The organism is Serratia sp. N21D137, from assembly GCF_047530005.1.
In the GTDB taxonomy this organism is placed as follows: Bacteria; Pseudomonadota; Gammaproteobacteria; order Enterobacterales; family Enterobacteriaceae; genus Chania; species Chania fonticola_B.
The window spans coordinates 228,484-284,826 of sequence record NZ_JBLJAJ010000002.1 but is presented as its reverse complement, the minus strand read 5'-3'; the positions used below and the strand labels follow the sequence as shown (position 1 = coordinate 284,826).

57 protein-coding genes (2 of these 57 cut by a window edge) are annotated in these 56,343 nt (G+C 55.4%); 22 read left to right on the top strand and 35 right to left on the bottom strand.

Annotated features, from left to right (window positions below; translation table 11 throughout):
- From ACMV5H_RS03210 to ACMV5H_RS03180, 7 genes are all read right to left on the bottom strand, one after another.
- A protein-coding gene (locus ACMV5H_RS03210) for a phosphate/phosphite/phosphonate ABC transporter substrate-binding protein (protein ID WP_414821446.1) crosses the window boundary here: on the bottom strand, window positions 1-525 show its 5' portion. It extends 258 nt beyond the left edge of the window; 525 of the gene's 783 nt are visible here — the first part of the coding sequence; it begins with the start codon at window positions 523-525; its stop codon lies beyond the left edge, outside the window.
- 5 nt (window positions 526-530) lie between these two features.
- Entirely contained in the window at window positions 531-1,301 is a 771-nt protein-coding gene (locus ACMV5H_RS03205) for an ABC transporter permease (protein WP_209555310.1), read from the bottom strand.
- Window positions 1,298-2,233 (bottom strand): ABC transporter ATP-binding protein, encoded by a 936-nt coding sequence (locus ACMV5H_RS03200; protein ID WP_021805151.1) that lies wholly within the window; start codon window positions 2,231-2,233, stop codon window positions 1,298-1,300. Before ACMV5H_RS03200 ends, ACMV5H_RS03205 begins: the two co-directional genes overlap by 4 nt.
- Window positions 2,230-3,384, bottom strand: coding sequence for an ABC transporter permease (locus ACMV5H_RS03195; RefSeq protein WP_235784848.1), 1,155 nt, complete (start codon window positions 3,382-3,384; stop codon window positions 2,230-2,232). Before ACMV5H_RS03195 ends, ACMV5H_RS03200 begins: the two co-directional genes overlap by 4 nt.
- A 100-nt stretch (window positions 3,385-3,484) precedes the next feature.
- On the bottom strand, window positions 3,485-4,414 hold the full coding sequence (locus ACMV5H_RS03190; protein ID WP_021180478.1) for an ABC transporter substrate-binding protein: 930 nt from the start codon (window positions 4,412-4,414) through the stop codon (window positions 3,485-3,487).
- A 71-nt stretch (window positions 4,415-4,485) separates the two neighbouring features.
- On the bottom strand, window positions 4,486-5,475 hold the full coding sequence (locus tag ACMV5H_RS03185; protein ID WP_414821445.1) for a fatty acid desaturase: 990 nt from the start codon (window positions 5,473-5,475) through the stop codon (window positions 4,486-4,488).
- A gap of 178 nt (window positions 5,476-5,653) precedes the next feature.
- Window positions 5,654-6,547, bottom strand: a complete 894-nt coding sequence (locus ACMV5H_RS03180; RefSeq protein ID WP_115159196.1) for a LysR substrate-binding domain-containing protein — start codon at window positions 6,545-6,547, stop codon at window positions 5,654-5,656.
- A 139-nt stretch (window positions 6,548-6,686) separates the two neighbouring features.
- Between ACMV5H_RS03180 and ACMV5H_RS03175 the strand changes: the two genes are divergently transcribed.
- From ACMV5H_RS03175 to ACMV5H_RS03165, 3 genes are all read left to right on the top strand, one after another.
- Complete coding sequence (locus ACMV5H_RS03175) at window positions 6,687-7,331, top strand: hydrolase (protein ID WP_414821444.1); 645 nt, start codon at window positions 6,687-6,689, stop codon at window positions 7,329-7,331.
- 75 nt (window positions 7,332-7,406) lie between these two features.
- Window positions 7,407-7,952 carry an antibiotic biosynthesis monooxygenase gene (locus tag ACMV5H_RS03170; RefSeq protein WP_414821443.1) on the top strand — a complete coding sequence of 182 codons (546 nt, stop codon included), beginning with the start codon at window positions 7,407-7,409 and terminating at the stop codon, window positions 7,950-7,952.
- Window positions 7,953-7,963: 11 nt separating this feature from the next.
- A complete protein-coding gene (locus ACMV5H_RS03165; protein ID WP_414821442.1) occupies window positions 7,964-9,835 on the top strand; it encodes an amidohydrolase in 1,872 nt (623 codons plus the stop codon).
- Window positions 9,836-9,922: 87 nt separating this feature from the next.
- On the opposite strand, the gene ACMV5H_RS03160 is transcribed toward ACMV5H_RS03165, so the two are convergent.
- Window positions 9,923-11,053 (bottom strand): Gfo/Idh/MocA family protein, encoded by a 1,131-nt coding sequence (locus tag ACMV5H_RS03160; protein WP_115159194.1) that lies wholly within the window; start codon window positions 11,051-11,053, stop codon window positions 9,923-9,925.
- A gap of 255 nt (window positions 11,054-11,308) precedes the next feature.
- On the opposite strand from ACMV5H_RS03160, the gene ACMV5H_RS03155 reads away from it, so the two are divergent.
- The gene (locus ACMV5H_RS03155; protein ID WP_414821441.1) at window positions 11,309-11,821 is read left to right on the top strand and encodes a DUF523 domain-containing protein; all 513 of its coding nucleotides are present in this window, start codon (window positions 11,309-11,311) and stop codon (window positions 11,819-11,821) included.
- On the opposite strand, the gene ACMV5H_RS03150 is transcribed toward ACMV5H_RS03155, so the two are convergent.
- Entirely contained in the window at window positions 11,792-12,214 is a 423-nt protein-coding gene (locus tag ACMV5H_RS03150; protein WP_414821440.1) for an NUDIX hydrolase, read from the bottom strand. The genes ACMV5H_RS03155 and ACMV5H_RS03150 overlap by 30 nt on opposite strands.
- 94 nt (window positions 12,215-12,308) lie before the next feature.
- On the opposite strand from ACMV5H_RS03150, the gene sseA reads away from it, so the two are divergent.
- Both sseA and ACMV5H_RS03140 read left to right on the top strand, forming a co-directional pair.
- Window positions 12,309-13,169, top strand: a complete 861-nt coding sequence (gene sseA, locus ACMV5H_RS03145) for a 3-mercaptopyruvate sulfurtransferase (RefSeq protein WP_021805162.1) — start codon at window positions 12,309-12,311, stop codon at window positions 13,167-13,169.
- A 13-nt stretch (window positions 13,170-13,182) separates the two neighbouring features.
- The gene (locus ACMV5H_RS03140; protein ID WP_414821439.1) at window positions 13,183-13,695 is read left to right on the top strand and encodes an N-acetyltransferase family protein; all 513 of its coding nucleotides are present in this window, start codon (window positions 13,183-13,185) and stop codon (window positions 13,693-13,695) included.
- Here the strand turns inward: ACMV5H_RS03140 and ACMV5H_RS03135 are convergent.
- From ACMV5H_RS03135 to ACMV5H_RS03100, 8 genes are all read right to left on the bottom strand, one after another.
- On the bottom strand, window positions 13,690-14,628 hold the full coding sequence (locus ACMV5H_RS03135; protein WP_021805164.1) for a cation diffusion facilitator family transporter: 939 nt from the start codon (window positions 14,626-14,628) through the stop codon (window positions 13,690-13,692). The two genes, ACMV5H_RS03140 and ACMV5H_RS03135, sit on opposite strands and share 6 nt — an antisense overlap.
- A gap of 136 nt (window positions 14,629-14,764) precedes the next feature.
- Window positions 14,765-15,229 carry a DUF1456 family protein gene (locus ACMV5H_RS03130; protein ID WP_021180467.1) on the bottom strand — a complete coding sequence of 155 codons (465 nt, stop codon included), beginning with the start codon at window positions 15,227-15,229 and terminating at the stop codon, window positions 14,765-14,767.
- A gap of 130 nt (window positions 15,230-15,359) precedes the next feature.
- Complete coding sequence (gene phnE, locus ACMV5H_RS03125; protein ID WP_021805165.1) at window positions 15,360-16,247, bottom strand: phosphonate ABC transporter, permease protein PhnE; 888 nt, start codon at window positions 16,245-16,247, stop codon at window positions 15,360-15,362.
- Entirely contained in the window at window positions 16,247-17,110 is an 864-nt protein-coding gene (gene phnE / locus ACMV5H_RS03120; RefSeq protein ID WP_021805166.1) for a phosphonate ABC transporter, permease protein PhnE, read from the bottom strand. Before phnE (ACMV5H_RS03120) ends, phnE (ACMV5H_RS03125) begins: the two co-directional genes overlap by 1 nt.
- Before the next feature lie 99 nt (window positions 17,111-17,209).
- Window positions 17,210-18,142: a phosphonate ABC transporter substrate-binding protein gene (gene phnD, locus ACMV5H_RS03115; RefSeq protein WP_021805167.1), complete on the bottom strand. Its 933-nt coding sequence runs from the start codon at window positions 18,140-18,142 to the stop codon at window positions 17,210-17,212.
- Between the two features lie 37 nt (window positions 18,143-18,179).
- Window positions 18,180-19,013, bottom strand: coding sequence for a phosphonate ABC transporter ATP-binding protein (gene phnC, locus ACMV5H_RS03110; RefSeq protein WP_021805168.1), 834 nt, complete (start codon window positions 19,011-19,013; stop codon window positions 18,180-18,182).
- A 168-nt stretch (window positions 19,014-19,181) separates the two neighbouring features.
- Window positions 19,182-20,639, bottom strand: a complete 1,458-nt coding sequence (locus ACMV5H_RS03105) for a tagaturonate reductase (protein WP_414821438.1) — start codon at window positions 20,637-20,639, stop codon at window positions 19,182-19,184.
- A 70-nt stretch (window positions 20,640-20,709) separates the two neighbouring features.
- A complete protein-coding gene (locus ACMV5H_RS03100; RefSeq protein WP_414821437.1) occupies window positions 20,710-21,735 on the bottom strand; it encodes a zinc-binding alcohol dehydrogenase family protein in 1,026 nt (341 codons plus the stop codon).
- Window positions 21,736-21,884: 149 nt separating this feature from the next.
- Here ACMV5H_RS03100 and ACMV5H_RS03095 point away from each other — a divergent pair, with 149 nt between their 5' ends.
- Window positions 21,885-22,790 carry a GntR family transcriptional regulator gene (locus tag ACMV5H_RS03095; RefSeq protein WP_021805171.1) on the top strand — a complete coding sequence of 302 codons (906 nt, stop codon included), beginning with the start codon at window positions 21,885-21,887 and terminating at the stop codon, window positions 22,788-22,790.
- A gap of 210 nt (window positions 22,791-23,000) precedes the next feature.
- On the top strand, window positions 23,001-24,359 hold the full coding sequence (locus tag ACMV5H_RS03090) for an MFS transporter (protein WP_037375099.1): 1,359 nt from the start codon (window positions 23,001-23,003) through the stop codon (window positions 24,357-24,359).
- A 36-nt stretch (window positions 24,360-24,395) separates the two neighbouring features.
- Here ACMV5H_RS03090 and trpS read toward each other — a convergent pair whose 3' ends face one another.
- The 4 genes from trpS to ACMV5H_RS03070 form a co-directional block, all read right to left on the bottom strand.
- Complete coding sequence (gene trpS, locus ACMV5H_RS03085) at window positions 24,396-25,403, bottom strand: tryptophan--tRNA ligase (protein ID WP_021805172.1); 1,008 nt, start codon at window positions 25,401-25,403, stop codon at window positions 24,396-24,398.
- Window positions 25,404-25,606: 203 nt separating this feature from the next.
- The gene (locus tag ACMV5H_RS03080) at window positions 25,607-26,134 is read right to left on the bottom strand and encodes a cysteine hydrolase family protein (RefSeq protein ID WP_021805173.1); all 528 of its coding nucleotides are present in this window, start codon (window positions 26,132-26,134) and stop codon (window positions 25,607-25,609) included.
- A 46-nt stretch (window positions 26,135-26,180) separates the two neighbouring features.
- Window positions 26,181-27,284 (bottom strand): suppressor of fused domain protein, encoded by a 1,104-nt coding sequence (locus tag ACMV5H_RS03075; protein ID WP_414821436.1) that lies wholly within the window; start codon window positions 27,282-27,284, stop codon window positions 26,181-26,183.
- A 126-nt stretch (window positions 27,285-27,410) separates the two neighbouring features.
- Window positions 27,411-28,295, bottom strand: a complete 885-nt coding sequence (locus tag ACMV5H_RS03070) for an oxygenase MpaB family protein (RefSeq protein WP_414821435.1) — start codon at window positions 28,293-28,295, stop codon at window positions 27,411-27,413.
- Between the two features lie 101 nt (window positions 28,296-28,396).
- Here ACMV5H_RS03070 and ACMV5H_RS03065 point away from each other — a divergent pair, with 101 nt between their 5' ends.
- On the top strand, window positions 28,397-28,840 hold the full coding sequence (locus tag ACMV5H_RS03065) for an acetyltransferase (protein WP_414821434.1): 444 nt from the start codon (window positions 28,397-28,399) through the stop codon (window positions 28,838-28,840).
- A 48-nt stretch (window positions 28,841-28,888) separates the two neighbouring features.
- Here the strand turns inward: ACMV5H_RS03065 and ACMV5H_RS03060 are convergent, their stop codons facing one another.
- Complete coding sequence (locus ACMV5H_RS03060; protein WP_414821433.1) at window positions 28,889-29,536, bottom strand: TetR/AcrR family transcriptional regulator; 648 nt, start codon at window positions 29,534-29,536, stop codon at window positions 28,889-28,891.
- 432 nt (window positions 29,537-29,968) lie between these two features.
- Here ACMV5H_RS03060 and bhsA point away from each other — a divergent pair, with 432 nt between their 5' ends.
- The gene (bhsA, locus tag ACMV5H_RS03055) at window positions 29,969-30,226 is read left to right on the top strand and encodes a multiple stress resistance protein BhsA (RefSeq protein WP_021805178.1); all 258 of its coding nucleotides are present in this window, start codon (window positions 29,969-29,971) and stop codon (window positions 30,224-30,226) included.
- A gap of 51 nt (window positions 30,227-30,277) precedes the next feature.
- Here bhsA and ACMV5H_RS03050 read toward each other — a convergent pair whose 3' ends face one another.
- On the bottom strand, window positions 30,278-31,576 hold the full coding sequence (locus ACMV5H_RS03050; protein ID WP_223501143.1) for an SLC13 family permease: 1,299 nt from the start codon (window positions 31,574-31,576) through the stop codon (window positions 30,278-30,280).
- A 247-nt stretch (window positions 31,577-31,823) separates the two neighbouring features.
- Between ACMV5H_RS03050 and amyA the strand changes: the two genes are divergently transcribed.
- Together amyA and ACMV5H_RS03040 are read left to right on the top strand one after the other, a co-directional pair.
- Window positions 31,824-33,314 (top strand): alpha-amylase, encoded by a 1,491-nt coding sequence (gene amyA, locus ACMV5H_RS03045; protein ID WP_094982985.1) that lies wholly within the window; start codon window positions 31,824-31,826, stop codon window positions 33,312-33,314.
- Between the two features lie 123 nt (window positions 33,315-33,437).
- Window positions 33,438-34,289, top strand: a complete 852-nt coding sequence (locus ACMV5H_RS03040; protein WP_414821432.1) for a PA4780 family RIO1-like protein kinase — start codon at window positions 33,438-33,440, stop codon at window positions 34,287-34,289.
- A 415-nt stretch (window positions 34,290-34,704) separates the two neighbouring features.
- On the opposite strand, the gene ACMV5H_RS03035 is transcribed toward ACMV5H_RS03040, so the two are convergent.
- Window positions 34,705-35,169: a methyltransferase family protein gene (locus tag ACMV5H_RS03035; protein ID WP_094982987.1), complete on the bottom strand. Its 465-nt coding sequence runs from the start codon at window positions 35,167-35,169 to the stop codon at window positions 34,705-34,707.
- Window positions 35,170-35,245: 76 nt separating this feature from the next.
- Between ACMV5H_RS03035 and ACMV5H_RS03030 the strand changes: the two genes are divergently transcribed.
- On the top strand, window positions 35,246-36,061 hold the full coding sequence (locus tag ACMV5H_RS03030; RefSeq protein WP_094982988.1) for an AraC family transcriptional regulator: 816 nt from the start codon (window positions 35,246-35,248) through the stop codon (window positions 36,059-36,061).
- Here ACMV5H_RS03030 and ACMV5H_RS03025 read toward each other — a convergent pair.
- Window positions 36,037-36,630 (bottom strand): LysE family translocator, encoded by a 594-nt coding sequence (locus ACMV5H_RS03025; RefSeq protein WP_021805184.1) that lies wholly within the window; start codon window positions 36,628-36,630, stop codon window positions 36,037-36,039. The genes ACMV5H_RS03030 and ACMV5H_RS03025 overlap by 25 nt on opposite strands.
- Before the next feature lie 231 nt (window positions 36,631-36,861).
- Here ACMV5H_RS03025 and yajD point away from each other — a divergent pair, with 231 nt between their 5' ends.
- The 3 genes from yajD (at window position 36,862) to ACMV5H_RS03010 (ending at window position 38,477) form a co-directional block, all read left to right on the top strand.
- Entirely contained in the window at window positions 36,862-37,203 is a 342-nt protein-coding gene (yajD, locus tag ACMV5H_RS03020) for an HNH nuclease YajD (protein ID WP_021180444.1), read from the top strand.
- 336 nt (window positions 37,204-37,539) lie between these two features.
- Window positions 37,540-38,175 carry a division plane positioning ATPase MipZ gene (locus ACMV5H_RS03015; RefSeq protein ID WP_021805185.1) on the top strand — a complete coding sequence of 212 codons (636 nt, stop codon included), beginning with the start codon at window positions 37,540-37,542 and terminating at the stop codon, window positions 38,173-38,175.
- Complete coding sequence (locus tag ACMV5H_RS03010) at window positions 38,172-38,477, top strand: hypothetical protein (protein WP_021805186.1); 306 nt, start codon at window positions 38,172-38,174, stop codon at window positions 38,475-38,477. The genes ACMV5H_RS03015 and ACMV5H_RS03010 overlap by 4 nt, the downstream gene beginning before the upstream one ends.
- A gap of 121 nt (window positions 38,478-38,598) precedes the next feature.
- On the opposite strand, the gene ACMV5H_RS03005 is transcribed toward ACMV5H_RS03010, so the two are convergent.
- The 7 genes from ACMV5H_RS03005 to ACMV5H_RS02975 form a co-directional block, all read right to left on the bottom strand.
- Complete coding sequence (locus tag ACMV5H_RS03005; protein ID WP_218519657.1) at window positions 38,599-39,330, bottom strand: substrate-binding domain-containing protein; 732 nt, start codon at window positions 39,328-39,330, stop codon at window positions 38,599-38,601.
- Window positions 39,323-40,102 (bottom strand): ABC transporter ATP-binding protein, encoded by a 780-nt coding sequence (locus tag ACMV5H_RS03000; RefSeq protein WP_414821431.1) that lies wholly within the window; start codon window positions 40,100-40,102, stop codon window positions 39,323-39,325. Before ACMV5H_RS03000 ends, ACMV5H_RS03005 begins: the two co-directional genes overlap by 8 nt.
- On the bottom strand, window positions 40,095-41,093 hold the full coding sequence (locus tag ACMV5H_RS02995) for a FecCD family ABC transporter permease (RefSeq protein ID WP_021805187.1): 999 nt from the start codon (window positions 41,091-41,093) through the stop codon (window positions 40,095-40,097). The genes ACMV5H_RS03000 and ACMV5H_RS02995 overlap by 8 nt, the downstream gene beginning before the upstream one ends.
- Window positions 41,090-42,130, bottom strand: coding sequence for an ABC transporter substrate-binding protein (locus tag ACMV5H_RS02990; protein WP_414821430.1), 1,041 nt, complete (start codon window positions 42,128-42,130; stop codon window positions 41,090-41,092). Before ACMV5H_RS02990 ends, ACMV5H_RS02995 begins: the two co-directional genes overlap by 4 nt.
- A 99-nt stretch (window positions 42,131-42,229) precedes the next feature.
- The gene (locus ACMV5H_RS02985; protein WP_021805189.1) at window positions 42,230-43,153 is read right to left on the bottom strand and encodes a dihydrodipicolinate synthase; all 924 of its coding nucleotides are present in this window, start codon (window positions 43,151-43,153) and stop codon (window positions 42,230-42,232) included.
- Window positions 43,154-43,245: 92 nt separating this feature from the next.
- Window positions 43,246-45,543: a beta-glucosidase BglX gene (gene bglX, locus ACMV5H_RS02980; protein ID WP_414821429.1), complete on the bottom strand. Its 2,298-nt coding sequence runs from the start codon at window positions 45,541-45,543 to the stop codon at window positions 43,246-43,248.
- Between the two features lie 96 nt (window positions 45,544-45,639).
- Window positions 45,640-46,566, bottom strand: a complete 927-nt coding sequence (locus ACMV5H_RS02975) for a LysR substrate-binding domain-containing protein (protein WP_039995865.1) — start codon at window positions 46,564-46,566, stop codon at window positions 45,640-45,642.
- 140 nt (window positions 46,567-46,706) lie between these two features.
- On the opposite strand from ACMV5H_RS02975, the gene ACMV5H_RS02970 reads away from it, so the two are divergent.
- Window positions 46,707-47,861, top strand: coding sequence for a pyridoxal phosphate-dependent aminotransferase (locus ACMV5H_RS02970; RefSeq protein WP_115159178.1), 1,155 nt, complete (start codon window positions 46,707-46,709; stop codon window positions 47,859-47,861).
- A 33-nt stretch (window positions 47,862-47,894) separates the two neighbouring features.
- Window positions 47,895-48,677 (top strand): ABC transporter substrate-binding protein, encoded by a 783-nt coding sequence (locus ACMV5H_RS02965; RefSeq protein ID WP_021805193.1) that lies wholly within the window; start codon window positions 47,895-47,897, stop codon window positions 48,675-48,677.
- 51 nt (window positions 48,678-48,728) lie between these two features.
- On the opposite strand, the gene ddlA is transcribed toward ACMV5H_RS02965, so the two are convergent.
- Window positions 48,729-49,835, bottom strand: coding sequence for a D-alanine--D-alanine ligase (gene ddlA, locus ACMV5H_RS02960; RefSeq protein WP_115159177.1), 1,107 nt, complete (start codon window positions 49,833-49,835; stop codon window positions 48,729-48,731).
- 171 nt (window positions 49,836-50,006) lie between these two features.
- On the opposite strand from ddlA, the gene ACMV5H_RS02955 reads away from it, so the two are divergent.
- The 4 genes from ACMV5H_RS02955 to ACMV5H_RS02940 all read left to right on the top strand — a co-directional run bounded on the left by ACMV5H_RS02955 (window position 50,007) and on the right by ACMV5H_RS02940 (window position 54,529).
- Window positions 50,007-50,210: a ParD-like family protein gene (locus tag ACMV5H_RS02955; RefSeq protein WP_021180435.1), complete on the top strand. Its 204-nt coding sequence runs from the start codon at window positions 50,007-50,009 to the stop codon at window positions 50,208-50,210.
- The gene (gene map, locus ACMV5H_RS02950) at window positions 50,207-51,001 is read left to right on the top strand and encodes a type I methionyl aminopeptidase (protein ID WP_414821428.1); all 795 of its coding nucleotides are present in this window, start codon (window positions 50,207-50,209) and stop codon (window positions 50,999-51,001) included. Before ACMV5H_RS02955 ends, map begins: the two co-directional genes overlap by 4 nt.
- 43 nt (window positions 51,002-51,044) lie before the next feature.
- On the top strand, window positions 51,045-52,742 hold the full coding sequence (gene dld, locus ACMV5H_RS02945) for a D-lactate dehydrogenase (protein ID WP_414821427.1): 1,698 nt from the start codon (window positions 51,045-51,047) through the stop codon (window positions 52,740-52,742).
- A 413-nt stretch (window positions 52,743-53,155) separates the two neighbouring features.
- A complete protein-coding gene (locus tag ACMV5H_RS02940; RefSeq protein ID WP_414821426.1) occupies window positions 53,156-54,529 on the top strand; it encodes an NAD-dependent succinate-semialdehyde dehydrogenase in 1,374 nt (457 codons plus the stop codon).
- 55 nt (window positions 54,530-54,584) lie between these two features.
- On the opposite strand, the gene ACMV5H_RS02935 is transcribed toward ACMV5H_RS02940, so the two are convergent.
- Window positions 54,585-55,763 (bottom strand): MalY/PatB family protein, encoded by a 1,179-nt coding sequence (locus ACMV5H_RS02935; protein ID WP_414821425.1) that lies wholly within the window; start codon window positions 55,761-55,763, stop codon window positions 54,585-54,587.
- Window positions 55,750-56,343, bottom strand: the final stretch of a protein-coding gene (gene nhaC / locus ACMV5H_RS02930; protein ID WP_021805199.1) for a Na+/H+ antiporter NhaC. It continues 855 nt past the right edge of the window; 594 of the gene's 1,449 nt are visible here — the last part of the coding sequence; the start codon falls outside the window, past its right edge; its stop codon occupies window positions 55,750-55,752. The genes ACMV5H_RS02935 and nhaC overlap by 14 nt, the downstream gene beginning before the upstream one ends.

Here is a 56,343-nt window from a genome sequence, read left to right as displayed (position 1 = left end):
TTTCAACAGGGCAAAGCTGATACAGTCGATGGCCGCAATATCCGCCTGCCCCTCCAGGATCATCTCCAGTGAGCAATAGTGGCTGCCAGAGGCGATCGCCTGACGGAAAAAATGCCCTTCCTGCGCCAGCGGTGCAATCAAGGCTCGCAGACTGTTATACCCCGACTGTGAATCCTGGCTGTTATACGCCACCACGCGATCGCGGAAATCTTCCAGACGGTCAGCCGGTTCCCCCTCACGCACCACCAGCCAACTGCTGTAGTTCGCTCCGCTGCAACCTTCCACACGGTAATGGTAAGTCCCCACCAACTGTACCTGTGGTAACACCGTCACCAATGGATAACCGCAAGTCTGGCTAAGAAGCAGGTCCGGCCGTTGCCAGTGTTGCGGCAGATCCTGCGGCCAACTCAGCGTCTGGGGAACCTCCGCCATCCCCAGTTGCCGCAGCTTATCGCGTAGCGCCTGCCAGAACGGTTCCACCTGTTGGTGACTAACGCCGTACATCGGTAAAGAGACTATCGCCATGGAAGTTACCCCGCAGAAGTTGAGACAGTCAGCCGTTGCTGACGCCAGGCGGTGAGGTAGCGTACCCAGCGTTCGAACAGCATGTCGGTAATGATCGCCAACAACGCCACTACCACCGCTCCCTGGATCACATACGCCGTATTGAAGCCACTCAGGCCAATAATGATCGGCGTTCCCAGCGTTTTGGTGCCCACCGTTGAGGCTATGGCCGCCGTGCCGATATTGATAATCACCGAAGTGCGGATCCCCGCGACGATCACCGGGGCCGCCAACGGCAGCTCAACGCGCCACAAAATTTGCCAGCGGCTCATCCCCACCCCTTGAGCCACTTCACGCGTGCCCGCCGGAACCGACTCTATCCCGGTCAAGGTGCCTTGCAGGATCGGTAATAAACCATACAGCACCAGCGCAATAATCGCTGGCTGCTCACTAAAACCCATTACCGGTACCGCCACCGCCAATACCGCAACCGGTGGAAAAGTCTGCCCAACGGCAACCACAGTTTCCACCAATGAGCGAAACTCCCGCCCGGCACCGCGCGTCACCGCAATGCCAGCGGTTACGCCAATCATTACCGCAATCAGGCTCGATACGGCTACTAGCGATAAATGCGCAACAACCAGCGAGAAAAAGCTGTCCTGCTGATACACCGGCCGCTCCAACTGTGGGAACCAAGCGGCAAACAGGCCGTGCAGATGGTTCATGCCGAAGACCAACGCCACTAGCAGAGCAAATGTCCACGGTAGCGGATCGCGCCACCAGCGCCTGATGTTCATGATAGCGCCTTGTGTGTAATCAAATCGCTGAAATGCAACACGCCAAGCGCTTGCCCCTGTTCGTCAACCACCGGCAAACGTTCGCAGCCTCGGGCAACAAACACCGACAGCGCCTCACGCAGGCTCATCATGGCCTGGATGGGTTCCCCTTCCGCCTCACCCGGCCGCACCCTTTCGGCTACCGTGCCCAACGCCAACAGCTTGATCCCCCTATCGCTGCGGCCAAAGAAGTCACGCACAAAATCATTCACCGGGTTGGTCAGCAACGCCAACGGAGTGCCCTGCTGCACCACTCGCCCCTGATCGAGCAGCACGATCCGATCGGCCAACCCCAGCGCCTCATCGATATCGTGCGTCACCAGTACGATGGTGCGGCCAGAAAGTTGATGAATACGGGCAATCTCAGCCTGCAACGAGGCCCGGGTCACCGGATCGAGCGCACCAAAGGGTTCGTCCATCAGCAACACCTCAGGATCGGCGGCCAGCGCCCGTGCCACCCCAACCCGCTGTTGCTGTCCGCCGGAAAGCTGATGTGGATAGCGGCGGCGGAACAGCTCCGGCTCCAGTTGCAGCAGCTCCATCAGCTCAGTCACCCGATCGCGGATCCGTGCTCTTGGCCACTTCAGTAACTGCGGCACCGTGGCAATATTCTCTTCTACCGTCCAATGGGGGAACAGACCGATCGACTGGATGGCATAGCCCATTCGGCGGCGTAAATCCTGCGGTTTGAACTTATGGATCTCCTCACCGGCAAACCTGATCTTGCCTTTATCATGCTCGATCAGGCGGTTGATCATCTTCAACGTGGTGGATTTGCCTGAGCCGGAAGTGCCGATCAGCACGGTAAACTCCCCTTCCGCCATGCTCAACGAGAGATCGTCCACCGCCGGTTTCCCCTGAAAAATCTTGCTTACCCGGTCAAAGTTAATCATCTGGCAGTCACTTCCAACATTGAAATTATGAATTTAAACAGCGAATCGACGATCACCGCCATGGCGATCACCGGGATCACCCCGAGCAACACCAGATCCAGTGCGCTGCTGAGTAATCCTTGAAACACGATCGCACCAAAACCCCCGGCACCAATCAGCGCTGCCACCACCGCCATTCCCACGGTTTGTACCGCCAGGATGCGCACGCCGGTCAGGAACAGTGGCATTGCCAGTGGCAGCTGGACGCCAAAGAAAATCTGCCCGCGCGTCATTCCCATGCCGCTGGCGGACTCAATCACGCTGGCGGGCACGCTTTGCAAACCGGCGACCACGCTGCGCACCAGCGGCAACAGGGCATAGAGCACCAATGCCACAATCGCCGGGGCCATGCCGATACCGCTAATGCCTAAGTTCGCCAACCAAGGTAGCGCCGCCGCCAGCCCGGCCAACGGGGCGATCAACAGGCCAAATAGCGCAATGGAAGGGACGGTCTGGATGATATTCAGCGTGGAGAAGATGGGACCCTGCCAGCGGGTTGAACGAAAACACAGCACGCCCAACGGCACACCAATCAGCAGAGCCGGTACCATGGTAGCCAGCAAGATGGTCAAATGCTGTAGTAATGCAGCGTCAAATACCTCTTGCCGGTTGTGGTACTCCTTCAGCAGGGAAAGCTGGTCCAACTGATGGGTAAACAGCAGCAGCGCGGCAGGTAGCAGCACCAAGACGTTACCCAGAATGCGCCACAGGTGCGAGGGAGTGATCCGCATCATGGCATCTGCGGCGATTAGGCCACTCAATGCTGCCATTAGCGCACAACCGCTGCTCCAGGAAGTGCGTGCCAACGGCGAGCCCTGCAATGCCAGTTGCTGCGCGGTATAGCCGCTCAACCAAAAGATCATCGCCAATAGAACAGCGGCAACGCAGGCGGTCAGCAGCGCCCGATTGCGCGTGGGGGTCAACAGGCTGAGCACGGCAAACACCAATAATGGCAGCAGCAGCCACAGCGCGGGGCCATGCAACAGTGAAATCAGAGAGATACTCTTGCCAGACAGTAGGCGATTAGGAGCATAACTGAGGAACGGCAGACCAAAGGCCGCAAGCAGCAGCAAAACAAACAAAGTCAGTAATACGCGGTTTTTCAAGACAATAATCAAAATCACTCCCCGGTACCCGGGTATCCCCTTGGTCTTTTAGGCGGTAATATTGCCGACTTGGTCGCTCACCGCTGCCCGGTCGGCGGGATCAAGGTTACTTAATCAACCCTTTCTGTTTCAGGTAATTGACCGCCACCTGTTTGGCATCCTGGCCTTCTACGGCGATCTGCGCGTTCAACTGCTGTAAGGTTGGGCCGTCGAGCGTAGCGAATACCGGTTTGAGCAGTTCGGCGATATTGGCGTGCTGTTGCAGCGTTGCCTCACGAACAATCGGAGCCGGGGCGTAAATTGGCTGTACGCCCTGTGGGTCTTCCAACGTTTGCAGGCCCAGTGCGGCCACCGGGCCATCGGTCCCATACGCCATCGCCGCATTCACCCCAGAGGTTTGTTCCGCCGCCGCCTTGATGGTCACCGCCGTGTCACCGCCAGCCAGTGACAGTAACTGATCCTGATTAAGCTTGAAGCCATAAGCATTCTGGAAGGCCGGTAGCGCGTCCGGGCGTTCGATAAACTCTGCCGATGCCGCCAGTTTGAACTTACCACCGTCGTTGATCCACTTAGCCAGATCTGCCAGGGTTTTCAGATGGTTGGCCTGCGCCACGTCCTGGCGAACGGCGATCGTCCAGGTGTTGTTAGCCGGGGCGGCATCCAACCAGACGATCTTGTTCTGGTCATAGTCGAGCTTTTTCACCTTCTCGAACCCGGCCTGAGCGTTTTTCCACGCCGGATCTTTTTCATCGGAGAAGAAGAAGGCACCGTTACCGGTGTATTCCGGGTAGATATCAATCTCGCCGGAAGTGATGGCACCACGTAATACCTTGGTGGTGCCCAATTGCAGTTTGTTGGTAGTTTTGATGCCGTTGGCTTCCAGCACCTGCACAATGATATTGCCAAGCAGCGAGCCTTCGGTATCAATTTTAGAACCCACGCGTACCGTATCGGCCGCCTGTGCAACACCGCAGGCTCCCGCCAGAACGGTCAATGCCAATGCCAAAAAACGTGCGCGTAATGGGGTAATAGCCATGCTTTATCCTCTTTGATGATGCTTTCCGGCTATTTCGCCAGATCGATTGGAAAATCCTGCGCGGTATGGGTTCAGCCTATCACATGCTGCTTCTCGACTCTCTCCTGTTCAAACGGGTGTACTTCAACGGCAATCGGCGTCACGGCATGATCGACAAACCAGTTGCCATAGCCCTGCACCACAAACCCCTGGCTGCGTTGCCGGTAGGCCTGCTGCTCTGCCAGATAGACTTTTCGCAGCCCATACCAAGGCAAACCGGGTAAATCATGGTGCACTAAATGATAGTTCAGATTGAGAAACAGCAGTCGCCAAGGCCAAGAGGCCTCATTAATAATAGAACGTGCCTGCGGAGCGTCCACCGCGCGATGCTCATAAAACGAACGGATCTTGGTCAACCCCAGCGCCGGGTAGCTCACCGCCAGCAGATAAAAGGCGGCAGAAATGCCCTGCGCTTGCAGCCAGGCAAGCAGAGCTACCAACAGTGCGCCGTGTACCAGCCACATCGTCAAGGTCCGCAGATCACCAGCCAATATGGCTTTCAGAGCGTTGGACAGCGTGGTGATAATGTCCCAGGCCGGGCCAAGCGTGACCCGGCCAATCAGGGTATTACGCACCTTGGCCAACAGAGGCAGCCAAACAAGAAATCGTTGCCACTGCGCCCGGCTGAAATAGTAACTTTCCGGATCTTCGGCAGGTTGGGTCAGATGATCGTCGCGATGATGCTGAATATGGCTGTCGCGGTACAGCCCGTAGGGATACCACACCGCCAGGGGAAGCAGGCCGAACAGTTGGTTGAGCCGCGGCCACCGGGTGGGATGGCCGTGGATCAGCTCATGCTGCAAAGAGAGATACCAGGTAGTCGCCAACGTCAGCAACGGTGCGCCCAGCCAGGGGCCGAGCAGCTGCCAGTAATGCACCACGCCGAACCAACTACCGTAAACCAGCAGCATAATGCCCCAGGTCGGCAGCTCCAACCGCCAGATCCATTGCCGGTTAAGCTGTTGGATCCAGACTCGTTGTTCGCCATGCAGATAGTGACTATGGGGTTTGGCTGAGGGCATTTTCCGGCTCGCTGAGGCTATTTTTCTCAGTATCGGCGAAGCGGATCGGCGCTCAAAATAACAAAAGTGGTAAAGCAAAGTTAAAAATCAGCATCATGACGTTAGCTGCGTGGATGACAATCCTGGCGGGCAACAACAGGCTATGCGTTAACCTACCCTGCCTTGCCAACCTTCAGAGTCATTCCCCCGTCACGGCATAAGCTTGCAACCGCTCACGCCACCAGAGGCTGGCCAGGCCGCTGGCACTTTCTCGCCAGCCGAAGTAGGCGGTGTCGCTATCGCGCTCTGCCTCCACGCTTTTCGCGACCAACTGGCCGGTTTTCAGATAAGGTTCTGCCAGATAATGAGGCAGATAGCCACAGCCCAACCCGGCCAGCTGCGCCTGCAATTTGGCCTCAAAACTGAATACCGTCAGTTGATCCTGCTCATCCAGCACGTGCAGACTTTGCGGCGAATTCACCCGCGACGAGTCATGAACCACCACTGCGCGATGCTGGCGGATGCTGCTTTTCTGCAACGGTTCCGGCTGGGCGGCCAACGGATGGTGCGGGGCGACGGCAAACACATATTCCAACTGCCCTAGCGGGCTAAAAGCATAGCCCGCGCGCGAAGGCGGCTCACAAATCGCACCGATGATAATATCGGCACAGCCGTGTATCAGCGCCTCCCAGGAGCCAGCCAGCACTTCGTGGCTGAAACGCAGCCGGGTGTGGTGGTGATTACGGTAAAACTCATCAATCAGCGGTAGCAGCCGGGCAAAAGGGAACGATGCATCTACCGCCAGGGTGAGATCGCTCTCCCAGCCACTTTCCACATAGCGCGCCTGCTGCTCCAGATCTTGCGCAGCGCGTAGCAATATCCGCCCCTTTTCCAGCATCAGCTTGCCGGTAGCGGTGAACTTGGCCCGATGGCCGGAGCGATCGAGCAGCGTGATCGCCAGATCGCTCTCCAGTTTCTGCACCATGTAGCTCAGGGCAGAAGGCGTTTTAAACAGCGCGGCAGCCGCTGCAGCAAATGACCCATGACGATCCAGTGCGTCCAGGATCAATAGCGCTTCCAGGTTTAGTCTCACCCCTTTCTCCCATAGATAAAAAAACTTAACAAGAAGGTAAAAATTCTACGCTATCTTTGAAAACGGCACCTACCTACCATTCATTCCATTGAGACAGCGCATCCGTCTTATTCACGGTAATACAATTGGAAGGTACATTATGTCGAAGTTTCAAGTGCTTGATCCGAAAAATTCCGCACTCATCTTTATCGATCATCAGCCGCAAATGGCTTTTGGCGTGGCCAATATCGATCGCCAACAGCTGAAAAACAACGTGGTAGCGCTGGCCAAAGCCGGCAGCATCTTTAATGTTCCCACTATTTTTACCTCGGTCGAAAGCGAAAGTTTCAGCGGCTATATCTGGCCGGAATTGCTGGCGGTGCATCCAGAACTCACCCCTATTGAACGTACTTCGATGAATTCCTGGGAAGATGCGGCATTCGTTAAAGCCGTCGAGGCCACCGGCCGTAAAAAACTGGTGATCTCCGCCCTGTGGACCGAGGTCTGCCTGACCTTCCCGGCATTGATGGCAATGGAAGCCGGATATGAGGTTTATGTGGTTACAGACACCTCTGGCGGCACCTCGGTGGATGCTCATGAGCGCGCTATCGATCGCATGGTACAGGCTGGGGCGGTTCCGGTGACCTGGCAACAGGTGCTGCTCGAGTACCAACGCGATTGGGCACGCAAGGAAACCTACGATGCGGTGATGGATCTGGTACGTGAACACAGCGGTGCCTACGGGATGGGCGTTGACTATGCTTACACTCTGGTGCATCACGCTCCGGCTCGCAACGGCAAGTAAAACCGCGCAGGGCTCACCTTGACTGACCGCAATACCCTCCCGGCCATGTGCCGGGATTTTTCAGGAGTTGGATCCATGCCCCATCAGCAACACGTTACGCTGGTGATCACTCACCATCTGGCACCCGGCCAGGAACCAGCCTATGAAGCCTGGTTAAAACGCATCATGCCCGATGCCGCCCGGTTTGACGGCCATCTAGGCGTTAACGTCATTCGCCCCTCCGGCAGTGAACAGGCTTATACGGTGCTGGTCCGCTTCGATAATCTGGACAATTTATACCGCTGGATCCACTCGCCGCAGCGTCTGAAATATATCGAAGAAGTCACACCACTGCTGCTGGAGAGCGATCATATTGAGATCCGCCCCGGAGCCGAGTTCTGGTTCACACCAGCCAGCACCAACGTACGCCCACCGGCCAAATGGAAACAGTTTTTAATCACCCTGCTGGTGATCTTCCCTTCGACCAATCTGGTGCCCTGGTTTTGGGGCAAGTTACTGCCGGGACTGAGCGGCACACTGGCTGGGCATTTACTCAATGATGCCAGCGTTGTCGCCCTGGTGGTCTTCCTGTGGATGCCGTTGGTTACCCGTCTGTTTCACCAATGGCTCACCCGCCATTAAAGGAAAACGTTATGAGTCACACCGCATCATTGATCATCAGCAACGGTAAATTCCATACCGTCGATCGCGAAAATCCCACCGCTCAGGCCGTGGCGATCAAGGACGGTAAGTTTCTGGCCGTCGGTAGTGAGAGCGACGTCATGCAATACGCCGGGCCGGAAACCCAGATCATCGACCTACACGGCCATACGGCGGTACCCGGCCTGAATGATTCACACCTGCACCTTATCCGGGGTGGTTTGAATTACAACCTGGAGCTACGCTGGGAAGGCGTGCCTTCGCTCGCCGACGCCTTACGTATGCTCAAGGAACAGGCGCTGCGTACGCCCAGCCCACAATGGGTCAGAGTGGTTGGCGGTTGGACCGAGTTCCAATTCGCCGAGCGCCGTATGCCTACGCTGGATGAAATCAACGCCGCCGCCCCAGACACGCCGGTATTTATTTTGCATCTGTACGATCGCGCCCTGCTTAACCGTGCTGCGCTGAAAGTGGTGGGCTACACCAAAGATACGCCAAACCCGCCAGGGGGCGAAATCCAACGCGACGGTAACGGCAACCCAACCGGGATGTTAATCGCCAAGCCCAATGCCATGATCCTCTACGCAACCTTGGCCAAGGGGCCGAAGCTGCCGCTGGAACAACAGGTAAACTCCACCCGCCAGTTTATGCGCGAACTCAACCGCCTGGGCCTGACCAGCGCGATTGACGCAGGCGGCGGTTTCCAGAACTATCCCGAGGACTATCAGGTCATCGCGGAACTGCACGATAAACAACAGTTGACCCTGCGTATCGCCTACAACCTGTTTACCCAACGGCCAAAGCAGGAGTTGGAGGACTTCCAGCTGTGGACGGATATGCTCAAACCCGGCCAGGGAACGGACTTTTACCGCCATAACGGCGCGGGTGAAATGCTGGTGTTCTCGGCGGCCGACTTCGAAGACTTCCTGCAACCTCGCCCGGATTTGCCTGAAGGTACCGAGGATGAGCTGGAACGCGTGGTGCGCCATCTGGTGGAACACCGCTGGCCGTTCCGTCTGCATGCCACTTACGATGAATCTATCAGCCGGATGCTGAACGTGTTTGAGAAGGTTAACCGCGAGATCCCCTTTGCCGGTCTGCACTGGATTTTTGACCATGCAGAAACCATCTCAGAGCGTAATATCGAGCGGGTGAAAGCCCTCGGCGGCGGCATTGCCGTACAGCACCGCATGGCGTTTCAAGGGGAATACTTTGCCGAGCGCTATGGCATCGAAGCGACCAAACAGACGCCTCCGGTAGCTAAAATGCTGGCGGCAGAGTTGCCGGTTGGATTAGGCACCGACGCCACCCGCGTCGCCAGTTACAACCCTTGGACGGCGCTGTACTGGCTGGTTTCTGGCCGCACGGTCGGCGGTATGGCAATGTATGACGACCAGGCTCGTCTGGATCGTGAAACGGCATTGATGCTTTGGACACAGGGCAGCGCCTGGTTCTCTACCGAACAAGGCAAAAAGGGCCAGTTCAAGGTGGGACAGCTGGCGGATATAGCCGTGCTGTCACAGGATTACTTCAGCGTACCGGAGGAGCAGATCAAGGGAATTGAGTCGGTCATGACCGTCGTGGATGGCAAAGTTGTCTATGCTGCGGGCAGTTTCTCGCCGCTCTCTCCGCCGCCGTTACCGGTATTGCCTGAGTGGTCACCAGTGGTCAACATATCGGGGCATTATCGCTCAGCACCGCCCACAACCGCCGGCAAGGTGGGTGCATTAAGCCAGCCACACCAGTGTTGTGGCCCTTGTGGCGTTCATGCTCATCAGCATGACATTGCCCGCCGTTCCAGCATTCCCATCGCCAACGAGAATGCCTTCTGGGGTGCCTTCGGCTGTTCTTGCTTTGCGTTTTAACCGTTCAAGGGCCTTGCATGTTGCCTAGTAGGTGCAGCAAGCAAGGCCCTACGGGACAGCACCGCTAGCCGTCTCCCGGTAACAGAGTCAATCTCGGTTGATATCCAACCAGCGGCGCTGTTCGGCAGAGGCGGCAATCGCATCCAGCACGCAGGATACCTTCCAGCCTTCCTCAAAATCTGGCCACATCCGATCACCCGCGGCAATACCATTGACCAGATCGCGGATCTCCACCGTTTTCTGATCGTTAAAGCCGATACCATGCCCGGCGCTGATACAAAACGCAGCGTAATCCGGGTGTTTCGGCCCTACCATGATGGTTTTGAAGCCCTGCCGCTCCGCCGGTTCGTCATGACGATACAGTTTCAGTTCGGCCATGCGTTCCTGAGTGAAACTCAGGGTGCCCTTGGTGCCGGTGACCACATAGGTCAGACCCATTTTACGCCCGCAGGCAATGCGTGAGGTTTCTATGGTGCCCATTGCGCCATTGGCAAAGCGCACCAGTGCGCTGGCCTGATCTTCGTTTTCGACTTGGCACATCTTGGCCGGGTTGTTCGGATCGGGCCGCTGTTTGATCAGGGTTTGCATATCGCCCGACACCGCGACGATATCCCCCACCAGATAATGTGCCATGTTCACGATATGAGCCGCCAGATCGCCCAACGCCCCCAACCCAGCGGTGGCTTTGCGGCAGTGCCAGTCGATCGGCGTACGAGGGTCGGCCAGATAATCTTCATTATGCGTACCGTAAAAGTGCACCACCTCGCCAATTTCACCGTTGGCGATGATTTCCCGCGCCAGCTGGCTGGTCGGGTTTTTCATATAGTTGAAGCCAACCAGAGTTTTGACCCCTTTGGCGCGCGCGGCCTGCACCATCTCGGCGGCGTCTTGCGCATTCAGCGCCAGCGGCTTCTCGGAATAGACATGCTTGCCCTGTGCAATGGCCGCCAGAGCCATCTCTTTATGCAGGAAGTTCGGGGCACAGATATCCACCACGTCTATGGCGGGGTCGGCCACCAGTTCACGCCAGTCACCGGTTGAACGAACGAAGCCAAACTCCGCCGCACGCTGGGCTGCCAGCTCGGGTGTCACTTCTGCCAGCATCTCCAACACCAGCTCCCCTTTCAGCGGGAACACCGTGCCTGCCTGTGCATAGGCGATAGCATGACAGCGGCCAATATAGCCGGTACCGATCAATCCAACGCGCACCTGTTTCATCGTTTTCTCCCTTGCCTATTTTTGGAAAATAAAAATCATTATGTACTTATATGAAATTTAAATTTCACTAACAAGCCGATAATCAACTTTGCCCCGGATCCGTGACTGCCCTCATAAAACGCGGTGGATAAAGAACACAAAGTAAGCAAAATAGTGGGAAGGTACGGCTGGCATAATGCTAAACCCCGCTGCTATTATAAAGCCGAGCGTGTGGCCTTGATGCCACACTTTCGCCTCCTCAACAGAAGACTCCTCATGCCGCCGAAAATCTTGCTCAGTGCCTGCCTGGCCGGTTTCAACGTCCGTTATAACGCCTCCAGCAAAACCGTTATCGATACCACCTTACAGCAGTGGCAAAAGGAGGGACGATTAGTGGTGTGCTGCCCCGAATTGGCCGCAGGTTTCTCTACGCCGCGCCCACCAGCAGAGATTGCGGCCGCAGCTAATGGCGCTGAAGTGATAGCCAACCGGGCCAGAGTGATCGACGCGCAAGGGAACGACGTTACCGACCAGTATCTGTTGGGTGCCCATCTGGCGCTGGATACCACTCGCCTGCATGGCTGCCGCTTTGCCCTGCTGAGCGATCGCAGCCCTTCCTGCGGGAGCCAGACCATCTACAACGGCGCATTCAACGGCCAAACCCAGCCCGGTCGCGGCGTCACAGCTGAGCTGCTACGCCAACATGGCATCGAAGTATTTTCCGAGCACCAGCTCGACGCGTTGATCGAGCGTGTCCGGCTAGTCGAGCTGGGCCAGGCGATCCGCTAGCCGCTGACGCAGATGGGCAATGCCCTGCGGGTGCCGCACAAATTCATCCGCAGGCATCATTTGCCAGCGCTGCCCCTCATTACCGAAGCGGATCGCCGCAATCTGTGCGAGGGTGATTTCCCCCACCATAAACCAGGTAGGCGGCGAGCCAGGCATGATCCCGGCGTAACGCTGCTGCCAGACAATTTGCCGTGCGGGCAATAGAATGCCGAACTCCTCCTCGGTTTCCCGTTGCACACATTGCATCGGGGTTTCATCCCCTTCACGTCCGCCGCCGGGCAAGTCCCAGCAGCCGGGCCAGGGGATTGCCGGGCTGTCATCGCGCAGGTAAACCAGCACCTGGCCGCCGTACAGCAAGGCGATTTTCGCCCCGCCAAAGTCTTGGTCAATCATCTGCCCTGCCCCCTTTCAAACCGCAGCATACCAATATGCAAGATCGTTGAGGTATAGTGAAAACCTTCTTTGTCCTGACAGGCGAACAATAATCATGAACTCTGCTTTTTTAGTGACCGCGCAATGGCTTGAGCAACATATCAACGATGAGAATCTGACGCTGGTTGACGTGCGTATGGCGCCTGTCGGCCAGGTGCCGAAGCAAGACATGTTGGCCGAATTTGAGCGGGGCCATATACCCGGTGCGGTGTATTTCGATATTGACGACGTCGCGGATAAAAATACGACGCTGCCGCATATGCTACCCACGGCTGAAGCCTTTGCCGCCGCCGTAGGTAAACTGGGCATTAATGACCAACAGACCATTGTTTTCTATGATGGAGGCAATCAGTTCTCTGCCCCACGCGGTTGGTGGACGTTCCGTAATTTCGGCGCGCAGAACGTATTCGTGCTTGATGAAGGTTTGCAGGGTTGGACATCACGCGGTAACGCCTTGGAGACCGGCCCTGCGCAGCCTACTCCTGCCACCTTCCGCGCGCACTTTAATGCCGAAGCGGTGGTGGATATGCAGCAGGTGGAACAAGCGATGAACGACCAACGGCAGATCCTCGATGCCCGTGCCGCACCGCGTTTCTATGCCCAAGCCCCGGAACCGCGCCCAGGCCTGCACCGTGGCCATATTCCGGGCAGCATCAATATTCCGTATGGCGATCTGCTGGAGAACGGACGTTTCAAATCACTCGAGGCGCTGAAAAAAACCTTCGATGAAAAAGGGGTCGATATCGACGCGCCCACCATCGTCAGCTGTGGTTCTGGCGTCACCGCCGCCGTACTAGCCTTTGGCCTGCAATCACTGGGCGCCAAGCAGGTGAAACTCTATGACGGTGCCTGGAGCGAATGGGGTGCGCTGAGCGGCAAGCAGCCGATCGCCCAAGATGAGTCAACTAACCACTAACAGAGAGGCTGTCGTGTTCAGGATCCGTCAAGCGTTGCCCGCTGACTTAGCAACCGTGAGGGAAATCGGGATTGCCAGCTACCTTGCTCACTTTGCCGAACTTTGGCAAAACCAGCAGGAGTTGCAGGCGTTTCTGTCCAAGGATTTTGCCGAACAAGCGTTGGAGCCCTCATTGCAAGACCGCGATACTTGCTGGCTGCTTGCCTATGAAGGGGAAACACCGGTTGGCTTTGCCAAGCTTAATTTCGACAGCATGCAGGCTGCGACCGCAACCCTCGGGGCCGAACTGCAGAAGATTTATTTCCTGCCGCAGTTTGCCGGACGCGGCTATGGGGAGCAGCTATTTGCCGAAGTACAGCGACGAGCCGTTGAGAGAGGGCAACCCATCCTGTGGCTGGACGTGCTGAAAAGCAACGTGTCTGGCCAACGCTTTTATCAGCGGCAAGGCATGACGATCGTGGGTGAGGAGAGCTATACCAGCATCAGTCAATCCGTGGCCATGTGGGTGATGGCAAAAAACCTATAGCCACTTGGCGTTATGGGTAAAGGAGATAGTCAGCCAGCGGTGCGGGCTATCTTCACCAATAGCGTCGGCTATCTGGTCACGGATTTTATCCAGCTTGTGTACGCCGCTGTGTTCCATCTCTGGCGGGATCACGATGTGGATCTCAATAAACAGCCCACGGCCAACGCGGGTGGCGTAATTGGAATAATCCAGGAAGCCATACTCCAGCGTCAGCTGCGCCATGATGGATTCCACCTTGGCATCCAGGTTGTCCGGCGTCATCTGCAATACCTCCTGAATGGCAGATTTTACCGTTTTGATCGGCACCGGGATCAAGACCAGCGTCAACAGTGCCAGCGCGACAGGGTCGGCATAGACGTTGAGGTATTCATAACGGGTGCCTTCCATTAGCCAGGAAAGAATAAAAGCCACTAATAACGCCGAACTGATGCAGGCCGACATCAGCCAGCTTTTGTTATCCAGCGCGATCAGTTCCGATTTAACCTGCTTATTCAGCCGGGTTTGCTTAACGTAGAGGGTAAAGCAGAAAAGGCTGACGGTAACGGCATAGACAATCGCCCAGCCCAGCTCGAGTTCGCGCCCTCCGTCGGCAATGCCTTTGACAGCGTTCACAAAGGCATACAGACACAGCAACGTCAGTAAACTGCCGTTAAATGCCAGCACCAGCGGTTCGACATGCCAGAACCCATACTGAAAACGGCGGCTATGGGGTTGCCCCAACAGGCGGGACACCAGCAAGGATAATGAACACATGCCCGCATCCAACGCCGAGAACATGCCGTCAAACACGATCGACATGGAACCACAGACAATCCCAAACACGATCCCGGCACTGGCAATAAACAGCGTGCAGAAGATCGACCTGCGCAGTATTTTTTGTTCTATTGCCGTGCTGGTTAACACCGGCGGCAACGTGGTGGGTGCTGTCGTCATAATTCCCTCATTTCAGTCGGAAAGTTCGGGCATGTTCTACCGCCAGGCGGCATCGTACTGAGTATGATCGACAAATGCAGGGGGCACAAAAAAAAAGCGCCCTCAATGAGGACGCCTGATGTCGTGATACGCAGGATTATGCGCCGCGTATGCGCTGGGTCAGCCCTTTCAGGAAGTAGCGCAGCATCTGATCGCCACATGGGCGATAGTTTTTGGTGCCTTCTTTGCGGAACAGCGCGCTCAGCTCAGGCTTGGAGATACGGAATTCCACCGCGGTAAAAATCTGGTGCAGATCGACATCTTTCAGTTCAAACGCCACACGCAGCTTTTTCAGCACCAGGTTGTTGGTGATCGGCAGCTCTACCGCCGGTGCCGGGAATTTATCGTCTTTGCCACGCTTGAAGAACACCAGGCCATTGAGGAAATGCGCCATCACTTCGTCGGGGCAGTTGGCAAAACCCGGCTCGCCTTCCTTGATCATGTAGGTCCCCATGGCTGCGACATCGACGTCAAAACCGTCCAGCTTGACGATCTCTACCATCTTCGCGTCATTAATAGCCAGCATGTAGCGCACGCTGCGCAGCACATCATTGTTAATCATGGAATAGCCTTTCGCTTGTCAATCAGGAGAGGCGTGCAGCGCTGCACACCTTGCATGGCGGCAGTATAGGGATCCGGCGGGGGTTTCTCAATGGAATTTCCACGGGCAAACCAGGGTTTACCCGCAGAGGTTAATGATTTTTCGGGTAAAGCGGAATTTCTTCGCCAACGATATATTTGTTACGTAGCATGGCAGAGATCTTGTCCATCAGCATCACGATCACCACCAGGATCAGGGTGATAAACATCACCACGTCCCAGTTCCACAGCCGCATGTTCTCGGCATAGACCAGGCCGATCCCCCCTGCCCCGACAAAACCTAGCACCGCCGCCGAACGGGTATTGGACTCAATCTGATACAGGCTCAGCGCCAGAAAGGTCGGGAAGGATTGAGTGAAAATGCCGTAACGGTGTTTTTGCAGCCCATTGGCACCCACCGCCGTCAGCCCACGGCTTGGGGATTTATCCACCGCTTCGTGGCCTTCGGCATACAGTTTGCCAAGCAGGCCGATATCCTGCATTACGATGGCCAGCACCCCGGCCAGCGGCCCCATACCGACGGCACGCACGAAAATCAGACCCCAGATGGCCATATCGATGCCCCGCAGAATATCCAGCAGACGGCGTACCAGTGTCGCAATTGGCCGTAGAACAGGCGAGGACATCACGTTGCGCGCGGCAAGAAACGACAGCGGTAAAGCGAGCAGCGTTGCCGTAATGGTGCCAGCAAACACGATCGCCAGGGTGATAAAGATCTGTTGGAAATAATAGCCAAACGGCCAGTTGGCAAAGTCGTGCCAGACAAACATACGCATAAAGTAGCGGCTAATCTGTTGGCAACCGTTGGCAAACTGCGGCCAGGAAATGCCAAACACCAGGAAGAAGAAAACGTAATACAACACAATCGCCACGGTAATCATGCCGAGGGTGCGCAGATAGCGCCCTTGGCGTGAGAAGATTTCCGGGTTCTGCTGCTTGAGCTGCTGCAAATTGGTGGTAGAGATCGGCTGAACGGACATTAGGCTTTCCCCTCGACAACGCGTTTACGTAATTCACCGGAGGCGTAATCCAGCAGCGAAACCACCACGATAATCAGCAGCAGCGTCATGCTGACCTGATCGTAACGGTCGAGTTTGATATTGGTCATCAGTTCCTGACCTATTCCGCCCGCCCCGACCAGGCCGAGGATGGTTGACTGGCGAAAGTTGATTTCCAGCCGCATAAAGCTGTAGGACAGGAAGATCGGTTTGACCTGCGGCCACAGGCCGAAACGCATGCGCTGTAACGGCGTGGCCCCACAGGCGGCCAGCCCGCGCACCGGCTTGTTGGAGGCGGTTTCGATCGATTCATAAAACAGCTTGGTCAGGCTGCCGATGGTGTGTAGCGCCAGCGCCATAAAACCGGGAATGGCACCGATGCCAAACGCCATCACAAACATCACCGCCCAGGCCAGCTCCGGCATGGTGCGCAAGAACGCCACCAGCGTACGAATGGCAAAGCGCAGCGTCGCCGGGCTGTGGGTATTATTGGCCGCCAGAAAAGCCAGCCCGCCCGCCACCAGCACGGAGAGGATGGTGGCCGCCAGCGCCAGCTGTAAGGTTTCCCAAATCAGCGGTAATTGGATATGCAACCGGTAGCCCCAATAGGCGAAGGAGCCTTCGGTATGGCCGTCGGCGAACAGCAGCGGCCAGTGCAGTACCGGGATGGTTTCTGCCAGATAGTCAAAGAAATGGGGGATCGACACCCAGACGGTATGCAGGTTGAACTCGGCAATATTGCCTGCGCCAAGATAAAGCGCTACCAGCCCGAGCGACCAGAGCAAGGTTTCACGCTTCTGCTTACTGCGGATCCGTTGGTAGTAGTGTGCGAAGTCTCTATTCAAAATCGCTTCCAATATTTTATGGCTGGATAAATAGGCCCCTCACCCCAACCCTCTCCCACAGGGAGAGGGTTGGGGTGAGGGGCCGGGAAGCAAGCCGCCTTAGCGATCGCCCTTGGTCAGCTCACGCTTCATATCGATAATGGTCTGGTATTCCGCCAGCTTGACGTCGCCAATGTGCTGCTTGCCGCCCATCGCCTTGATAAAGCACTGATGGTTGTCGGTATCCAGCTTCTTGATGGCGGTAACCACCTTGGCTTTGAAATCCGCAGGCAGGGAGTTGCTCACCAGGATCGGGCCATTCGGGATCAGCGGCGACTGCCAGATAATGCGGATCTGCTTCATCAAATCCGGATGATCCATACGGATCATGCGGTTGAAGGCTCCGCTGGTATAGCCGGTGTTGTAATCGCCAATCATCGAGGCCCAGGTGACCGCACCTTCAAACTGGCCGTTCAACACGCCGAGTACGTCCTGCTCATGACCACCGGAGAAAGTGACGCTGGAGAAGAAGTCGTTGTATTTGTTATCCGGCGTGCCGCCAAACTGCTTCTTGAACACCTGGTTTGGCACCAGGAAACCGGAGGTCGAGTCCGGATCCGCAAAGCCGAAGGATTTCCCTTTCAGATCTTCCAGCTTTTTGTAAGGGCTGTCGGCTTTCACCACCACCACCGAGTGATATCCGCGTGACTGATCGGTATCATCCACCGCGATCCCCACCAGATCGACGGCCTTGGGATCCTTGATATACACCGAAGCAAACGACGACGGCGACATGCTCAACACCAGATCGATCTTGCCCCCGAGCAGGCCCTGGATCACGCCAGAGTAGTCGGAAGAGTTACGCAGCTTGGTGTCAACGTTCAGCTCTTTATCGAGAAAATCTTTCACACACTGGTTATCGCCAATCTGTTGAGTGGCGTTCTGCCCACCCAGGATCCCCAGGTTCAACTCTTTCGGCGCATCCGCTGCACCTGCATTAAATACCATCATTACGCCGGCCATCATGGTGGTCAGTGTGAATACTTTTTTCATTGCGCATGCCCTGTGTGTAAAGGTGACGTTCAAGTGATTAATGGATCTGATTGGCTTCTTCGCCATACAATTGCTGCAAAATACGTTCGTTAAGCTGCGACGGGTGGCCGTCGAAAATGATTTTGCCCTGGGCGATACCAATCACCCGGGTGCAGTATTCCCTCACCAGTTCGACCGAGTGCAGGTTCACCATCACCGCGATATCGTTCTCGCTGACTTTCTGTAGCGCATCCATAATGCGGCGGGTGTTTTTCGGATCGAGCGAGGCGACCGGCTCATCGGCCAGCAGAATTTTGGGGTTTTGCATCAGCGCACGGCAGATGGCGACACGCTGCATTTGCCCACCGGACAGGTTCTCGGCACGTTGCAGCGCATGCGGCAGCATATTTAGCCATTGCAGCAGCTCGATAGCCCGCGCACGGTCAGCATCGTCGAACACTTTGAAGAAGGATTTCAGCGTCGAGGTGTGGCTGAGGCGGCCTAGCAGCACGTTGGTGATCACATCCAACCGGGGGACCAGGCAAAAATCCTGGAAGATCATGCCACAGCGGGCGCGCCACTGGCGCATCTGGCGGGCCGAGAGTTGTGCGATATCCTGTGCCACCCCATCGTCCTCAAAATGCAGCATCTCGCCGCAGCTGGAAGGAATGGTGCCGTTCAGCGTATGCAGCAGGGTAGATTTACCGGCCCCGGAGCGGCCAATCACCGCCACAAACTCCCCGGCGTGCAGATCAAAATTGATGTCGTCGAGGACACGTTGTTGAGATTGGTAAGCCTTACCCAAGCCTTTTACCGCCAATACCTTGCGTAACGGGATGGGTTGCTGCCCTGGATAGTCGGTCGGTGCCAGTTTTAACAGTGCCTGCGCCATATGATTTCTCTGATTTCAGTGGCTAATCTTATGGGCACCTATTAACGAATAACTGTATGACACGCAGATGATGGTTTTATGGCCGGGAAATGACGTTCAACGTCATTTCCCGTGATTGGCAGGATTAAAATAAGCGGGTACTCGCTTTTACTGCGAGCCGATTAATTTTTATCGGCGTTCTACTTCGCTCAATGCCGCACGCATCCCGTGGTCAAGAATGGCTTGCAAATCGGTGGTCACGGCAACAGTCAGCCCAGGAACGGCGTTGAGATTTTGCCCCCAGTGCGCCTCATCGGCCAGCACGTTTTCTACCAACGCCGCGAGCGTCATATCGTGATGTTCTACTCCAGCCCACAACGTTGCGAACCTCGTCAGCCAATGGGCATCATCCTGTAATGCATAGCTACCCGCCTGTCGTTCGCCACGATAGAAGGCCAACAACGCGGCCAAGGCAAAGGTCAGCCGTTTCGGCAGCGCGGCATTTTTCTGTTGGCCTGCCAGTAACTGCGGCAAAATACGCGTGCGGAATTTGGTCATGCCGTTCAGTGCAATCGACAGCAACTGGTGCTGAATAAACGGGTTACGGAAACGGTTCTGTACCGCTTCGGCAAATGGCCGTAACTCTTCCTGCGGCAGATCGAGCACCGGCATAATCTCTTCGGCAATGGTGCGTGCCACATAGCCGCCGATCTGCTCGTCGCTCATGGCCTCGCCCACGGTATTCAAACCGGCCAGGAACGCCACCGGCACCAGCGCCGTATGTGCCCCGTTAAGGATCGCTACCTTGCGTTCTTTATAAGGTTTGATGTCATCGACGATGTGGACATTCAGATCCAACTTATCCAGATGCAGCTCTTGCGCCAGCCACTGTGGGCCCTGGATCACAAACAGATAGAAATGTTCCGCCGTGTCGAGGAAGCTATCTTGATATCCCAACTGCCGTTGCCACTGTTCTACTTCATCGCGTGGGTAGCCCGTGACGATACGATCGACCAGCGTTGAGCAGAAGGTGTTGCAATCGTTCAGCCAATCGGTAAAGGCCTGCGGTAACTGCCACTGTTGTGCATAGCGCAACACGTACGCTTTCAGCGCTTCGCCGTTGTAGTCGATCAGCTCACACGGCAGCAATACCCAGCCCTTGTCTGTAGCACCGTCAAAATGCTTGAAACGCTCAAACAGCAGCCGCGTCAGCTTGGCCGGGAAGCTGGCAGCAGGAGCGTCGGTGAACTTATCGTCCGGTAAATAACTGATCCCCGCTTCGGTGGTGTTGGAGAACACAAAGCGGATCGCCGGATCCCGTGCCAGTGCCAGATAGCTGTCGTACTGGTGGTAAACGTTGATTTCCCGGTTGACCGAACGGATCAGACGCGGCTCGCAAACCGCCTCCCCCAGCTCATTCAACCCACGGATAATGGTGGTGTACAGGCCATCCTGAGTATTGAGCGAAGGTGGCTGCTGGCTGTCGATTGGCCGCACCACCACCACGCCGGCATTCAGCCCGGTATGCTGGTTTAGCAGGTCGATTTGCCAATCGACAAAGGCGCGCAGGAAATTACCTTCACCAAACTGGATAATGCGATCGGGATACTGCGCGCCAGGAAATTCACTACGATTGAGTTGTTTCATTATTGCTCCTTGCATCCGCTGATCCCCCAAGCCGTAAAATAATATCGGCAAGACCTGGGGAGTAATCAAGTTAGTTAAAATGAATCACGCCTTTAATCAGCTGTTTATTATTAATCACTTCCACTTCATAAATATCTGCCAGCGTGGAAAACTCGAATTGATGGGAAAGCATCATCCCGGCAGTGATTTTTCCGGCGGCCATTAAGCGCCCAACCTTGATAAAGTCTTCTTTGGTGGCATTGCGGCTCCCCATCATGGTGGTTTCCTTTTTATGGAATTCCGGATCGGAGAACTGCAGATCGCCCTTGAACAGGCCGACAAACGTAATGCTGCCACCATGGCGGATCAGGTTGACGCTATGGTTCATCGCATGCTGATTGCCGGTGGCATCAATGATTTTTGCCGCCAGCATGCCGGAGAATTGGGCTCTTAAGGCAGAGTCAAACTCGGCGTCTGACGGATCTAACGTGGTTAGCCCAAGCATGTTTTCCACATGGCTTCGGCGCTCTGCGCTGGTATCGGCCACGATCACGGTTGCCCCGTCCGCCTTGGCGATAGCCGCAACCCCCAGGCCAATCGGCCCTGCTCCTACCACCAATAGATGATCGCCCTGCTCGATGGCCGCTCGGCGTACGGCGTGAGCACTGATGGAGAATGGTTCAATCAGCGCCGCCGCTTGGGGCTCAACATCATCCACGGCCAGCAGGTTGTTCACCGGCACGCTTAAAAACTCGCTAAAGCCGCCGTCTTGATGCACGCCAATCACCGAGATATTTTCACAGCAATTGGGCCTGCCGCTGGTGCATGCTCCGCAGTGATGACAGGAGACATAAGGGATCACCGCCACACGCTGGCCGACGCGCAATTCACCAACCTGGCTACCGACGCTGACAATCTCGCCGCATATTTCATGCCCCAGCACCCGCGGGTAGCTGAAGAACGGTTGTTGACCAGACCAGGCGTGGATATCGGTACCGCAAATGCCTACCGTCAGTATTTTGAGCACCGCTTCATCCGGCGCAGGCTGCGGTATCGGCCTTTGTTGGTAAACCAGCCGGGTCGGCTCCAGACAAACTAGCGTATTCATTGTGGTCATAATCCCTCCTCCTGTGATGTGGCGCTGTTATCCCGCAAAAAGAACAGGTGCATTGCGCTGATGAGGAGAATTTGTGAGTCAGCACAAATTAAACCGGTTTAAATGGGTTTTAAATACTTAAAAAACATCTAAACCCACAGAGGGATCTCATGAGCAGAACGCAAAACCTCCGCCAGAACGTGGTTAATCAGATGATCGACGGCATCATCAAAGGGCATATCCGCTCACCGCTGCCTTCCCAGGCGGGGCTGGCAGAAATGTATAACATCAGTCGCACCACAGTGCGCCACACGCTAACGCATTTGCATCAACGTGGGGTTCTGGAGAAGGTCAAGGATGATTATGTGATCCTGCGTATGCCGCTGGCAGAAGACGGCTTTGAATGCATGAGCCACTCGTTGGACGAGCAAGGCAAGCTGTTTGAGAAAGCGTTCTATCAGATGATTAACCAAAAGCAACTGCGTGCGGGGGATTCATTCACCGAATTGCAGCTTTCACGCGCGGTTAACGTCAGCCCGGTAGTGGTGCGGGAATTCCTGCTGCGCTTCAGCCGCTTTGACCTTATCGACAACGTACGCCGCGGCCAATGGAGCATGAAAAAGTTTGATCAGAACTATGCCGAGCAGCTGTTTGAACTCCGCCAAATGCTGGAAACCCACGCGCTATCACGCTTTATCAACCTGCCCGCACAGGATAGCCGTTGGTTGCAGGCCAAGGAGTTGTTGAACCGTCATCGCGAGTTGCGCGACACCATCAGCGACAATTATCGGCTGTTCTCTCAGCTGGATCGTGACTTTCATACCCTGATCCTGTCGGCCGCCAACAATCCGTTTTTCAATCAGTCGCTGGAAATCATATCGGTGATCTTTCACTTCCACTATCAATGGGATGAAACCGACCTGAAGCAAAGAAATATTATTGCAATTGAAGAGCATATGGCCATTTTAAGCGCCCTGATCTGCCGCAGCGATCAGGAGGCCGCCCGTGAGCTGCACCGCCATCTTGATACTGCCAAACAGTCGATGATCCGTTCCATCAAACAGGATGCCTGCTGATTTTTATTGATAAAAAACCGATGAAAACGGGATTTAAAACCGATTAAAAACAGCAAAATCGTAACCGCCGCACGGAACCGGTTAAAAAAAGCACCATGAGACATTTTCGCCGCCTAGGCTCATTGCCGAAAGACATACCGTTGTTAACACCGAACCAGGGCCATGCCCCGGAAGAATAATTATTATTAATACGGAATATAGAGGCGAGTGATGGAAAAGATAACCACCGTGAGCACTGGGAAAGAACCGGCGGACAGTTATTCAGATAGTATTAATCCTATACCTAAAGGTGGCATAGCGGAGCGCTCTGCAAAAATTAAAAAAATCCAGACTACGGCAATGATCCTGTTATTTTTTGCTGCCGTGATTAATTTTCTCGATCGCAGTTCGCTGTCCGTTGCCAACTCCACCATTCGTGAAGAAATGGGGTTGAGCGGTACCGAGATCGGCCTGCTACTTTCCGCCTTTTCGCTGGCCTATGGGATTGCTCAATTACCCTGTGGACCGCTGCTGGATCGCAAAGGCCCGCGTATCATGCTGGGTCTGGGAATGTTTATCTGGTCTGCGTTCCAGACGATGTCGGGCATGATCCACAACTTTACCCAGTTTATCTGGGTGCGTATCGGCCTGGGGATCGGCGAAGCGCCAATGAACCCTTGCGGCGTGAAAGTCATCAACGATTGGTTCAACATCAAAGATCGCGGCATGCCGATGGGGATCTTTAACTCGGCCTCCACCATCGGGTTAGCCATCAGCCCACCCATCCTCACCGCCATGATGCTCGTGTTAGGCTGGCGCGGGATGTTCATCACCATTGGTTTACTGGGCATTGCCTTGTCCATTGGCTGGTACATGCTGTATCGCAACCGTGAAGACATCAAACTCACCGAGCAGGAGCAAAGCTATCTCAACGCCGGTAGCGTGAGCGCGCGCCGTGAACCAATGAACTTCAAAGAGTGGCGATCGCTGTTCAAGAACCGCACCATGTGGGGAATGATGATCGGCTTTAGCGGCATCAACTACACCGCCTGGCTGTATCTGGCCTGGCTGCCGGGCTACCTGCAGACCACCTACCATCTGGATTTGAAAAGTACCGGTATGTTGGCGGCAATCCCGTTCCTGTTTGGTGCGGCGGGCATGCTGTCAAACGGCTTTGTCACCGACTTCCTGGTGCGCCGGGGCATGGCTCCGCTCAAGAGCCGTAAAATCTGTATCGTCGCCGGTATGCTGCTTTCCGCTGGTTTTACCTCCGTCGTGGCACAGGCCACCACCACCTCCAGCGCGGTGGCATTAATCAGCATGGCGCTGTTCTGTATCCACTTTGCCGGTACCTCCTGCTGGGGGCTGATCCACGTGGCGGTCACGTCCCGTATGACCGCCTCGGTGGGCAGCATTCAAAACTTTGCCAGCTTTGTGTTCGCTTCGTTTGCCCCGGTGATCACCGGCTGGATCCTGGATACCACTAATTCATTCAGCCTGGCACTGACCATTTGTTCCTGCGTTACCCTGATCGGGGCGCTGTCTTACGTGTTTATCGTCAAACACCCGATCACCGACAGCGCGGCCTGATCGTCAGACTTCCCCTCTCCAATCGGAGAGGGATACTCAATCCAAGGCAAAAAAATCCAGACCCAGAGCAGACTTGACCTGTGCCAAGGTGCCCTGGGTCACCTGGTTAGCCCGCTGGCTGCCCTCTTTCAGAATGCGCATCAGCTCGCCCTTATCGGCGCTGTACTCCGCCCGCCGGGTGCGAATAGGCTCCAGCAGCGTTTGCAGGCAATCCTCCAGCAGCCGTTTAATCTTCACGTCACCTAACCCGCCCTGACGATAGTGTTCCTTCAGCTGTGCCACCAGCGCCGCATCCTCGCAAAACGCGTCCAGATAGGTGAACACCATATTGCCTTCCACCTGGCCGGGATCGCTGACGTTCAGGTGGTTGGGATCGGTAAACATGCTCATTACCGCCTTGTGCACTTCGTCAGCGCTGGCCCCCAGCATGATGGTATTGCCGCGTGATTTCGACATCTTGCCCTGCCCGTCCAGCCCCGGCAGCCTTCCTACGCGGCTCAGCAACGGCTGGCACTCCACCAGCACCTCGCGATCGACGATACGGTTAAAGCGCCGGACAATCTCGTTGGTCTGCTCCAGCATCGGCAACTGATCTTCGCCGACTGGCACGTGAGTCGCCCCAAACGCGGTGATATCCGCCGCCTGGCTGACCGGGTAAATCAGGAATCCGGCAGGCAGGCTGCGTGAAAAGTCTTTCTCGATGATTTCGCTTTTCACCGTGGGGTTACGTTCCAGGCGGGCAACGGTGACCAGATTCAGGTAATACATCGTCAATTCGGCCAGCGCCGGAAGCGCCGATTGCAGACACAGCGTGGTCTTGGCAGGATCGATCCCCACCGCCAGATAATCAGCCACCACGTTTAGCACGTTGGCACTGATTTTTTGCGGATTGCTACCGTTATCGGTCAGCCCTTGCAGATCGGCCACCATCACCGTTTGCTGATGATGATGCTGTAGCTCAACACGTTGGCGCAGTGAACCGACATAATGACCCAAATGCAGTGAACCGGTGGCGCGATCGCCAGTCAGAATGGTGTAACTCATAGCCTTGCTCCTGGAAGTAAACAGACCGCCGGATCAACGCTATAAAAATGCCGCCAAAACCGGCGGCATTAAAAAAGAGGGATGAATACCCGTGCCGCCCTTAGAAAAGGCGCCACCAGCTAAAACAAGATGTGAACTGCGGGAAGATATTCATCCGGCTACGGTACACCCCGCTCAGAACCGCGTCAAGGGCGACATCTGGCTCAGAAACTCACTTCGGCTGTAGGCACGGCGCTGATCGCCACGCCAAAACTCTTGATACTCGACAAGGTAGCATTATGGTGAGCACGGATCTGTAACCCACTGGCGTGGGGTTTGTCGTGGCTGGTATGTGCATCTGCCGCCAGCACCACCGGGTAACCCAGGCCAGCGGCCCGGCGGGTGGTGGTATCGACACAGTATTCCGTGGAATAGCCGCAGATCACCAACTGCGTCACCCCTTCAGCAATCAGCAGCTTGCCCAGATTGGTACGTAAAAAGGAGTCTGGCGTGGTTTTATCAACCCGATGATCCCCCGGTTTTACCTGCAATCCCTGATGGATCTGCCAGGCTGCGCTGCCTGCTGATAGCTCTTCATGAGCTGTCTGATGCTGAATAAAAATCACTGGCACACCAGCCTGTCGGGCACGTTCACTCAGCTGATTAATCCGCGTGAGCACCTGCTCGGCCTCTGCTGGCGGGGGATTAAACAAGCCCTGCTGCACATCGATAACTAACAACGCTGACTTCATAGCTGGCTCCAAAAGCGATCGTTAAATAGACAGTACCCCGCCCTCGTTAAACGAGAGGTTGGCGTGGACGGAAGATATGGTCAACGCCCTGTTCACGCAGCCTTGTGACCAAATCGTGGCCACCGTTGGGCGTGGCCTGCGCCAATTCCCGCTCGGTGGCAAACACCGGGCTGGCCCAGAAAATATTCACCGTATCACCGTATTGTTTAGGCAATACCAAGTGCTCACTGTAGGGGTAAAATGACGAAGAGAGCACATAGCCTTCATAGCCCTGCGGAGCCACCGCCGACGCCAGCGTATGCCCTTCGCCAAACCAGGTGATGTTCGCCCAGGGCACATGGGCAAATCCCGCTAACGCGCTGGCCATCTGCACCGCGTTTTCTTCGGTCATAAACTGCCCATCAATGGCTATCGCCATCTCCATCCGGCGGAACCTGGCGGCATCGTCGTTGAACAGAATCTCTACCCACGGCATCGGCCGGATGCTGGCCCCCATGGTCAGGAAATAGTAAACCCCGTCGCGCTCATGCTGGGTGATGGCCATCGGCGGCCATTTGCCCTGATCGATAGCGTAATACTTCACCGAAGGGCCAAAGTGTTGTTCGTACAGTGCCTGGTAATCACTCTGCATTTTTGGCCAGGGATTCCCCTCTTCCCGCTGCCAGCTACGCCAGAACTGCCGGGTATTTTCCGCCAGCGCATATTGCGTATTGGTAGATGCGGAACCCAGCGGATAGGCCAATGGATTCTCTTTGATGCAGCTTGCCGAATAGCAGACCGAGTGATCGATGTATAAACTCCAGCCAGGGATCACTGCTAGCAGTTGCCCGTGATACCACAGGGCAGCCCCGTCGTCGCTTTCCGTCCAGATCACCATCAGCCCGACGGGGTCCAATGGCGCTTCGCCTTCCAGATTACGGCAAAACTCGGCCGCCAACATGGGGGGAAGACCGGCTTCCATAGCGGCGAGATCTTCCTGCTGCGGAGCCGTAGTCAGGTTGCGCAGCCAACAGGCACGTAACTGAAAACGTTCACTGTATTCTTCCGTTGGGTAGATATAAAAATAGGCGGCCCGGCTATCTTGCTGAACCACCGCGACCAGCGTTTGATTCTCGTTATTCACTTCAGCAAGTACGTTTGACTGGTTCATATCACCTCAAGGGGTTGCTGGCGCACAAATAGGCTGCACGCTAAAAATAGAATATTTCTCTGGGCCAGTGTAGAACGCATCATCAATCGGGATCACGGGCAATAGTCTCAAAAGTGGCAGCGCTGGCTAACATTGCGCTGAAGCGCTCTTATTCATACGCCGCATCGCCCGATGGTAGGAGCCATTGCGTACCGAAGCCCGCAGCACCCGCCCAACACCGCCAACGCCAATACGTACGCACCGCCGCCGGGTCACTCCAGGGGTAAATCCCAACTGTTGCTGCGCCCAGTCCGGCAACAGATCGATCCCTGCCTGCATCACCAAAGCGCCGAACGGCCGCGCCAGCGTGCTGGGAGCCGGGGCAGCCAGCAGAATGCGCGCCACTTCCAGCGTGCGCTCATCGCAGACCAACTGCGGGCGCATATGTTGCAGATAATCGTCAACCGCCGCACAGGATTTTGGGACATCGCGCGCGCCCAAGGCTTCCGCGACGCGAGCCGCTTCACGGTAGTAGGTATCCTGTTGAGCGAGAGACAGGTGTGGATTGCGGTAACGCAGGTGCGATGCCAGGAAACGGCTGCTTTCGGCGACATGGACCCAGGTGAGCAGATGCGGATCGCTGGCGGCATATGGCTGGCCGTTATTGTCGGTGCCGTTGACCTGTAAATGGATGGCTTTGACTTTGGCGATCAGGCGTTGCGCCTCTGCACTGGGGCCAAACGTGGTGACAGAGATAAACTGGCTGGTACGGCGCAGGCGACCCAGCATATCCTCGCGGAAGTTGGAATGATCCCACACGCCCGCCAAGGCCAACGGGTGCAGCATCTGCAATAGCAGCGCACTGACGCCGCCACAAAGCATGGAGGTGAAGTCACTGTGCACTTGCCAGGTGACCGACTGTGGGCCAAACAGCCCCGGATCGCCAGCCGGATTTTCAAAATCAATCCCGCCGAGTGCCAGCCCGGTCAGGCTGAGCACCTGTTTCTCTATCGCTGCGCGTATCACTTCCATCCCCCTGTCCACGGCCTATGACGCAGTTTATCATAGTGAGGGGCTGAGTCTGCGCAACTCGCTATGTTGATAGCTTACTTGATAATAGATTGAGAATTTCGATGATAACAATAAGAACCCGCGTGGCTGCGGATAACGCGCAGCTAGTTGAAATCTGGCAGCGTTCGGTGCGCGCCACCCATCACTTCCTGGCCGAAGAGGATATTGCGCACCTGTATCCGCTGATCCTCAACGACTATCTCCCGGCGGTCAACGTCTGGGTTGCCGAAGATGCTGCCGGGCAGCTATGCGGTTTTATCGGCCTGGATGGCAACAAAGTGGAAATGCTGTTTATTGATGCCGATCGGCGTGGCGAAGGTATTGGCAAGGCCCTGCTGGCTGAGGTTGAGCCCATGCATCAGGAACTGCTGCTGGACGCCAACGAGCAGAATCCGCAGGCATTGGCGTTTTATCAGCATTACGGTTTTGTGGTGACGGGCCGCAGCGAGCTGGATGGGCAAGGCAAGCCTTTTCCACTACTGCATATGATGCGGACAGCGCGGTAAAAACGGGCCCCTTTCCCGCAATGAGAGAGGGGGCTGTCTAGCGGCAGATCAAACTTTGTTACCCACCTGGCTCAAACGCGGCCACACCATCATGGTGGTCTCCAGCAGCCGCAGCAGATCTTCACGGCTGGCCCCTTCACGCGCCTGGGCGGACATGCCTTCAATCAGGCAAATAATATATTTTGCCAACAATGCTGTATCGGTTCGCGCCAGCAACTCCCCTTGCTGCACCTTACGGTCAAAGCAGGCTTTCAGGCTGGTTTCCTGCGCAAAATGCTTGTTGCGCAGCATCTCAGCCAGATCGTTTGCAGAGGAGGACAGGGCCGCGTTGGCACAAACCATAAAACAGCCGCTAGGGTTTTCCGGATCGGTAAATACCTCTGCCGAGGTGCGCAGATAGGCTTCGACGATATCGGCGATCGGTAACTCCTGGGCCAGCAGGCGGTTGTAACACTCTACGTAGCGGCTCAGATAGCGCTCAACCGCGGCGCGAAACAGCCCCTCTTTGTTACCAAACTCCGCATACAGCGTAGGCGCTTTAGCCCCGGTCGCCTCCACCAGATCGGCCAACGAGGTGGAATCATAGCCATGGCGCCAGAACAGCTCAAGCGCCTGCTCAACGGCCTGTTCGCGATCAAACTGCTTCGGCCTGCCGCGTGATTTTTTCGCGCATGCGTCTTCATTATTGATACTCATAGCCCCTCACTTTCCCGGTGGCCCAACTCGGGCGCAATAAATAAATTATCGATCGGTACAAAAAATAGTACGCCGCCGATGATAAGCGAGCAACTTTTAATTGGCGATCGGTAAGCAATGCGGCCAATGGCGCTCCTTACCAGGAAAAAAATAGCATCCAATCCGGGTTGCGTCTGGCTACAAAGCAGGCGACAGTCATCACCAAATAAAGATAAAGATATTAATTAACAATAATTTATATTGAAATAATGCCATAAACCCCCTTACCTGGCAGCTTACGGCTTAAGTGGAATAGCACGAATTAATTAACGACCACTAAAAAAACATTTGCAATCGCTCGGGCAGGAGCCTAACATTAAGTTATCGACCGTTAAGTAATTAAACGGGCTAACACAAAAATTTTTATTGCTCATCTAGAGATAGGAAACCATTATGAAAAACCTGAAAATGACCCTCGCCGCCATCGCACTAGCTTCTGTCTCTTTCGGTAGCTTCGCCGCAGAGTTGGTCAGCAGCCAACCGGCCGATCTGCAACAATCCGGCGTGATCACCGTGAGTGGCGCTTCTGACCTGTCATCGCTGGAAAATAAACTGGCGGCAAAAGCGGATGCAGCCGGCGCCAAATCCTTCCAGATCATCGCAACAACCGGTAGCAATAAACTGCACGGCACCGCGATTATCTATAACTAATCGTTCAACGGTTTTATGCAAAGAGGCGGCCCTAGTGCCGCCTTTTGCTCGTCAGCCAAACCAGCCCAATAACCCGAACCACAGATAATCCAAAGGTACCAACAGCCCAAAGGTTAACAGGGCCAGCAGCAGACACAGTTTCAGTCCTTCGCGCGGAGGAACTTTCCCCATCCCCATTGCCACCACAATCGGTGATGCCTGATACGGCAGCAGCGGCGTGGCATAGCCAATCACCTGAGTCATCAGTACCGTGGCTAGCGGCAGGCCGCTCCCCTCTGACAGAACCTGCGCCAGCGGCGTGAACAGCGCGGGTACGCCATTGGCCGTCACCACAAAATTCAACAGCGTCGTAATACCGATCAACATGCCAAAAGCGGTAAATGGCCGATCCTGGGTTTGCGGTATGACGTTCAGCAATGCATTGCCTAACCAATCCCCCAACCCGGAGTGGCTCACTAAAGCCGTCAACCCAAGGATCCCCGCCACATAGAGACAGGTGCGGATGTTGACACCGGCCGCAAACTGCTCACCCGTCAGAAAACCAATACGCGGCAACAGGCAAACGCAGGCGGCAGCCAACCCCACCCAGGCGGGAGCGATGCCGTGCCAGCTATCGGTGATCCACAACAGCACCGTGATCAGCAACAGCGCGATCAACCGCCATTCGGCCACGCTAAGAGCACTCTGCTCAATAGTTTTTTCCACCGGCTGTGGTTTGGCGCGGAACAGCCAGCAGATGCATAACGTGAGCAACGCGCCTTTTGCCAACCCCAGGATCGGCGCATGTAGCAACAAGTAGGACAGATAGGTGAAATGAACACCGTAGGCACTTTCTGCCGCCCCGCTCATCACCAGATTAGGCACGTTGGCCGGCAAAATGCTGGCCGAAAGCTGGAAGGTGCCAAACCCCACCGCTAACGCCAGGCCATAGCGGCCACGCGAGCCTTCCGCCAATCCGGCACGTTCGGCTAACGCCATGATAATCGGCATCAGCAGGGTTATACGCCCCATGTTCGACGGCATGACAAAGGCCAGCGCATAGCTGATGGCCACCACGCCGCCAACCAGCCGTGGCCAGGAACCGGCCAGTAGCGGCAAAATACGGTTGGCCAACCGATCGGCCAGCCCCGTAGAACGAATGGCCGTTCCCAGCACAAAGCCGCTCAATACCAGCCAGAATGCCGATGAGGCAAAGCCGGAAAACACCACGGCCGTCGGCGCTAGCTGCAACACCATTACCGCAGCAAAAAACAGCAGCGCAACCAGATACTCCGGCAAACGCGACGTTGCCCATAAGGCGATCACCACCAAAGTCACCAGCGCGGAAACGCCCATCGGGTAATCCATCATCCCCACTCCCTGTCATCGTTAGCTTTTTGTTATCAACTGGTTATATCTTCACATAACGCAAACGCCCGAACGGTGAAACGGCTCACAGTTCACGGGTGGCGGGTAAATTGGCCATACTCTCCCCGCGCCAAGAGGCTACTCTGCTTACAGGCTGGCGCCACGTATTTTCCCTTTTGCCAAAAGTGGCCCATGCTTAGAGGGGCCGAGCATTTGGCACACGTTTACTGACGAACCGGGGTACTGACTGATGACGAAAAAGACCACGCTGTTACAGTTTTTCCATTGGTACTACCCGGATGGCGGCAAGCTATGGCAGGAAGTCGCCGAGCGTGCCCCTGCCCTGGCCGAGCTAGGTGTGACCGATCTATGGCTGCCACCAGCCTATAAAGGGGCTGCGGGTGGCTATTCGGTGGGGTATGACAGCTACGATCTGTTCGATCTGGGGGAGTTTGATCAAAAAGGTACCCGCGCCACCAAATACGGCGACAAAGAGGCGTTGATACAGGCCGTTAATAGCCTGCGCGAACACCAGATCCGGGTGCTCTATGACGTGGTGTTCAACCACAAGATTGGCGCCGATGAAAAAGAGCAGGTGCACGTCTATAAGGTAGATGAAGATAACCGTAACGATATCGCAGAAGTTGGCATCGACGCGTTAGCCTACACTCGCTTCACTTTCCCAGGACGGCAAGGAGCCTATTCCAAATTTATCTGGGACTACACCTGCTTTAGCGGCGTCGATTATATCGAGCAACCGGATGACAAAGGCATCTTCAAAATTGCCAATGACTACGGCGAAGAGGGGTGGAACGATCAGGTTGACGACGAAAATGGCAACTTTGACTATTTGATGGGCGCTAACGTGGAGTTTCGTAACCACGCCGTCGTCGAGGAGCTAAAATACTGGGCACGCTGGTTGATGGAAATCCTGCCTTGCGACGGGTTCCGGTTGGATGCCACCAAACATATCCCAGCCTGGTTCTTTAAAGACTGGGCAGATCACGTGCGCGATGCGGCACAGCGCGATCTGTTTATCGTGGCCGAATACTGGTCACACGATCTGGCGGCATTACAACAGTATTTAGCACGGGTCGATGGTAAAGTAATGCTGTTCGACGTGCCGCTACAGCTGAAATTCCATCTGGCGTCAAAACAGGGCGATAGTTACGATATGTCGCAGCTGTTTACCGATACGCTGGTCGCCGTCGATCCTGCCCATGCGGTAACTCTGGTGGCAAACCATGATACTCAGCCGTTGCAATCGCTCGAAGCGCCGGTCGAACCCTGGTTCAAACCGCTGGCCTACGCCCTGATCCTGCTGCGTGAACAAGGCGTTCCTTGCCTGTTTTACCCGGATCTGTACGGTGCCAGCTATAGCGATCAAGGTGATGACGGCCAGGAATACCAGATTGACATGCCGGTGATTGCCGAACTGGAGAAACTGATCCAGGCGCGTCAACGCTTTGCCAACGGCGAACAGCACGACTATTTTGACGATCCGCACTGCATCGCCTTCAGCCGCAGTGGCACTGCCGAGCAACCGGGTTGCGTGGTGGTGATGACCAACGGGGCCGAAAGCAGTAAAACCGTCGCACTGGGCGAAAATTTTGCGCATAAATCCTGGCGTGACTTCCTCGGCAACCGCGAGGACGATATCATGACGGATGAGCACGGCAGTGCAGCCTTCCCGGTCAACGGCGGCAGCGTTAGCGTCTGGGTCATGGCCGAAGCAGAGTAAGGACCGCCGGGGAGGAAATGTACCACCCCGGCGGCAAAACCCATTTTTGCCTTTTTGGTCTGATTTTTCATTATGACCATAAGCAAATATTCACAGCGGAGCCTAAATAGGGTACAAGGCTGCATGAAAATTCCAAAACGACTCCAGCCATTGGTAGATGATGGTTTAATCGACGACGTCATCCGCCGTTTGAAAAGTGGCAAAGAAGCCGACGTATTTATCGTGCGTTGCGGTAAAGAGATCCGCTGCGCCAAAGTGTACAAAGAAGCCGATAAACGCAACTTCAAGCAGGCCGTGAACTACCAGGAAGGCCGCAAGGTGCGCAATAGCCGCGACGCTCGCGCCATGAGTAAAGGCTCCAAATTTGGCCGCCAACAGCAGGAAGAGGCCTGGCAAAATACCGAAGTGGACGCGCTATACCTGCTGGCCAAGGCCGGCGTGCGAGTGCCACAGCCGGATATCTGCCTGGACGGTGTATTGCTGATGGAGCTGATCACCGATGAAGAAGGGCTGGTAGCCCCACGCCTGAGCGACGTCACCTTAACGCCGGAACAGGCGTTGAACGATCACGCCTTGATGATGAACTATGCCGTACGCATGCTCTGTGTTGGGCTGGTTCACGGCGATCTGTCAGAGTTCAACGTGCTGATGGATAAAGACGGGCCGGTGATTATCGATCTGCCGCAGGTGGTAGATGCCGCCGCCAACAACCACGCCAAAAGCATGTTTGAGCGCGATATCAACAATATGACTCACTATTACGGCCAGTATGCGCCGCAGTTGCTGGGCAGCAAGTATGCCAAAGAGATTTGGGCGCTGTACCATGAAGGCAACCTGACGCCGGAGACGGAATTGACCGGTAAGTTTGTTGAAACCAGCAAGCGGGCCGACGTTGACTCGGTGCTGGAAGAGATCCAGGCGGCCAGTGATGAGCACCAGCGGCAACTGATGGCGCGTAACGAAGAAGAAGATTGATATTCAGCATCAAAATGCCCCCTCACCCTAACCCTCTCCCACAGGGAGAGGGGACCGATCGAGTTCGCTATCAGTATAGAAATTTATCTAATCACGGCACTAAATCAGCTCTCTGTTGCAGTGAAATAGCTTGTTCGCAGTACCTGACGACAACGCAGAATCAGCTCCCTCTCCCTGTGGGCTGAGGAATCCCCACTAATTTTTTCTTAGTGGTTTCAGAGAACTAGAGCGAGTGTTTTACGATCAATCTGTTCCATTTTGGTCGTAAATTGGCAGTGAGAGAATGACGAACCACTTCTTCTCGTCTGCTTGAGGCTATTTTTTAGTCCGCTTTTGGCTAAAAAACAGCCTATTTCTCATCTCGATTTTTCTGGGGATTCCTCAGCCCTGTGGGAGAGGGTTGGGGTGAGGGGCCTCAAAGCCAACGCCTTACGCGCCGGCAAAACGCCTCGTAGTCTTGGCCAAAGTTGGTAAGTAGGAACGCCTCTTCGCGCGGGATCTGCACACGATCCAGGTAGGCAAAAAACAGCCCCCACCATAACCAGACGCCGATACCGCCCAGCAATAGCCCCCAGGCCGCCAACAGCAGGATCTGCCCCAGATACACCGGATTACGGCTGAAACGGAAAACTCCGTTAACCAGCAACGCGCTGACCCGCTGAAATTTTTGTGGATGCAACGTGGTGCCAGCCCGGTGAAAAGCATAACTGGCACTAAACATAATCATCACAGAAGATACCGCCAATACGCCTGCGGCCAAGAGAATAAGCAGGTTATCTTGCCAGTCCCCCTCGGTTAGCCAGCGGGTTGCCGCCATCCCCGCAGCACAAACTGCCATCACTACCGGCGGCAAAGCCAGCCGCTGCAACCACGCTACCATTTTTTGTTCCCTCTCGACCACACAATGCAATTTAAGCTATAACAAGCTCTCCCTGTAATAACGCCAGAGAAAAACAATGAGCCAATATGCCCCACAATTCTGGCGCGATGAACGCCTGCCGTTCGTTGAGGCCCGTCACGTCGAAGATGGCCGCAAGCTTTGTTATGCACTACACAGCCACGAGTTTTTCTGTATTGGCACCATCACCGCCGGTACCAGCACCTATGTTAGCGGCGATCAGCATCTCCAGGTTAACACCGGTGACGTGGTGATCATCAACCCGCAACAGACGCACGGCTGCAATCCCATTGGCGACCAACGCTGGGCCTATACCATGTTTTATATTGACCAGCACTGGTTGGCAACGCTTCAACAGGACCCTGGCGCAGGCTTCGTGCCGTTCAAGCAGATTATGAGCCAGGATAAGACACTGTTTAACGGCCTGAATCAGCTGTATGGGGTACTGACCGATCCGCTCTGTTGCCATCTGGAAAAGCAGATTGCCCTGGTGGATTACTTCAGTAACCTGCCACAGTTACTCGGCGAATCTCCGGTTCCACAGCAGGATATGACCCCTAAATTGGAAATAGCTGCGGCGTTTATCCGCACTCATTGTACCCAGTCGCTGACGTTAGAGGCGATCTGCCAAGCATCGGCCCTCTCCCCTTCTTACCTGATCCGCGCATTCAAGAAGCGCTATGGTATGACGCCTCATGCCTACCTGGTCAATCAACGCGTCCAGCACGGCCAGCGGCTACTGAAACAGGGCTTCTCGATTGCCGCCGCCGCCAACGAAAGCGGGTTTGCCGATCAGGCGCACTTTCAGCGCACCTTCAAACAGCTGCTGGCAGCCACCCCCGGCCAGTATCAGATCCCCTCGGCCAGCAAGTAACAGGCGCTGAACGCCAGCAGCAGCGCCATCAAGCGGTTAAAGCGCCGCAGATTGTGCGCCCGTTGCAACAAGCTGCTCAGCATAGCTCCGGCGTAGGCCCAACAGGCTATCGACAGGTAGCAAATCACAAAATAGAGCCCGGCAAATTGCCACAGCAGCCGCATCTCCCCATCACCGACAAAGGCCCCCATGCTGGCGACAGAAGCTAACCAGGCCTTGGGGTTCAGCAATTGCAGCAAGGCACCATACCAATAAGAAGGGGTTTGCTGCCGATTGCCTTGGCTCAGTGTCCCGTCATCCGCTGCAAGCTGATAGGCCATATAGAGCAGAAAAGCCACGCCAGCCCAAAGGATCACGGTAGTCAGCCCCGGCCATAAGGTAAGCACTTCATGCATTCCCAAACCAACCGACACCAGTAATAACGTGAAACCCAAGGTCGCACCGGTCACATGCCGCAGGCTGGTCGTAAAACCAAACTGCGCGCCACAGCTCAGTGCCACGATGTTCACCGGACCTGGGGTAATGGATGAAGCCAACGCGAAGGCGGCCATAGAGAGGTAAAGCGTCATAGTCAGCACCTGTAGAAGATAATTACAGGTGCCAGCGTGCCGGGTTACAGCGGGAGAGTATTGAACAAAATTGCCCTGCTTCTTCACCTTGATTTTCAGGGAAAGCGTTCAAACTCATAAGACTTGGCGCCGGGAACGGCATCTCTTGTTCATCGGGTGCAGATTGCGCGATCTCCTAGCGGTTTGTGGTAATATTGAGCGCAATATCATTCTGATCCTGTAGGTGCCCACATGGCATACATTCCAAAAAACTACGCGAGACTGGAAACCGGTTACCGCGAAAAAGCACTGAAAATCTTCCCGTGGGTCTGCGGGCGCTGTTCACGCGAATTTGTTTACTCCAACCTGCGTGAACTGACGGTGCATCACATCGATCATGACCACAGCAACAACCCGGAAGACGGTAGCAACTGGGAAATGCTGTGCCTGTACTGCCACGATCATGAGCACTCAAAGTACACCGAAGCCGATCAGTATGGCTCCACAGTGGTGGCAGGTGAAGATGCGCAGAAAGACGTAGGGTTAGCCACACATAACCCCTTCGCCAATCTGAAAAACATGATGAAAAAGTAGCGTTATCCCCCAAGCGGGGCCGCAGCATGCATGCGGTTCCGCCACATCCCTACCTTAATGACTTCACAAAACACCAACCTGTTAAGCTATTAACTTAGTTAAATTCAACGCTCATTTTAGCCCTTTTTCTCAGCCAGCAACTCACTAAGCTAGTAAGTTACTAAACAAACAAACCCACAAGTTAAGACTTTCGCTACTTGGCAAGCCACGGCCAATGGGGCATATTGTCGTCATACGCACTTGTTAACTCATTTAACTACCAACCTAGCAAGCGCATTAACTTATTAAGTTAGCTAATTGATAAGTTATCTGCTTGGCAACTTGAGAGATGGCAACATGATTGTTTTGATTGGTTCGCAGAAAGGCGGCGTCGGCAAATCGACCATGGCGGTAAACATCGCCGGATATCTGATCCTGCAACAGAAGAAAACGGCCATTATCGTCGATGCCGACGATCAGAAATCCATCATGACCTGGTTCAACGACCGTCAGAATGTTGAAGGGCTTCCGCAGATCCCGGTGGTGGCAGCCTCAGGCAAGATTAAAGAAACCCTGCTGGAACTGAACCGTCACTACGATTATGTGATTGTCGATACCGCTGGCCGCGACAGCGCAGAATTACGCTCCGGTCTGCTGGCCGCCGATCTGTTCATCTCGCCGTTGCGCCCTTCGCAGATGGACCTGGATACCATCGGCTACCTGTCCGAGATGTTCTCCACCGCCCAGGAATACAATGAAAAGGTAAAAGGCCACATTGTGCTCAACCTGTGCCCAACCAATATCTTCATTAACGAAGCCAACGAAGCGGCCGAAGTGCTAAGCGAATACCCGGAACTGAAGTTGGTGAGCAACCGCCTGTGCGATCGCAAAATTTATCGCGATGCCTGGGGCGAAGCGCTAACCGTGCATGAAGCGCACAATGAAAAAGCGCAGCACGAAATCGAAAGCCTGGTAACAGAGGTGATCCTGTGAAAAAACGTACGCCAACCCACCGCATGTCGGAAGATGAATTTATCAACAGCGCCACTTCGCATACGTTGATTGTTCCCGCTCCTGCCGCCGTTGCCGAAAAGCCCCAGGGCCGTAAGCGCATTTATAAAGCGCTGTCCGTCAGCCTGACGGATAACCACGTGGAGATGATCGACGAAGTGATCGGTCATGCGGCGCGTAACGGCATCGTGCGCATCACCCGTTCTGATGTGATCAAGTTGGCCATCGACACTTTGGCCGACAAGAGCGAGGCGCAGTTGCTGGCCTTGCTAAAGAAGATTTGATCAACTCAATAACTCGCCAGCTTAACAAGTTAACAAACGAGTAAGCTGGCAAGATTAATAAGCAAGTTACCAAGCTGTCACGTTATTAAGCTATTAACTTAATGTTATTGATAGTAAAGCCTTAGTCTAACGCCAACATGCCCATACGCTGTAAAATCCTCTGCCCTCGAACGCGCAGAATAAAGGCTACCAACGCCTGCGCAGCCACGCAGCTCTCATCCAGTAGACACAATCCATAGGTCACTTTGAAGTCGATCACGGCTGGCAATCTACGTACTTTTAGCTGAGCGTAGGAGGCCAAGGTATCTGCATAGCTGGCGTAGCCAAGAAAGATATCTGCCAGACCTTCAGCAAGCAGATATTCCGCCGCCAACCGGCTCGCCGGTACTGGCGCAGAATCTGGCCCACCAACCAACGCCACTGCTCTGCTACGCAATGCGCTCCCCTGCCCCGGCAAGCAATGCTCCAGGCGATCGAACAGCTGTTGCGCATAGTCGCCGGAAGGATCGGCTACCGGTGTCGAGGTGCCAACACGCCATTGTGGGTCGCACAGCAACGTCAGCAAATCCGGCTGCGTTAACTCCGGGGTATTACGCACCGTGGCGCATAGGCGATTGCGGGTAAACGGCTGTACCGCCTGCGCAAAGCCAAGTGCCACTAACCGCTGTGGATGTTCGAGATTGGCAGAGGCAAACACCTGCGGCCTTTTCCCCCGCTCAATCCGTTCCCGCAGCATCCCTGCCGGGCCAAAGGTGGCCTCGACCCGGTGACCGCTCTCCTCCTCAAACGCCGTCAACAGCGGAGAAAACGCCAGCCTCAGGCTTCCTGCGGCAAAAAGAGTAATGCTATTCACAATTGCGCTCCCGTTGGCTGTGGAAGATGGGCACCAACGTTTCTAACTGGCTGCCTGCAAAGGGAACGGATACCCGTTCAATCGGCAGATGGAACAGCGGCGAAAGATTGTCTGCCGTCAGAACCTGCTGGCAACTGCCCAACTGATGGCTCCCTTCTGCCCCCAGCAAGAGTGCACGGTCTGCCACGGCATGAGCATGATTAGGTTGGTGTGTCGAGAATATCACCGCCATCTGCCGTTCTCGTGCCAGTTGGTCGATCATGGTCAGCACCCGGTCCTGATGGTGTAAGTCCAGTGCCGAGGTCGGCTCATCGAGGATCAGCACTTCACAGGCCGTCGCCAACGCCCGGGCTATCAACACCAATTGGCGTTGCCCGCCGGAAAGGCTGCCAAACTCACGATCGGCAAATGCCTGCATATCCAGCGAATAAAGGGCCTGTTTGGCTAACTGATGATCCTCAGGCGAAGGCGAACGAAACAGCCCGACATGCCGAGCCCGGCCCATCAACACAATATCCAGCACCTTGTAGGCAAACGGCGGCGTGAAATACTGCGGCACAAACCCTAATCCGCAATGAACGACAACGCTCCCTTGCTGTAACGGCAAAGTGCCCAGCAAGAGTTGCATCAAGGTGCTTTTGCCACGCCCGTTGGGGCCAAGCACTGCCAGCACTTCCCCCCGCTTTAACTGCAAATCAAGTTGTTGGAACAACTTGGGTTGCCCTGGCCAACCAAAGCTCAGGTTGCTGACCTGTAGCAGCGTTTCAACCATTCCAACCCCTTACCTGCGCACGCTTTAACAGCAAGGCAAACAAAGGAGCGCCGATCAGAGCGGTGAGAATACCCAGAGGAATTTCACTGCTGCTTAAGCTGCGCGCCAAATCGTCGATCAGCACCATATACAGTGCTCCAAGGCACATCGCGGCAGGTAATAAACGCCGATGGTCCGGCCCCACCAGCAGGCGGGCCAAATGCGGGATCAGCAACCCTACCCAGCCAATGCTGCCGCTGACTGCCACCTGTGCTGCCACAATCACCGCACACAGCATCAGGATCAGCCAACGAGTGCGTTCAACGTTAATCCCTAACGCAGCCGCATCCTCATCTCCCAATGAAAGCAGGTTGATACGCCAACGCAGGGCCAATAACAGGCCACCGGCCAGCAGTAGCGGCAGGAATAACATCAGCAACTTATGGCTATCCGCCGTCGCAAAGCTGCCTAGTAACCAGAATACGATGCTAGGCAGCTTCTCTTCGCTATCCGCCAGATACTGCACCAGGCTAACGCAGGCAGAGAAAAAGCCGCTAAGGATCACCCCGGCCAGCACCAAAGAAAGAATATTACGCCGAGCGATGGCGCTGGTGATGGCAAAAATCAGCAACAGCGCCAACATGCCAAAGACGAAAGCACTCAGCAACAGCACCAATACCGGCAGGCCAAGCAGGATCGCCAAAGCGCCACCAAAAGCAGCTCCAGAAGACACGCCGATAATATGTGGATCGACCAATGGGTTACGAAATACCCCTTGCAGTGCCGCTCCACAAAGCGCCAAGGCCGCCCCCGCCCCCATCGCCAACAGCACACGCGGCACACGCACGCCGAGGATCACCTGCCGTTCGATCGCCGTGATATCTGCATGCTGGCCGATAGCCGGTTCCAACAAAATCATCAGGCTATGACCCGCCGTGACCGGATAACGGCCAATACCCAGGGAGAGCAGCGCGCAGCAGGCCGTAAGCAGTAATAACAGCCCCAGTTTCATTTGCCGCTCTGGCAGCAACTGGCGCGGTAATAGCGTTGGTAGTAGGCGTCTACGTGCTGTTGCAGATCAACATCGGTGAAACGCTGTGGGTAGAGCGTTTTTGCCATCCACAATTCCCCAAGCGCCAATGCTTCCGGCATTGGATAGCCCCAGGCTTTAGCATATTCCGGCATCAGGTAAACTCGTTTGTGTTTTACCGCGTCAATCGCCTGCCACTGTGGCGAGGTGAGGATCTGCTGCACCACGTCGGGGTAACGTTCCTGCACAAAGATCACCGCCGGGTTCCACTTCAGCACGTCTTCGATGGAAACCTGCTTAAACCCCTGAATATCTTTGGTCGCTACGTTCACGGCACCGGCATGTTGCATCATCAGGCCGGTGTATTTACCCGAACCGTACGTAGTGAGATCCGGGTTAGCCATATAGACCCGCACCTGTTGATCCTCTGGAATATCATGCAAACGCCTAGCCACCAACGCGCGCTGTTGGAAAACATCTTTCACCATCGCATCCGCCTGCGCCTCACGGCCCATCACCTTGCCAATCAGGCGAATACCATCCTGCAGGCCAAGGTTATAAACCCGATCTTCATTTTCTATTACCGGATTGATTTTCCCAGCCTGAGCCGCTGGTTCACGGCGCAGCGAGATTGCCACCACCGGAATACCGGCACGTTCGATCTGGGCGATCATATCCGCCGGGGCATAGTTGGCCACAAACACAACCTGCGGGTGCAGAGCCAGCAGGCTTTCGATATTGACCGCCGTAAGATCGCCCGGCATGGGCATCTTGGCCAGGCTTGGAGCCAGCCGTAAATAGTTCGGCCCCAGCTGTTTCTGCCAACTGCTGAGCACGCCAACCACTTGCGGCATGGCGTCTAGCTGTACCAGCAGGTTTAACGTCTGATGCTGTAGCACCACGGCACGAGTAATGTGGTCCGGCAACGTCACGGTGCGGTTGAGTTGATCGGTAACCTGGCGATCCGCCAAGGCGGCGGATGAGAAAAGAAGAGCAAGCAGTAATAGACGTTTGAACATGGGCGTTTCCGGTGGGCTATCGTTATATACGAAATAATATAGCGATAGCCGCCATGAAACAATCTACCGGATCAAACAACGCGTTGAAAAGGCAAATTGCTAACGGTTAACGGAGCGGGCAATGCGGGTATAGGTGTGGCGTACGCCGCGGATCGCCACGCTGTAGGCAAAGATATTCTCCGGCAACGCCAAGCCAAGATAGCCGGTATCACCAATATGATGCAGATCGGCTCCGGCCATTTTGCTCATCAGGGCAATCTGGCGGATGGTTTGCACATCGGCCCCCTCCTGAGAAGTGCCGATGGCGGTCATCGCCAGCGCGCCCTGTTGCTGAGTAAACGTAATCAGCGAGGCGACCTTTTCCTGCGACATGCCGGGGATGGTGCCCGGTGCTGGCAGCAGAACGATATCAGCTCCATTTTCTACAAACAGTGCGATATCTTGTTCAGTGATCAACTGACTGCCGCTTTCACGCACAATCCCGGCACCGTGCATTTTGCCGGTCACCAGCACCAGCTTATCGCCCACTTCGTCACGAATGTGCTTCAGCGCCTCTGCGATGGCCTGGTTGCTGACGCCGTTATTCGGGTTACCGGTCAAAACCACCATGCGAGCGCCAAGCTCATACAACTTTCGGGCGTTTTCCGCCGTGGCCGCGCGCCCCGCCGTCATCTGCCAGAACTCATTATGCGTGGTGGCAAACGCCGGATCGACGGCTTCCAGATTGACCCCGATGACGCGCCCGGTCAGCCGTTGCAGTTCGCGTATGGCATTCTCAGGCGGCACATCGCCAGGCAGCCCGGCAATGTGCGGCTGATTGACATCAAACAGGTTCAGCAGCAGGATGTCGGCCCCCTGGCTGGCGGCCAGCTCGGCATTGGTAACGTTATTGAGTAGCGGCTGAGTGACCGCGATGCTCTCACTGACCAAGATGCGCCCTTCGCTGGCACGGATGGCGTAGATCAGATCGTCTTTGCTGATGTTGGCCAGATCGCTGGCGCTACAGTCCAGATATCTTTTCATGATGCAATCTCCGGTGATTTTTATCGTGAACCACTTGGTATTTGATGAGGGGACATGGCGTCGGAGCCGGGATACCTTGTCCCCTCACAAACTTATTTCAGGATAAAGCTCTGCTGTTGCAGGTTGTCCGAGTCCAGGCCAACAAACACGTTGAATTTACCCGGCTCCGCGCCCCATTTCAGGCTGGCGTTATAAAACTTCAAATCGTCCTCGGTAATCGGTAATTCCACCCGCTGTTCCTGCCCGGCACGCAACGTCACCTTCTTGAAGTTACGCAGCTCCTTGATCGGGCGGCTGACCGAGGCGGTTACATCCTGCACATACAGCTGCACCACGGTGGCACCGTTATATTTACCGGTATTCTTCAGCATCACGCTGGCGGTAATTTTGCCGTCGCGCGCCATTTCGGGGCTGGAGAGCTTGAAGTCCGACAGGGCAAACTGGCTATAGCTCAGACCATACCCAAATGGATACAGCGGGCCATTCGGCGAATCAAAGTAACGCGAAGTGTACTTGCCCGGGTTTTCCTTGCCGAACGGTCGGCCAGTGTTGAGATGGTTGTAGTAAATCGGGATCTGCCCTACCGAGCGCGGGAAGGTCATTGGCAGCTTGCCGGAAGGGTTGTAGTCACCAAACAGCACGTCGGCGATGGCGTTACCGCCTTCGGTGCCGCTGTACCAGGTTTCCAGCATCGCATCTGCCTGTTCACTTTCCCAGCTCAATGCCAACGGACGGCCATTCATCAGCACCAGAACCAGCGGTTTACCCGTGGCTTTCAGCGCCGCGATCAGGTCACGCTGGCTTTGTGGAATGGTGATATCCGCCCGGCTGGAGGCTTCATGAGCCATCCCCTGCGCCTCACCCACTACCGCCACCACCACGTCGGCCTGTTTGGCGATCTTCACCGCTTCATCAATCATCTGTTGTGGCGGACGCGTGTCAAAGGCCACCGCAGGTTCATACTCGTTCAGATAATCAATAATGCTCTTGTCTTGGGTAATATTGGCCCCTTTGGCGTACAGGATGCTGGCCTTATCGCCCACCGCATTCTGCAACCCTTCACGCACGGTGATCGACTGCTTCACCACGCCTGCGGCTGACCAACTCCCCATAATATCGCGCTGGCTGTCGGCCATCGGCCCGATCAGCGCAATGGTACCCTGCTTTTGCAATGGCAGCGTCTGCTTGTCATTTTTCAGCAGCACCATCGTTTTACGGGCAATCACACGGGCTTCCGCACGGTGCAGACGGCTTTCGGCATTGGTATCCTGCGGGTCGGAACCAACCGGGCCAAGGTGGTTATACGGATCTTTAAACAGGCCCATATCATATTTGGTGTTCAGCACGTCGCGGCAGGCTCGGTCGATCTCACTTTCAGAAACCAAACCCTCCTTCACCAACCCCGGCAAGTATTGGTCGTAATACTCGTCGCTCATGCTCATGTCGACGCCGGAGGTGATCGCCAAGCGCACCGCGTCGCGCGCGTCCGCGGCCACGCCATGCTTAATCAACTCTTTAATCGCGCCGTGATCGCTAATGGTGATGCCTTTAAAGCCCCACTGGTCGCGCAGGAGATCTTTCAGCAACCATGGGTTGGCCGTCGCCGGTACGCCGTTGATTGAGTTCAACGAAACCATCACGCCACCGCTGCCAGCATCTACCGCCGCCTTATACGGCGGCAGGTAATCCTGATGCATACGCAACGGGCTCATATCGACGGTGTTATAGTCACGGCCGCCTTCAACTGCACCATACAAGGCGAAGTGCTTCACGCTGGCCATCACCGAACCCGGCTTGGACGGATCGCCATTCTGGTAGGCATCCACCATCACTTTGGCAATCTTCGATACCAGCCAGGTATCCTCACCGAACCCTTCGGAGACTCGGCCCCAACGCGGATCGCGGGTAATATCCACCATCGGCGAGAAGGTCATGTTCAGGCCGTCATCGCTGGCTTCCTGCGCTGAAACACGTCCGCTCAGGGCGATAGCCTCCAGATCAAAACTCGCCGCCAGCCCCAGGCTGATCGGGAATACGGTACGCTGGCCATGTACCACATCATAGGCAAAAAACAGCGGGATCTTCAGGCGGCTGAGCTGCATGGCCTGATCCTGCATGACGCGGATATCTGGCCGGGTCACGGTGTTGAAGATCGCCCCGATCTGGCCTTTGCTGATGCCGTCACGAATGGCCTCTTTCGGGTTATCTGGCCCAACGCTGATCAAACGTAGCTGGCCGATTTTCTCTTCCAGCGTCATCTGCTTCATCAGGTTGGAGACAAAGGCATCACGCTCCTTAGCATAGATCCCTTGGGTCACACTGCTTTCCTGCGCAAAAACCGGGCTGATAGCCAGGCCGGACAACATACTCACCACACAAAGCCATTTCATAGTTTGATTCTCAGGCACGTCCCCGCCGGCAATGTCGGCCAGGAGGCATTAATAGATGTGAGCACGCAGTTTGCCATACTCTTTTTGTTTGCAGAATCAATTCGTCTGCGTTGTTGTTAGCAGATGATGCAATCTGCTCCGGCTGGCTTGCGCCTCTGCCCCTAGCCACTCCACCAGCCGGGTTAAGGCCGCAGGCACCACCGCATGTTCGGGGTAAACCAGATAATAGGCGGCACCGCTGACCACGCTGATCGGGAACGGCGTAATAATGCGATTGGCCTGAATATCCTCCTCTAGCAGGCACAAATCGCCAATGGCGATACCACAGCCCTGTAATGCGGCGCTCATCGCCAGATCGAGCGTATCAAAATGCTGTGACTTGGCAGAGGGCAACGCCGTCTGCCCCGCCGCTTTCAACCATAGCAACCAATCACGGCGATCGCGCGTAGGATGCAGCAAGGTTGTCTCCGCCAGATCGGCAGGTTCTGGTGGCCGATCCAGGCCAGGCAGATAGTTCGGCGTGCAGACCGGCGTCAGGATCTCATCAAACAGATGGTGCACCACCAGCCGTTTGCCCTGAGGTTTGCCAAACACCACCGCCGCATCAAAATGCTCGCTGCCAAAATCCAGCCCGTGCGATACCGACGCAGTCAGTTCGATATGCATCTCTGGCCGTTCATTCTGCAGGCGAATAATGCGCGGCAATACCCAGCGCATCGCACAGGTTGGGCATTTGACGCGTAGCGTACCCGGCTGCTCCCCGGCCTTGGCCAGCGCTTGCGCCAATTGCTCTAACGCCAGTTGTACCGGCGCCAACAGCAGCGCGCCCTGTGGCGTCAGCGTTAACCCACGCGCGCGGCGGCTAAACAGCGGATAACCCAGTTGTTGTTCCAATCCCAGGATCTGGCGGCTAACTGCGCCCTGCGTCAGGTGCAGCGTCTGGGCGGCATGGGTGAAATTGAGACGCTCAGCGACCACCACAAAGGTTTTCAGCACGTCGAGCGACGGTAGCGATGTTTGCATAATAAATCCCGATACCTGCATTTATTTTCACTATCAGCCATGATCTGGCTGCATGGCAAGCATGACGAATTTTCTCTTGTTAGCCCATCCTAACTGATGCTTAATCATTCGACACTCGATTCTTTTGCCAGGAGCCCCCCATGCACAGCGCCTGTTCGCAACGTTCGAAACTGCCGGACGTTGGCACTACCATTTTCACTGTGATTGGCCAACTGAGCGCCGAACATCAAGCCCTGAATCTGTCGCAGGGCGCCCCCAATTTTGCCTGTAATGTGCAACTGGTTGAGGACGTTGCCCAAGCCATGCGTGCAGGTCATAACCAGTACGCCCCGATGAGCGGCGTAGCGGCACTGCGTCATGCACTGGCGGAAAAAGTTGAGCGGCTGTATGGCGCCCACTATGACGCCGACGACGAAATCACGGTGATCGCCAGCGCCAGCGAAGGGTTGTACTCCGCCATCAGCGCGCTGGTCCATCCCGGCGATGAGGTGATCTATTTCGAACCCGCCTTCGACAGCTACGCCCCGATTGTGCGTCTGCAAGGGGCGACCCCGGTTGCCATCAAGCTTTCGCTGCAAGATTTAACCATCGACTGGAATGAGGTGGCGGCGGCAATCAACAGCAAAACGCGGATGATCATCGTCAACAGCCCGCACAACCCTACCGGCAGCGTATTCGATGAACACGATATCGAGCGCTTGACTGCCCTGACCCACAATACTGATATCGTCATTCTTTCCGATGAAGTGTATGAGCACGTGGTGTTTGATGGTGGCATTCACCACAGCATGGCCTGCCATCCTGCTCTGGCAGAGCGCAGCGTGATCGTCTCTTCCTTTGGCAAGACCTATCACGTCACCGGTTGGCGCGTCGGTTACTGCATGGCACCGGCAGCGCTGATGGACGAAATCCGCAAGGTGCACCAATTTATGGTGTTCTCTGCCGATACCCCGATGCAATACGCCTTTGCCGCCGCCCTGAATAATCCACAGAGCTACCTGGGGTTGGCGGAGTTCTACCAGCAAAAGCGCGATCTGCTGGCAGCCGCGTTGCAAAAATCACGCTTTGAGTTACTGCCCAGCCGTGGCAGCTTCTTTATGTTGGCCCGCTTTAGCGGTTTCAGTCATGAAAGCGACAACGACTTTGCGGTCCGTTTGATCCGCGAAGCCAAGGTGGCCACCATCCCGCTGTCGGCGTTCTACAGCGACGGCACCGATACCGGCATTATCCGGCTTAGTTTCTCGAAAGATAATGACACCCTGCTGGAAGGCGCTCGCCGTCTGTGTCAGGTGTGATCCATTGATTTTTACCATGGGGAAGCAACAACAATGAAAAAAGCACTGAAAACGCTGATCGCGGCGGGATGTTTACTGGCAGCCGGTTCCACACTAGCGGCAGAGAATAGCCTGCGTTTTGGGCTTGAAGCCCTGTATCCGCCTTTCGAGTCCAAATCCGCCAGCGGCCAGTTGGAAGGGTTTGATATCGATCTGGGTAACGCCGTGTGCGCCGCCGCACAGGTCAAATGCAGTTGGGTAGAAACTTCGTTCGACAGCCTGATCCCGGCGTTGCAGGCCCGCAAATTTGACGTGATTAACTCGGCGATGAACGTCACCGAGCAGCGCAGGCAGGCGATTGCGTTTACCGATTCGATTTATCAGGTGCCAAACCGCCTGATTGCCAAGGCCGACAGCGGCCTGCAACCCGATGCCAAATCGCTGGCGGGTAAGCACGTCGGCGTGTTGCAGGGTTCCATTCAGGAAAACTATGCCAAGGCACACTGGGCACCGGAAGGGGTTGATGTCGTATCTTATCAGGATCAAAACCAGGTCTATCTGGATCTGACCGCTGGCCGCCTGGATGCCACCTTGATCATGGCCCCTGCCGGGCAGAGCGGTTTCCTGGCGCATCCAGATGGTAAAGGCTTCGCGTTTGTTGGCGATGCGGTACAGGACGATAAAATCCTGGGCGAAGGTATCGCCTTCGGCCTGCGTAAAGATGATACCGCGACGCTGAAAAAGCTCAACGACGCCATCGCCAAGGTGAAGCAGCAAGGCACCATTGGCGAGCTGTCCAAGAAGTACTTTGGCGATATCGATGTCACGGTGAAGTAAACCGTTGTCTTCTGGCACTCTTCAACTCGGAGAGTGCCAGGAAAACGCCATTTACTTGCTGTCAAATACCGAACTGTTCAACCCGCGATCCTGCTGATGCCGCTCCAGCGCCAGTTCAATCAATATGGTGATCAGTTGGCTATAGCTCACCCCGCTGGCTCCCCACAGTTTTGGATACATGCTGATATTGGTGAAACCGGGCAACGTATTGATTTCGTTGATAATCACGTTATTGTCCGGCGTCAGGAACACGTCGACGCGCGCCATACCCAGGCAATCCAGCGCCTTGAAGGCTTGCAATGCCACCTCGCGGATTTTATCGCTGACGTCCTGATCGATCGCCGCCGGTACCACCACCTGCGCGCCTTGCTCATTAATGTATTTGGTGTCGTAAGAGTAGAACTCATCGCTCAGGACGATTTCGCCACAGACGCTGGCTTGCGGATTGTCGTTGCCCAATACCGCGCATTCGATCTCACGGCCAACAATAGCCGACTCCACCAGCACTTTATGGTCGAAGCTGAATGCCAAGGCGATGGCCTTTTCGAACTCAGCCTGGTCATGCACTTTGCTGACGCCAACGGAGGAGCCCTGGTTCGCCGGTTTAACAAACAGCGGTAACCCCAGGCTCTCACTTAATTGAGCAAAGCTGTACTTGTTGCGGTTGGAACGCGTCAGCGTGACGAACGGCGCTACTGACAGCCCGGCATCCCGCAGCAGACGTTTGGTGACGTCTTTGTCCATGCTGACGGCGGAGCCCAGCACACCCGCCCCCACGAACGGCATATTCGCCATGCGCAGCAGCCCTTGCAGTGAACCATCCTCCCCCAAGGTGCCGTGGACGATCGGGAACACCACATCAAGCTGCCCCAAAGCACCGGCACCGTCGGCTTCAATCAGTTGCTGTTTCTCATACCCAGGGACCAGCGCCACGTTTTTATTCGAGTGGTTCAGCGCGATCAACGCCGGGTTTTCCGCATTCAGCAGGAAGTTGGAGGCATCGTTAAGGTGCCACTGCCCCTGCTTATCAATGCCCAACAGCGTGACGTCAAACTTCTCTTTGTCGATGGCATCCAGAATATTTTTTGCCGACTGCAGCGAAACCTCATGCTCCGCCGATTTGCCCCCAAAGATCACCCCAACACGTAGTTTAGTCACGCCTTAAATCCTTCTTAAAAAAGTCATGGCAACAAAGCCGACGATCACAATAAACGCATTGTGCGACCCCGGCAATGACCATTGGGCCTAAAATGCCTGCGCCACAGAATGCCAAACCCACAGCATCCAAAACGTATACACTCCGTATATTGTTCACTTACGGAGTCGGCTATGGGGATTGTAAAAATCTCGGAGACGCTACATGACGATCTCAGGCTCGCCAGCCTGGCCATGTCGCGTTCTATCAACGCACAGGCAGAACACTGGATCAGGATCGGCATGCTGGCAGAGCTGAACCCAGAGCTAACCTATCCGCAACTGGTAAAGAAAATGATGAAAGATAATGCGCTGACGCTGAAGGAGATTGTTGGGTGAAAGATATTGTGATTAAAACGCCGCAGGAGATTGCCATCATGCGCCACTCCGGCGCGCTGCTGGCCAAGGTGTTTGCCATGCTCGATGAGGTGATCCGCGAAGGCATCACCACCATGGAGATCAATGACCGTACCGAAGCCTTTATCGTCAATGAGCTGAAATCACGCCCTGCCAGCAAGGGCCAGTATGATTTCCCCTACGTGCTTAATACCTCGATCGACGAGGTGATCTGCCACGGTATCCCGTCGGCCAGCAAAATTCTGCGCTCGGGGATGATCGTCAATGTCGATATCACTTTGGAAAATAATGGTTTTATTGCCGATTCCAGCAAGATGTATTGCATCGGTCAAACCACCCCGCTCGCCAAGCGCCTGGTCAACAATGTCTACGAGTCAATGTGGCAAGGTATTCGGGCTGTGAAACCCGGTGCTACGCTGGGTGACATCGGCCACGCCATACAGCAACATGCAGAACAGGCGGGTTATAGCGTAGTACGGGAATATTGTGGGCATGGCATTGGCCGTGAAATGCACGAAGGCCCAGCGGTGCTACACTTCGGCCTGCCCGGCACCGGCACGGTGTTGCAGGAAGGGATGGTGTTTACCATCGAACCGATGATTAACCAGGGCGACCACCGCATCAAACAGAAGAAAGATGGCTGGACCGTGGTCACCCGTGATAAAAAACTTTCCGCCCAATGGGAGCACACCGTGTCGGTGACCGCTGACGGCGTGGAGATCCTGACGTTGCGTGCAGAAGAACGTGAGGCGGGATATCAGGAACGCTATTAAACATTAAACCCCGTTGCAACCCGGCGGGGACATGGAGATGGGCATGACGCAGGCATTTATCACTCAGTTGAAGAGTATCGTTGGCAACGCGCAAGTGCTGACCGGCGAGCGTAGCACCGAACGTTATCGCAAAGGTTTCCGCTCCGGCGGTGGCAAGGCATTGGCCGTAGTGTTCCCTACCCGTCTGCTGCAACTGTGGCAGATCCTGCAAGCCTGCGTTGCCGCCGATAAGATTGTCATTATGCAGGCGGCCAACACCGGCTTGACCGAAGGCTCTACCCCCAGCGGCCAGGATTATGACCGTGAGATTGTCATTGTCAGCACCCTGCGGCTCGATCATATTCAAGTATTGGATAACGGCAAGCAGGTGGTCGGCTTCCCTGGCAGCACGCTCAATAAGCTGGAGAGGTTACTGAAACCTTATGGCCGTGAACCGCACTCGGTGATCGGTTCTTCCTGTATTGGCGCTTCGGTGATCGGGGGAATATGCAACAACTCCGGGGGGGCGTTGGTCAAACGCGGCCCGGCCTATACCGAAATGGCGCTGTACGCCAAGCTGGACGCCGATGGCCAGTTACGGTTGGTCAATCATCTGGGGATTAACCTGGGCGATACGCCGGAAGAGATCCTTACACGGTTGGAAAAGGGCGATTACCGACCAACGGATGTTGAACATGGCGAACTGCGCGCTTCGGATAATGAATACGCCAGCCGGGTGCGCGATGTGGATGCCGATACCCCTTCCCGCTTTAATGCCGATAAACGCCGCCTGTTCGAGGCTTCCGGCTGTGCCGGGAAGCTGGCAGTGTTTGCCGTGCGTTTGGACACCTTTGCCAAAGAAGACAAGGAACAGGTGTTCTATATCGGCACCAACGACACCGCGGTTTTGACCGAGCTGCGCCGCCATATGCTGAGCCAGTTTGAAAACCTGCCGGTGGCCGGGGAATATATGCACCGCGATATTTTCGATATCGCCGAGGTGTATGGCAAAGACACCTTTATGATGATCGACAAACTGGGCACCGATCAAATGCCGCGTTTCTTCACCCTGAAAGGCCGGGTGGATGCCACACTGAACAAACTGCCACTGATACCGCACAACCTCACCGATAACCTGATGCAGAAGCTGAGCAAGCTGGCCCCTAACCATCTGCCGCCGCGCATGAAAGAATATCGCCAACGCTTTGAACACCATCTGCTGCTGAAAATGGCCGGCCCAGGCGTAGAGGAAGCCCAGCAGTATCTGCAAAGCTATTTTGCCCAGGCCAACGGTGACTTTTTCGTCTGCACGCCTGAAGAAGGTAAGAAAGCGTTCCTGCACCGCTTTGCCGCAGCGGGCGCCGCCGTGCGCTATCACGCGGTACATGCCGATCAGGTCGAGGACATTCTGGCGCTGGATATCGCCCTGCGCCGCAACGATACCGAGTGGTTCGAAACCCTGCCGCCAGAGATCGACAACCAACTGGTGCACAAGCTGTATTACGGCCACTTTATGTGCCACGTGTTCCACCAGGATTACGTGGTGAAAAAAGGCGCGGACAGCCATGCGCTGAAAGAACAGATGTTGGAGATCCTCAATCAGCGTGGTGCGGAGTATCCGGCCGAGCACAACGTCGGCCATCTGTATCATGCCAAGCCGGATTTGCAGGCTTTCTATCAGGATGCCGATCCTACCAACAGTTTTAATCCCGGCATTGGCAAAACCAGTAAGCAAAAAAACTGGGGTAACAACATTCAGTAACATTTTATCCTATCCCCTCACCCCAACCCTCTCCCACAGGGAGAGGGAGCTTGTGGATCCTGCCCTTTTGGGAGCAAAGGATCATCTCAGCACACTCGTATTAAGCCTCTGCATGCGGGGCACTGACAGGGAGAGGGAGCTGGTAGAGCCTGCCCTTTTGGGAGCAAAGGGTCATCTCAGCACATTCGTATTAAGCCTCTGCATGCGGGGCACTGACAGGAAGAGGGAGCTGGTGGATCCTGCCCTTTTGGGAGCAAAGGATCATCTCAGCACACTCGTATTAAGCCTCTGCATGTGGGGCGCTAGCGCGTTATCGCTCTTTATGCCCCTATTCTTCTGCCCTGTCGTCTAGACTTAATGTTCTGAATAAGGCGTCTGTCAGGCGTCAACATGAGCGACGAAAGGAGCACTTCATGCCATACCAGACAGTAAACCCCTTTAACAATCAGCTAATTAAAGAATATACCCCGCATAACGACGATCAGGTGGAGCTGGCGCTGGCCCAGGCCGATGCGCTGTATCATTCCGACTGGGCCAAGGGTGAAATCATCCAGCGCCTACCCGTGTTGCATAAGCTGGCCGATCTCATGGAGAGCCGGGTGGAGGAACTGGCGAACATTGCCAGCGTTGAGATGGGTAAGCTGATCGAGCAAAGCCGTGGCGAAGTAAAACTGTGTGGCCAGATTGCCCGTTACTACGCCAATAATGCGCAAAAATTCCTGGCCCCGGTAAGCTATGAGTCCAGCCTGGGTGAGGCCTGGGTCGAGCATCATCCCATCGGGGTGTTGATGGCGGTCGAACCTTGGAACTTCCCTTTTTACCAACTGATGCATGTGCTCGCCCCTAACCTGGCGGCCGGTAATCCGGTATTGGTCAAACATGCCAGCATCGTGCCGCACTGCGCCGAAGCGTTCGAAAAGCTGGTGCATGAGGCCGGGGCGCCCAAAGGCGCCTATACCAACCTGTATATTTCCCAGGCGCAGGTGGCCAACATCATCGCCGACGATCGGGTGCAGGGCGTAGCACTGACTGGCTCGGAGAAAGCAGGTAGCATCGTGGCAGCTCAGGCGGCCAAGAAGCTGAAAAAGGCCACGCTGGAGCTGGGGGGTAACGACGTTTTTGTCGTGCTCGACGATTGCGATCTCGAGAAGGCCGTTAAAGTCGGCGCCCAGGCGCGACTGAACAATGCCGGGCAGGTCTGCACCGCCGCCAAGCGTTTTATCGTGCAGGAGAAAGTGGCGAAAGCGTTCCTGCAACAGCTCACGGAGCATTTCAAGAATGTGAAAATGGGCGATCCACTGGATGAAACCACCACCTTAGGGCCGCTATCTTCCAAGTCGGCTCTGGAAGGGTTAACCGAGCAGGTCAATGAGGCGGTGAAACAAGGGGCCAAACTGCACCTGGGCGGCAAGGCATTACAGCATGAAGGTAACTTCTTTGAACCCACCATTCTCACGCATATCAGCCGCGATAACCCGGCCTATTTCACCGAGTTCTTCGGCCCGGTGGCACAGGTCTATGTGGTGAGCGATGACGAGGAGATAGTGAAACTGGCCAACGACTCCCACTACGGGCTTGGCGGGGCCATCTTCAGCACGGATATTGAACGAGCCAAAAAGCTGGCCTCACGCATTGAAACCGGCATGGTGTATATCAACTCCTTGACCGATACCGCGCCTGAGCTGCCGTTTGGCGGTGTGAAACGTTCCGGCTTTGGCCGCGAGCTGTCAGATCTGGGGATTAAGGAGTTTGTGAACCAGAAGCTGGTGGTGGTAAGCCATAGCTGAGTTTTTATACTCGAGGGACGCTAAGCGGGCGCAGTATGCTGCGCCCACTATAAAATCAATTAGTTAGTTTAGCCAACCCTGCGACGGCCATTTCAAGATAGGTGCGTGGGCAGCCGAGATTGATGCGGATAAACCCCTCCCCTTGCTCGCCAAATCCACAGCCCATCGAAGGCGCAATTTTGGCCTGTTGACGCATGGCTAGCTGCAAAGCATCATCATCCAACCCCAGCGCACGGCAATCCAGCCAGGCCAGATAGGTGCCTTGAGCTGATATTATCCGGCACCATGGAGCCGCCTGCTCCAATGCCTGTGCAAACCAGCGCCGGTTCTCAGCCAAATAAGCCAACAGGGCATCAAGCCACGGACCGCCCTGCTGGTAAGCCGCCGTTGCTGCCGTCACGGCAAGCGCGTTGAAAACGTCTAACCCATGCGCATTGAGCCGTTCGACAAATTGTTCACGTAGCGCCGTATTCGGGATCAGGAAATTGGAGATGCGTAGCGACGACAACCCAAAGGTTTTACTGGCAGAGGTGGCTACAATCACCCGATCGTGCCACTGCGGCCCCAGGTGTAACACCGAGGTAAAGCGCTCATCTGGCAGGATCAAATCCGCCCAGATCTCATCAGAGATCACCGTCACCCCATGTTGCTGGCATAGCGTCAGCAATTGCGTCAGTTCCTGCGGGTTCCAGCAGCGGCCGGTTGGGTTATGCGGATTGCACAGCACCAGCAACGGCGGCTTCTCCCGCTGCAACATATCGGCCAATTGGATAAAGTCAAAGTGATACTCCCCTTCCCGCTCCTGCAGTGGGTTCTCTAGTACCCGCCGACCATTGAGAGCGATCACCTTCTTGAAGGAGCCATAAAAAGGCCCCTGCACCACGACGCCATCACCGGGCTGGCTGAGCATCTGGATCAGCAGAGCAATCCCCGGCACAACCCCTTCGATCGAGGTAAACCATTGCCGTTCCAGCGGCAGTTGGTGACGTTGGGCAAACCACTCTATAGCCGCCCGGTAGTAAACTTCGTCACGTTCGCTATAGCCAAATACGCCATGATCGACACGCGCATGCAGAGCCTGCTGCACTGCTGGCGGGCAAGGAAAGTCAAAGTCTGATACCCACATCGGCAACAGGTCGGTTTCATGCAATTGCAGATAATGCCCCATGAAATCCCATTTTACCGAGCTGGTATGGTGGCGATCGACCACCTGGTTGAAATCAGGCTGTTTCATTTGGCATCTCCTGCTGTTGAGCCTCTGGCGTCACTCTTGCGATGCCAAAACCGGTAAAGCCGTAAATCAAGGCGAAGAAGACCGCCGCGTAACACTGCACCGCCCAAGGCAGCAGATCCAGCGTGTTCACTCCCAACGTGGTGGCCATATAAACACCGGCCGCTGTCCAGGGAATGAGAGGCTCAATCACCGTACCGGCATCTTCAATGGTGCGTGACAGGTTGGTGTTATCCAATCCCATGCGGCGATAAGCATCCTTGTACAGCTCAGCAGGAATGAGCAGCGCCAGCTTGCCGTCGCTGGTCGCTCCGGTGACCAGGATGGTGGTCCCCACCGTGGCGGCAATCAGTTGGCCGGTGGTGCGTACCACTTTCAGCAACCGGTTGATAATCACCGTCAGCGCACCGGTCAAGGTCAGCGCACCGGCAAACGAGAAGGCACAGAGTACCAGCAGGATGGTGCTCATCATTGAGAACATGCCACCACGGTTAAGCAAGCGCGGAACATCGGCGATCACACCGCTGATATCATGCCCACGTTCAGCAAACATCGACAGGTTGAAGCCGTCCATCAGCGCGTT

What these genes read in the sequence shown, in the direction of transcription:
- ACMV5H_RS03205 (WP_209555310.1), bottom strand. Translation starts at nt 1,301, where the DNA reads ATGAACATCAGGCGCTGGTGGCGCGATCCGCTACCGTGGACATTTGCT.
- ACMV5H_RS03200 (WP_021805151.1), bottom strand. Translation starts at nt 2,233, where the DNA reads ATGATTAACTTTGACCGGGTAAGCAAGATTTTTCAGGGGAAACCGGCG.
- ACMV5H_RS03190 (WP_021180478.1), bottom strand. Translation starts at nt 4,414, where the DNA reads ATGGCTATTACCCCATTACGCGCACGTTTTTTGGCATTGGCATTGACC.
- ACMV5H_RS03185 (WP_414821445.1), bottom strand. Translation starts at nt 5,475, where the DNA reads ATGCCCTCAGCCAAACCCCATAGTCACTATCTGCATGGCGAACAACGA.
- ACMV5H_RS03175 (WP_414821444.1), top strand. Translation starts at nt 6,687, where the DNA reads ATGTCGAAGTTTCAAGTGCTTGATCCGAAAAATTCCGCACTCATCTTT.
- ACMV5H_RS03170 (WP_414821443.1), top strand. Translation starts at nt 7,407, where the DNA reads ATGCCCCATCAGCAACACGTTACGCTGGTGATCACTCACCATCTGGCA.
- ACMV5H_RS03165 (WP_414821442.1), top strand. Translation starts at nt 7,964, where the DNA reads ATGAGTCACACCGCATCATTGATCATCAGCAACGGTAAATTCCATACC.
- ACMV5H_RS03160 (WP_115159194.1), bottom strand. Translation starts at nt 11,053, where the DNA reads ATGAAACAGGTGCGCGTTGGATTGATCGGTACCGGCTATATTGGCCGC.
- ACMV5H_RS03155 (WP_414821441.1), top strand. Translation starts at nt 11,309, where the DNA reads ATGCCGCCGAAAATCTTGCTCAGTGCCTGCCTGGCCGGTTTCAACGTC.
- ACMV5H_RS03150 (WP_414821440.1), bottom strand. Translation starts at nt 12,214, where the DNA reads ATGATTGACCAAGACTTTGGCGGGGCGAAAATCGCCTTGCTGTACGGC.
- sseA (WP_021805162.1), top strand. Translation starts at nt 12,309, where the DNA reads ATGAACTCTGCTTTTTTAGTGACCGCGCAATGGCTTGAGCAACATATC.
- ACMV5H_RS03135 (WP_021805164.1), bottom strand. Translation starts at nt 14,628, where the DNA reads ATGACGACAGCACCCACCACGTTGCCGCCGGTGTTAACCAGCACGGCA.
- ACMV5H_RS03130 (WP_021180467.1), bottom strand. Translation starts at nt 15,229, where the DNA reads ATGATTAACAATGATGTGCTGCGCAGCGTGCGCTACATGCTGGCTATT.
- phnE (WP_021805165.1), bottom strand. Translation starts at nt 16,247, where the DNA reads ATGTCCGTTCAGCCGATCTCTACCACCAATTTGCAGCAGCTCAAGCAG.
- phnD (WP_021805167.1), bottom strand. Translation starts at nt 18,142, where the DNA reads ATGAAAAAAGTATTCACACTGACCACCATGATGGCCGGCGTAATGATG.
- phnC (WP_021805168.1), bottom strand. Translation starts at nt 19,013, where the DNA reads ATGGCGCAGGCACTGTTAAAACTGGCACCGACCGACTATCCAGGGCAG.
- ACMV5H_RS03105 (WP_414821438.1), bottom strand. Translation starts at nt 20,639, where the DNA reads ATGAAACAACTCAATCGTAGTGAATTTCCTGGCGCGCAGTATCCCGAT.
- ACMV5H_RS03100 (WP_414821437.1), bottom strand. Translation starts at nt 21,735, where the DNA reads ATGACCACAATGAATACGCTAGTTTGTCTGGAGCCGACCCGGCTGGTT.
- ACMV5H_RS03095 (WP_021805171.1), top strand. Translation starts at nt 21,885, where the DNA reads ATGAGCAGAACGCAAAACCTCCGCCAGAACGTGGTTAATCAGATGATC.
- ACMV5H_RS03090 (WP_037375099.1), top strand. Translation starts at nt 23,001, where the DNA reads ATGGAAAAGATAACCACCGTGAGCACTGGGAAAGAACCGGCGGACAGT.
- trpS (WP_021805172.1), bottom strand. Translation starts at nt 25,403, where the DNA reads ATGAGTTACACCATTCTGACTGGCGATCGCGCCACCGGTTCACTGCAT.
- ACMV5H_RS03080 (WP_021805173.1), bottom strand. Translation starts at nt 26,134, where the DNA reads ATGAAGTCAGCGTTGTTAGTTATCGATGTGCAGCAGGGCTTGTTTAAT.
- ACMV5H_RS03075 (WP_414821436.1), bottom strand. Translation starts at nt 27,284, where the DNA reads ATGAACCAGTCAAACGTACTTGCTGAAGTGAATAACGAGAATCAAACG.
- ACMV5H_RS03070 (WP_414821435.1), bottom strand. Translation starts at nt 28,295, where the DNA reads ATGGAAGTGATACGCGCAGCGATAGAGAAACAGGTGCTCAGCCTGACC.
- ACMV5H_RS03065 (WP_414821434.1), top strand. Translation starts at nt 28,397, where the DNA reads ATGATAACAATAAGAACCCGCGTGGCTGCGGATAACGCGCAGCTAGTT.
- ACMV5H_RS03060 (WP_414821433.1), bottom strand. Translation starts at nt 29,536, where the DNA reads ATGAGTATCAATAATGAAGACGCATGCGCGAAAAAATCACGCGGCAGG.
- bhsA (WP_021805178.1), top strand. Translation starts at nt 29,969, where the DNA reads ATGAAAAACCTGAAAATGACCCTCGCCGCCATCGCACTAGCTTCTGTC.
- ACMV5H_RS03050 (WP_223501143.1), bottom strand. Translation starts at nt 31,576, where the DNA reads ATGATGGATTACCCGATGGGCGTTTCCGCGCTGGTGACTTTGGTGGTG.
- amyA (WP_094982985.1), top strand. Translation starts at nt 31,824, where the DNA reads ATGACGAAAAAGACCACGCTGTTACAGTTTTTCCATTGGTACTACCCG.
- ACMV5H_RS03040 (WP_414821432.1), top strand. Translation starts at nt 33,438, where the DNA reads ATGAAAATTCCAAAACGACTCCAGCCATTGGTAGATGATGGTTTAATC.
- ACMV5H_RS03035 (WP_094982987.1), bottom strand. Translation starts at nt 35,169, where the DNA reads ATGGTAGCGTGGTTGCAGCGGCTGGCTTTGCCGCCGGTAGTGATGGCA.
- ACMV5H_RS03030 (WP_094982988.1), top strand. Translation starts at nt 35,246, where the DNA reads ATGAGCCAATATGCCCCACAATTCTGGCGCGATGAACGCCTGCCGTTC.
- ACMV5H_RS03025 (WP_021805184.1), bottom strand. Translation starts at nt 36,630, where the DNA reads ATGACGCTTTACCTCTCTATGGCCGCCTTCGCGTTGGCTTCATCCATT.
- yajD (WP_021180444.1), top strand. Translation starts at nt 36,862, where the DNA reads ATGGCATACATTCCAAAAAACTACGCGAGACTGGAAACCGGTTACCGC.
- ACMV5H_RS03015 (WP_021805185.1), top strand. Translation starts at nt 37,540, where the DNA reads ATGATTGTTTTGATTGGTTCGCAGAAAGGCGGCGTCGGCAAATCGACC.
- ACMV5H_RS03000 (WP_414821431.1), bottom strand. Translation starts at nt 40,102, where the DNA reads ATGGTTGAAACGCTGCTACAGGTCAGCAACCTGAGCTTTGGTTGGCCA.
- ACMV5H_RS02995 (WP_021805187.1), bottom strand. Translation starts at nt 41,093, where the DNA reads ATGAAACTGGGGCTGTTATTACTGCTTACGGCCTGCTGCGCGCTGCTC.
- ACMV5H_RS02990 (WP_414821430.1), bottom strand. Translation starts at nt 42,130, where the DNA reads ATGTTCAAACGTCTATTACTGCTTGCTCTTCTTTTCTCATCCGCCGCC.
- ACMV5H_RS02985 (WP_021805189.1), bottom strand. Translation starts at nt 43,153, where the DNA reads ATGAAAAGATATCTGGACTGTAGCGCCAGCGATCTGGCCAACATCAGC.
- bglX (WP_414821429.1), bottom strand. Translation starts at nt 45,543, where the DNA reads ATGAAATGGCTTTGTGTGGTGAGTATGTTGTCCGGCCTGGCTATCAGC.
- ACMV5H_RS02975 (WP_039995865.1), bottom strand. Translation starts at nt 46,566, where the DNA reads ATGCAAACATCGCTACCGTCGCTCGACGTGCTGAAAACCTTTGTGGTG.
- ACMV5H_RS02970 (WP_115159178.1), top strand. Translation starts at nt 46,707, where the DNA reads ATGCACAGCGCCTGTTCGCAACGTTCGAAACTGCCGGACGTTGGCACT.
- ACMV5H_RS02965 (WP_021805193.1), top strand. Translation starts at nt 47,895, where the DNA reads ATGAAAAAAGCACTGAAAACGCTGATCGCGGCGGGATGTTTACTGGCA.
- ACMV5H_RS02955 (WP_021180435.1), top strand. Translation starts at nt 50,007, where the DNA reads ATGGGGATTGTAAAAATCTCGGAGACGCTACATGACGATCTCAGGCTC.
- dld (WP_414821427.1), top strand. Translation starts at nt 51,045, where the DNA reads ATGACGCAGGCATTTATCACTCAGTTGAAGAGTATCGTTGGCAACGCG.
- ACMV5H_RS02940 (WP_414821426.1), top strand. Translation starts at nt 53,156, where the DNA reads ATGCCATACCAGACAGTAAACCCCTTTAACAATCAGCTAATTAAAGAA.
- ACMV5H_RS02935 (WP_414821425.1), bottom strand. Translation starts at nt 55,763, where the DNA reads ATGAAACAGCCTGATTTCAACCAGGTGGTCGATCGCCACCATACCAGC.